The following is a 55,531-nucleotide window of genomic DNA, read 5'->3' on the forward strand; positions in this document are numbered from 1 at the left end:
CAATCACCACCGGCAACACTCAGCGATAGGCAAGGTCCCACCCATCACGCGATTGATCAACCTGCCTGGGCAGTACAGCTAGAACAGCCGGCTGTCCGGCGGCGGTCCCGCCACCGGACGGACCAATCCGGCCCCGGTGACCATCGGCAGGTCCAATGCCGACAGCAGACCGGGCGGGGCCGCGCACACCGCCGGGATGGCGTTCACCATCCGCGAGGCGCCCGCGATGCGCGCCCCCAGGTCGTGGTCGTGGTCTTCGGCCATCTCGAATTCGCACCGCATGCTCGGCGATCCCTCGATCTCCACGCGGTAGAGGCCCTGCCCGGAGGCCAGCCCGTAGCCGAGGTCCTTCGGCGGGATCGAGATGTGCGGCTGCGGCCAGTCGGGGGCGATGTCGTCGCGCATCCGCGTCACGTGGTCGACCACGAAAGTCGGTTTCCCGTCGACATAACCGGTGAGCGTGGAGCGCATCGCGGCGATGGTTCCGGCGCCGATGTGACCGGTGGGGGTGTCGAAGGACTCGGTGGCGCAAATCCGCTCGTTGCCCTCCTCGATGCTGTCGACTTTGACGCCCAGACCCGCGGCGAGCTGGTGCAGAACGGGCCCCCAAGCGAAGGTGAAGATTCCGGGCTGCGCCGCGAACGCCTGATATTCCGGTGGCTTGCCGAAGCCGAGGATCTCATACACCGCCGACTTGTCCGGGTAGGTCGCGTAGTTGAACATCTCGGTTACCCGCACCGACTCGATCACCCGGGAAACGCCGGTAAGCACCAGTGGCAGCACGTCATTGGCGAACCCGGAGTCGATGCCGGTCGTGAAGAACGACACACCCCCGTCGAGCGCGGCCTGCCGCAGCGGGGTGGTGAAGGCGGCGTCAAGGCCGTCGGGGAACACCAGCGGCACGACCGAGCAGGACACCACGTTCTTGCCGGACCTCAGGATCGAAACCATGTCGGCCGTGGCATCGAGCGGCCGTAGGTTGGCGCCGGCGGCATACACCACCACGTCGGCGTCGCCGGCGAGCAGCGCCGCCGGGTCCTGGGTGGCCACCACGCCGACCGGCGCGATGCCGCACAACTCCCCGGCGTCGCGGCCGGCCTTCGCGTCGCTGTGCACCACAACGTCGACCAGTTCAAGCTCCGGATGGTCGATCACCCCACGCAGGGCGATCACACCCATGGATCCCGGCCCCCATACCCCCACCTTGAACACGACTGTCTCCTAATATTAGGACGCATATCCTTGCATTTCGGACGGATCGTAGGGAGGTGGCGGTGGATACGTCAATGGCCGCGACGCGGAGCGAATCGGGTGCCAAGTCACCGCCCACCGCGCGGGTGATGGACGTCCTTGCCGCCCTGGCGAATTCGGAACGCGGCCTGACCTCGGCCGAGGTGGCGAAGAGTTGCGCGATCAGCACCTCGACCTGCGCGCTGGTGCTGGCCGAGCTGGAGCGGCGGGCCTGGGTGGCGCGGCGCGTCGATCGCCGCTACGTGCTGGGCAGCGGGCTGTTCGGGCTGGTGCACGGGCTGCGCGAGCAGTTCCCGCTGCTGGACCGGGGGCGCGCCACGCTGCGCTTCCTGCACGACACGCTCGGGGCCGGCTGCTCGATGTCCAAAGTCGGCGCTCGGCATCTGACCACCGTCGACGCGGTCGGCCACGGCGCCGGCGGCCAACGCGCGGTGGGTCAGCGCTTCCCCATCGACCCGCCGTTCGGCCTGGTCGCCATGGCGTGGCGCGACGACCAGTTCGTCGAGGCGTGGTTGCGTCGGGTGACGCCCAGGCTCACCCGCACCGAAATCGCCGAGCACCAGAGGGTACTCGCCGATATCCGCGCCCGCGGCTACGGGGCGTGGCGGTTCGACGACACCCACCTGTCGCTGCGCAACCGGCTGACCGACGTGCTGGCCTCCCTGGAGCCGACGGCTCAGGTCGCCCGCCAGGTCACCACGCTGATGACGATGGTGACCCTGCAGTCGGTCACCGATGTCCTCGAAAGGGAATTAGCCACAACGGAATTCGTCGTCCTGCCGATCTTCGCCCATGACGGCCAGCCCGAGTACCAAATCCAGATTCACCTGGGCCACGCCACCGGGCTGACCCTGCCGGAACTCGACGCCGCGCTGCGGCACGCCCAGGGGCTACTCGCCGCGGAGCTGCCCTGAGGCGGCCGACGATTAGGCTGGGGTGATGCCCGCCAGCACGGAGATCAGGGATGCGGCAACCCGGGCCGTCACCAGTACCCCCTGGCTGAGCTCCCGGCACTCTTTCTCCTTCGGCGACCACTACGACCCGGACAACACCCACTTCGGGCTGCTGCTGGTGAACAACGACGATATCGTCGCGCCGGGAACGGGATTCGACACCCACCCACACCGGGACATGGAGATCGTGACCTGGGTGCTGCGCGGCGAACTGTCGCACCATGACTCCGCCGGCAATCGCGGGGTGATCTATCCCGGCCTGGCACAACGCATGTCGGCCGGTAGCGGGATCCTGCACTCCGAGCGAAACGACTCCCTCAGTGAGCCAGTTCATTTCGTGCAGATGTGGGTGATGCCCGACGAGGCCGGTGTGCACCCGAGCTACCAACAGCATGAGATCGACGACAAGCTGCTGGCGGGCAACCTTGTGCCGATCGCCTCAGGGATGTCCGCGCACGATGCCGCGATCACCCTGCACAACCGCAACGCCGCGCTGCACGCGACCCGGTTGCCGACCGGCGCCGCGGTGAGCCTTCCGCAGGCCCCCTACCTGCACCTTTTCGTGGCCCGGGGCCGAGTCAGCGTGGAAGGAATCGGCGCGGTGAACGAGGGCGACGCGGTGCGATTCACCGATGCGGACGGGCGGCGCGTGTCGGCGGGCGAGCCGTCGGAACTGCTGATCTGGGAGATGCACGCGAAGCTGGGTGACTGAGGCCGTAGCGGGCCGCAACCCATGGAGGGCCGGCGCCGCAGCCCATAGAGTGGGCACGACAGACAGGAGTCGGCATGCCTCACTCGCACCCGCAGCACGCGGCGCCCAACCCCAACCGGAACATCAAGGCGATCCGCACCGTGCGGTTCTGGGCGGCACCCCTGGTCATCACCGTGGCACTGATGTCGGCGTTGTGCGCGCTCTACCTCGGCGGCATCCTGAATCCCACGACCAACCTGCGCCATTTCCCCATAGCGGTGGTGAACGAGGACGCCGGGCCCGGCGGCGCACAGATCGTCGACCAGCTGGTCAATGGGTTGGACAAGAACAAGTTCGACGTCCGGGTGCTCTCCCGTAGCGAGGCCCGGCACCAACTGGACACCGGCCGGGTGTACGGCCAGGTGTTGATACCACCGAGCTTCTCGTCGAAGCTGCGGGACTTCGCGACCAGCGCGGTGCTGCCGGACCGCGTAGACCGGCCGTCGATCACGGTCTCTACCAATCCGCGTGCCGGCACCCTGGGGGCGAGCATCGCCGGCCAGACCCTCAACATGGCGATGGGAATCGCCAACGGCATAGCCGGGCAACGGGTTATCGCCGAGGTGGCCGCGCAAACCGGCGGTGCGCCGCTGGCCGGGGCGGCCCAGGTGGGACTCAGCGCCCCGATCGATATCCAGTCGAACGTCTACAACCCCCTGCCCAACGGCACCGGCAACGGCCTGTCGGCCTTCTACTACGCGCTCTTGCTGCTGCTGGCCGGCTTCACGGGCAGCATCGTGGTCAGCACGCTGGTGGACGCGTTGCTCGGTTATGTGCCGGCCGAATTCGGCCCCGTGTACCGGTTCGCCGAGCAGGTCAGGATCTCCAGATTTCAGACGCTGCTGCTGAAGTGGGCCATGATGGTGCTGCTCGGGTTGCTGACCTCGGCGGTGTACCTCGCGATCGCGGACGGGCTGGGCATGCCCATCGATCACAGCTGGCAGCTCTGGGCGTTCGGCGTGTTCGCGATCGCCGCCGTCGGCATCACGTCCAGTTCCCTGCTCTCGGTGCTGGGCACCGCCGGAATGCTGGTCAGCATGCTCATCTTCGTGATCCTCGGGCTGCCGTCGGCCGGCGCCACGGTGCCGCTGGAGGCGACTCCGTCGTTCTTTCGCTGGCTGGCCGAATTCGAGCCGATGCACCAGGTCTTCCTCGGGGCCCGGTCGCTGCTGTACTTCGGTGGCCGTGGCGATGCCGGCCTGACGCAGGCGCTGACCATGACGACGATCGGCCTCGTGATCGGGCTGCTGCTCGGTGGCATCGTCACACACCTCTACGACCGCAAGGGTTTTCACCGGATTCAGGGTGCGGTCGAGCTTGCTATCGCCCAGGAGCACCAGGCGCAGCACCAAACCCGCCGCGGCAAGCACGCGGACGCGGCCGCCGACAGCGAACCGGCCGAGCCCGCCGGTCCGGAGCCGGCCGAGGCCGCCGCCACCGGGCCCGCCGAGGCCGCCGCCACCTGGCCCGCCGAACCCACCGCTACCGGGCCCGAAAGTTCAACCGAGCAAGCGTAATTCGCGCGTAGCCCTACCGTCATCGCATTGTTATTTCTGTTGACAGTGTGACTTCTGGGACTGATGATGTTGCTGTTGCATTAGTACCTGGCGGAAAGGGCTATCGTGCTGACCCGACGCGCCAGCTTCCGCCGGCTCGCGGCGTGCTGCGCCACCGTCGTTGCCTGCCTCACCCTGGCCATCACCTCCGGACAGCCCCTCGCCCGGGCCGCCGACGGCCGCGACCTGCTGGCCAACGCCATCGGCAGCACCCGTGGTTCCTACCTGGTCTACAACTTCGGCCCCGGCCATCCCGCGCCGATGCTCAACGCCGGCGGCAGCTGGTACGAGATGAACAACGGCGGCCACCTGATGATCATCAAGAACGCGGCGGGACGCCTGTCGCCGCACCTGCTGGTCGACACACACCAGGGCGACCAGGCCCGCTGCGAAAACAACCCCGGCGCCCGCACCGCCGAGGGCCTCTGGCAGGCCTCGGAGCTGTACGCCCCGCTGCAGGCCTGGCAGCGCATGGGCCAGCCGACCATCGCGATCAACGCCAACTTCTTCGACGTCCGCGGCCAGAAGGGCGGCTCGTGGCGCCAGACCGGCTGCAGCTCACCGCTGGGCGCCTTCGTGGACAACACCCAGGGCCAGGGCCGCGCCAACCAGGCGGTCACCGGCACCGTCGCCTACCCCGGCAAGCAGGGCCTGTCCGGTGGCGGCGAAAGCTGGAGCGCCCTGTCCACCATGATCCTGCCGTCCGGTGGCGCCCCATATGTGGTGTGGCCCAAGACAAAGAGCGACTACGACGCCGCCACCCCGGTGGTCGCCGACCTGCTCAGCAAGAACGAGAAGTTCGTCGCGGTCTCCGGCATCGGGCTGTTGGCGCCCGGCAACACCGGACAGCTGCACGACGGCGGGCCCAGCGCGGCGCGAACGGCCATTGCTTACGCCAGGCAAAAGGACGAGATGTACATCTTCGAGGGCGGCAACTACACCCCGGACAACATGCAGGACCTGTTCCGCGGACTGGGCAGCGATAACGCCTTGCTGCTCGACGGCGGTGGCTCGTCGGCGATCGTGCTGCGCCGCGACACCGGGGGCATGTGGGCCGGCGCGGGATCGCCGCGCGGATCGTGTGACACCCGGCAGGTGCTCTGCGATTCACACGAGCGAGCGCTGCCCAGCTGGTTGGCGTTCAACTAGCAACGGCGCCAGCAGTTTTCGTCGCTGCCGGACCCCACCGGAAGATCAGCAGGCTCGCCGTTATCACCGCCGCGGTGACCACGAACACCGGGGCGATCACGTATCTCGACATCGTCGCACCGAAGAAGGCGCCGCCACACATGGTGGCGACCACGCCGATGCGCAGCCTGCGGCGTTCGCCGGTCCCGCCGGCCAGGCGACTGTCCAGTCCGAGGCTGACGATCGTCGACGTCAGCACCGTGGTGGACAGCTCCTGAATACCGAACTGACGCGCACTCGAGTGTTGTAAGCCGAACGTCACCGCGAGGATGCCTATCATGATCAGCTTTGAATTCCCTTGATAGCGCAGCAGTCCCGTGCCCGCCAGGGTCGCCAGCGCTACCAGCAGAACGATCTCGGTTGCCAGTAACGTGGTGATCCACGTTCGCGTGCGGATGCCGAAATGGCGTGCCAGACGGCCGCTGACGATCGTCGTGCAGAGGAAGGTCGGCAGCGCCACTGCGACGGCGGTCAGGTCGATTGTGGTGCTCGGCGCCAACCAGAATCCGAGGAAGATCACGTTGCCTGTCATGTTGGCGACGAACACGTGGCCGAGCGCCAGGATGCTGATCGAGTCGGCCAATCCGGTGGCGAAGGTCAACAGCAGCAACGCAGCGACGGTCCATCGTTCGGATACCGGTGATGTGACAGCCATGCGGTGCAGTGTATTTCGGCGCCACTCGCGGCCGGCGTCAAACTTTCGGCGTCAGATCCAGCGACGTGATCGTCGTCATCCTGGTCACCAGCCAACGGTTGTCGGACCGCTTCAAGAACAGCCGGTACGACAGGTACTTCAGCGACGGGACGTTCTTGGTCAGCGGGCTGGTGGAGGTCGTGTTGGTATAGACGATGACTGCGGCGTTGGGGTCGTCGAGCGTTTCGACCGCCGCGCCGGTGACCTCGGTGCTGTTGGTGATCTTGGCCTGCTTGTTGGGGGCCACGATCGCGTCGACGAATTTGCGGTACTGCGCTTCGAAATCGCCGCTGAGGTAGCGGGATGCGCGGTCGGCGAGCGTGTCCATGTTTTCCGGCGTGTAAGTCCACAGCGTGGTGATCGCGTTCGCGGCGGTCCGCGCGACGTTCAGCTTCGTTGCGGCGGTGGCCCGATCGGCCAGGTACGGCTGCATCATCGCGCCGGCGTACGCGGCGGACCCGACGAACAGCAGGGCGGCGATCGTGGCGACCACGGCCCAGGCCTTACCGGCCTGCCGCTTCTTTCCCGCGCCGTCGGCCGGCGCCGCGGCGGCGGTCTGTTCCGCGTCCTCGTCGACGGCCTCGGCATCGGTGCCGTCCGACGCGACCTTGTCGCCCTGAGCGCCGGATTCCGTTGTCGCATCTGCCTTTCCGGCGCGCCGCTCCGAGCCGTCGCCCTCCGCCGCGCCCGTCGCCTCGGTCTCGGGGGCGTCCGGTTGCTCCTCGGCGGTCACATCACCTGCTGCAGGTTGCTGATCTTCCACTGGTTCCCTTCCTGCGTCGCGGTTGCCGCCCAACGGTTGGCGTTCTCCAAGACCTGTTTTTCATCCGGCGACTTGGTGGTGATCGCCGTCGCCACCATGACGCTGACGCTGCCGTCGTCATTCCATCGCTCCAGGCCGGCGTCCAGGACGCTGCCGGTGGCCGGTTCGGCGCGCGCGACCTGGAGCAGGATCTGGTTGGCGTTCTGCTGGTACTGCTTGGCGAAGTCACCGGTCGCCTGCGCCAATATCCGGTTCACGTAGTCGTTTGCGTGAAAGGGATCGATGGAGGTGAACTGCGTCATGAACCCGGTCACGTAGCTGAGCACCTCGCGGTCCTTCGACGCGGTCCGCGCCCGGGAGTCATGCGAGCCGAGCATCAGTGCGCAGGCCGTGATCGCCGCGACCATGAGCAGCGCCGCGACCGTGCCGGCCAACGGCACCAGCCACGGCCGCTGCGCCTCGGCCTCGACCGGGCGCGCGATGAGCAGGGGCCGCTCGTCGGGTGCAAACCTGCGCCGCGGGCTCATTTTCCGCCCCCGGGCTGCTTCGGCTTGGTCAGCACATTGAGATCGTCGACGCGCCAGGCGTTTCCGCCGCCCTTGGTGAAGTTCACCCGCACGGTGGCGCTGATGTAGCGCTGCTCGGGCCCGATGCCGCGCCGGCCTTGCATGAACAGCAGCATCGTCGCCCGGTCCGGGCCCGCCGATTCGATCGAGCTGTTGGTGACCCAATACTCGTTGATGACCGGGTGCCCCTTCTGCACCAGGTCCTGCTGGGCGGCCAGCTGGGGCCGATATTTATCGGTCGCCAGCGACAGCGCCCGCGTGAAGTCGTCGTGCAGCGACTTGGGGTCGTACGTCAGCATCTGGGCGACGATCTTCGGTCCCTGCGTGGCGATTTCGGCGCGGGTCTGATCGGTCGCCCGGTCCGTGGAGTACACCACGAAAAAGCTGATCGCGGCCCCGGCCAGGCAGAGCGCCACCGCGCTCGACACCGCGACCGCGGTCCAGCGCCGGATGCGGGCCGGCACCGTGCCCGGATCCAGGGGGTGCACTTCGGTGCGCACCAACATGTCGGCGAACGTGCGGCGTCGTGAATCCCACAGGGGCCAAAGCCATCCCACAATCGAGACGGTATCGAGCAGGTGTGCGACGTCCCGGAGCAGCAGGGTCCACGGGCCCGGCGCACCGCCGGAGCGTCGCGTCACCGCGATGCCCACCAGCGCGCGGCCCAGGCTCCAGCCGGTGATCACCGGCAGCAGCAGCCGATTGACCAGCACCAGCAGGGTGACGACGCCGAGGACGGAGATGGCCAGCCACCACCACAGGCCGCCCGCCGGAACGGTGAACCACACCAATACCATCGTCGCGATCACCGCGAGGCCCGGGAGCACGTCGACGGCGAATGCGCGAACGCGAGAATGCCAGGGCGCCAAGCCTTCTCGCGGTGACTCCTGGATTGCCGTGGGCGCAGTCTGTTCGACCACCACCGTCACTTCGTCACCTGGTCGAGCTTGGAAATCTTGTACTGCCCCTCCGCGAAGGCCATCTTCACTCGCAGCCGGTAGCCTGCTTCGCTCTGGTTCTGGTCGCTGGCCACCTTGACGCGCAGCGCGACGAGGATGTCGATCGAACCGTCGGGGTTGTTGCGCTCGACGGCCGCCCGCACATCCGACACCTGAACGTGGATGTTCGCGGCCTGATACGCCTGCACGAGCATGCTGGTGTAGAGCAGCGCCTGCGAGCGGAACGCGTCCGTGCCGCAGTCGACGATCTTCTGCTCGCTCGCGGTCATCGCGTTGGTGTCCGGCGCCTGGGTTGCCGACACGCACTCCACCGCCGCCTTCAGCGCCGCGGCGTCGTTGCGGGCAATCCGCTGGCTTTGGTGGTGGTAGTGCAGCGCGAGGTAGCCGCCTCCACCGACGGCGAGGGCGCACAGCACCAGCACCGCGGCGATCGCGGCCAGCCACCCGCGGCTCACCCGCGACGGACCTCGCGGTGCGGCCACCGTGGGCTCGCCGGATTCCGCGCCATCCTCGGTAGCGCCGCCGGAGTCGGTAGCGCCCCCGGACTCGGTGGTGCCGCCGGACTCGGAGGTGTCGCCGGAGTCGGACGCGTCAGTGTCGGCAGCACCGTCCGTGGAGTCCACCGCATCCTCGGAAGCGTCCTGCGGACCGGTTTGCTCGGCTCCGTTCTCGGGTGCCGCCGAATCCTCGTTCTTGTCCTGGGTGGTCAACGAATCGTCCGTGTCGATGGGGTTCAGCCGGCTGGTGCCAGCATCTCCTTCCATCCATCGTCTCCTGTTCTGGTCGAGTTCTCGACGGAGTATTTAACTCCGTCTGGCCCTACCAGTTCACCGCTTTGGGGACTGTAGATCGCCGAGGGAGGCCCGCTGGGTTTGTAGACACAGGGGTTGGGCTGCTGGCCATTGCACTGCACGGTACCCGACCCCGGCCGGGACAACGGATCACTGGTGGGCGGGGGTGTGCCCGCGACACGGTCCGATGGCGCCGGGTTGAGCCCGTTGTCCACCGATGGCGCGGGGATCACCATGCCCGGTTTCACCGGCTGGTCACAGCGCGCCGCCGGCGCGGGGCAGGTCAGGGTCTGGTTGGGGTCGCCGAACCAGGGGTTGGTACCCGCCGGCACATACGGCTTGGGGTCGCGGCATTCGCGCGGAGTCGCGGCCCGTTTGCCCGGAATGTCCGTACACGGGATGTTGCGCGACCCGCGCACGCTGTTCGCCGGGGTGTCCATCGGGATCTTGCAGTACGTGCCCGTGGGCAACGGCTGGATGCTGGTGTCGGCCGGGGACCGCCACTCCGGGGCCGGGATGAACCCGGTCAGACACGGCGGCGGCTGGTTGATCGACAGCGCCAGGTCGAGCGCGGCCATGTTTGGGAACGGCGCGGCCACCGTCTGTGCGATCGACGCACCCTGCGGGAGGAACACCAAGACCTGCTCGACGCCGGTGTGGTAGCGCTTGAGCAGGTCGAAGACGACCTCGAGGTTGGCCAGCGTCTGCGGCAGCGAATCCCGCACGTCGTTGAAGACCGAGTTGACCTGGTCGGCCGTCGGCGCCGCCTGGCGCAGCACGCTCTTCAGGTGTGGGTCCTCCTGCGCGGACTGAGCGCCCAGCCTGTTCAGGTTGCGCGCCCAGCGCTCGATGTTGTCACTCGACTTGACCTGGCTGTCCAGCACCGGCCCGGAGTTCTGGATGATGTCGTTGACGTCGGTCATCTGGTTCTTGAAGTCGCCGACGATCGCCTGCGTCGCGTCGACCAACCGCTGCAGGTTGGGGCCCAACCCGCCGACGGATTGCGCGGTCTCGTCGAGCAGCTGGCCGATCTTCTCCTTGGGCAGCACCGACAGCCCGCGGTTCGCCGTGTCCAGGGCGGGCCCGATCTCGGCGGGCACGGTGCCCTTCGTGATCGTCTGCCCGTCGGCCAGGTACTTGCCGGGGTTCCCGCTCGACGTCAGGTCCAGGTACTGCTCACCGACGGCCGATACCGAGTGCACGTTGGCCGTGGCGTCGATCGGGATCTTGTAGTGGCTGTCGATGCTCATCGTCGCCTGGGCGCCGCGCTCGGTGGGCTCCACGTCGGTCACCTTGCCGATGGTGACACCGCGATAGGTGACGTTGGCGGTGGGATACAGCCCACCCGACGCGGGCAGGTCGGCCTTCAGGGTGTAGCGGCCGATGCCCACCAGGCTCGGGATCTGCAGGTAGTAGATACCGAGCACGAGCAGCGAGATGACGGTCAGGATCCCGAAGGCGACCAGCTGGCGTCGGATGAAGGGAGTCAGCATTGGCTTCTGTCCGCCCTTTCCACCAGCGGTCCACCCGGTGCATCATTCGGGTTCGGCGTGTAGCGCACGTCCGGGATCATCGTCTCCGGATCGCGCCCGAACGACTGCTCGAGCGCCCGCAGGGCTCCCGACAATCCGGTCCCGGTGAGGAACGCGTTGTCGACCGCACTGTAGGTCAGGTCGAGCGTCAGCGAGATGTTGATGTAGTCGCCGCGGAAGATCTTCGGCACCGTGTCGATGTCGAACGGCTGGGTGAGGATCAGCTTCAGCGCGCCGATCAGGTACGGCGAGGCCCGGCCGAGCTCCTTCAGCGGGCACTGCAGCGCCTGCAGGTCGGTGTGCAGCGGACCGCGCGCCTCCGACAGGTACTGGTCGGCCGCCTGGCTGAGGCGTCCCACCGAGTCGACGGCGTTGATCAGATGCTGCTGATAGTCCTTGTTCGCGAAGTATTTGATCAGCGGCGGGATGTCGGTCAGCACCCGGTCCAGGACGTCCGCGCGGCTGCCCACGTAGGTCAGCAGCCGGTTGGTGGAGTCGATGGCGTGGGTGATGTCATCGCGCTGCTCGTTGAGCTGCCGGGTGAAGGTGTCCAGCTTGCCGAGCAGCGCCCGGATCTGGTCGGCGCGACCGTTGAAGATGTTGTAGATCTCGTTCTGCAGCACCTCGAGGTTCGGGATGCCGCCGCCGCGCAGGATCAGCGACAGGCTGGCCAGCGTCTGCTCGGTTGTCGGATAGGACTGCGAGTTCTTCAGCGGGATGGTGTCGCCGCTCTTGAGCAACTCGGGCGACGGGTTCGGCGGCGCGGCGAGCTCGACGTGCTGCGAACCCAGCAGCGAGGTCTGGCCGATCTTGGCGGTGGCGTTCTTGGGCAGCTTGGTGTTCTTGTCCACGCCCAGCGTCAGGGTGGCGATCCAGTTCTTCAACTGGATGGCTTTGATCGAGCCGACGAAGACGTCGGCGACCATCACCTTGCTGTTGCCGTTGATCGCGAGGGTGTCCGGCACCTGCACGTAGATGGTCATGGATCCCGCTCCGCCGCCGGGGCCCCCCGGGATCGCGACGTTGGAGATGCCCTTCCAGCCACACGAACTCAACACCATCGCAGCGACCAGCAGGGTCAGCGCCTGCCAGCTCCGACGGCGAATCATCGGGAGCGCGTCCCTCACGGGCCGACGGTTCGGCTTGCCCATCACTGGCCACCTCCGAAGTCAGCGGGTGCAGCCGGGCCACCGGCGTTCGGCGCGGGCGCCGACACCGGCGCCGGTGTCGGTGCGACCGGACCCGGGATCACCTCCGGCCCCGGCGGTGGCGGCGGAATCGGGACCTGCGGCGGATTCTGGCCGATGACGGGCGCTATCGGGTTCTCGTCATAGGCGTTTGGCGGGCCCGGCGGGGTCTGCAGGTTCGACTGGACGGGTGCGATGTTCGGCCCACCCATCAGCTCTCCCAGCGAGTCCGGCGTCATCAGGCCCGCGGTGATCGGCCCGACCTGCTGGCCCTGCATGCCCGGGGCGACGATCCAGCCCGGCTGGGTGTTGCGGTGCGACGTCGGGGTGTCCGGCACCCAGATGCCCGGGACGGTGGTGTCCTTGTATCCGTTCGGCGGGTGCAGCCGGTCCTCGGAGTAGGCGACCTCCTTCGGCAGCGTCTCGGCAGTGCTGAATAGGTTCAACCCGAACGGCGGGTAGTTGAACTTGATCGCGTCGAGAATCGGCGAGAGGTACTGCGCACACAGTTCGGCCGACTCCTGGTAGCCCAACCGGCTGCCGGCCTGGATCGCACTACAGATGAACTGCATCGGGTTCGCGAAGTTGGTGATCGACGGAATGGCGACCACCGAGCCGTGCGACGGGTGATAGATCTGGTTGATGTTCGCCGCGGCCGTCGGCAGAACGTGCAGCGCGGTCTCCAGCCCGTTCAGCGGATCCGGTTGCAGCAGCGCGTTCGTGGCGGTTTCCAGGTTGTTGATGTCTTGGACCAGCACCCCGCGGTTCTGGTTCAGCCAGGGCCGCACGGTGGTGAGCAGGCTGTCGAACTGCACGATCGCGTTGGCCAGGTCGGTATCGGAATGCCCGAGCCGCGTGGTGAAGTCGGCGAGGTTCTGGTTGAGCGCGACGAACTGCTGGTCGTCGTTGTGCAGTGCGTTGACGAACAGCGCCAGGCTGCGCACCACCGCGAAGAAGTCGCCGCGACCCTCGTTCAGCGCGGTCAGCGCCTGCGACAGGCTGGTCAGCGTGCTGTTGAACTGCTTCCCCTTGCCGGCCAGCCCGTTGGCGAACGACTCGATGACCTCACCGAACGGGCCCTTGGGCTGCTCGGGTGTCGGGCCCAGCTTGGAGATGATGTTGGTGATGCTGTTGCGCAGCTGGTCCCACTCCACCGGCACCTGGGTGCGCTCTTCGGGGATCACCGCGTTGTCGGCCAGCACCGGCCCGCCCTTGTAGGCCGGCTCCAGCTGGATGGCCCGCGAGGCCACCAGGGTGGGGTTGAGGATCACGGCCGAGGCGTTGGCCGGTACCCGGTACTTATTTTCGTAGTGGAACGTGACCTTCATCTTGTCGCCGCTGGGCTCGATCTTGTCGATCGCGCCCACCCGCAGACCCATGATCTGGACCTTGTCCCCCGCGTACAGCGCGTTCGCCGCCGGGAAATAGGCCACCACGGTGTTGTTGGTCAGCTTCTCGTAGAGCCGCCAGCCGACATAGCCGACGACCAGCGCCAGGATCACCACCAGCGATCCGATGATGACCGATGCCCGAGACAGCCTCGGCAGCCGCAGGTTGCGGATGTCAAAGATGGTGCTCAATTCTGGCTACCTCCCCCCGCTGCGCCACTGCCTCCGGCTCCGCCGGGGTTGATGAACGGTGCCGGTAGCTGGTTGCCCGGCCCGGGCGGCGCCGCCGGTCCCGGCGGGAATCCCGGCGCGAACGTCGACGGCGGCGGCGGCGGTCCGGCCGGTGCGAGGTTCTCGGTGCGAGCACCCGGGGGTGCCTGCGTCGGCAATGGCACCGGCGTGCCCGGCACGTCAGGCGGCGGGTCACCCGGCCGGCCCGCGATCGGGATGCCCGGCGTCGGCGGCAGACCCGCGGGGTTCGGCGGCGACGTCATCACGTCGACTGGAGCCGGGAAGCCCGGCCCACCGAACGGTCCCGACGCCGCACCCGCACACGGCAACGGATTCCACGGCCGCGGCAGACCCTCGTCCCCGACGGTGACATTGCCGCCGGGGTTGGCCGGCGTGTACGAGCACGGCGATCCCGGTGGGACGGCCGGGCCCGGGTGATCGGGCGTGCCCTCGAGCACCGGCGGCGCCGGCGGCGGCGCACCATTCGGGAACCGTGTCCCGTTCGGGTCGGGCCAGCGGTATTCCGGCAGTCCCGCACCGCGCCAGAAGTTCTCCGGATCGATGCCGCGCTTCTTGAAGGCGGCGTCGACCCACGGCTGCGAAATCTGGTACAGGGCCAGGTTGTGCAGGACCACCTTGAAGAACGGCCCCGACGCGATGGCCTCGTTCAGCGAGGGCAGGAACTTGCCGACCTCGGTGAAACCGTTGGCCAGGTCGTCTTTGCGCTGCACCAGGATGTCGCTGACCGTGCGCAGCTGTTCCAGCACGTGGTTCAGGTTCGGGTTGTCGTTGATCAGGCCCTTGACCTGTTCGGAGAACGCAGCGATGTTGCCGAGCAGGGCGTTGATGGCCTGGCCGCGCTCGTTGAAGGCGGCCAGCAGCGTGTTGGTGTTGACCAGCAACCGGTCGACTTGATCGCTGCGTTTACCGAGGATGCCCGCCACCTGGTTGGCCTGGGCCAGCAGGTGCTTGACCTCTTCGTCGCGCTTGCCGATGGTGTCGGAGAACTTCTCCACGCCCTCCAGGGCCGGGCTCAGGTGCGGGTAGGTCTGGTCGATGGTCTGCGAAAGCACGTGCAGGGACTGCTTGACGGTGTCGATGTCCCAACCCTGGGCGGCCTTGGTGACGTCGAAGAACGCGTCATAAATCTGGTAGGGCGTGGTGCTTTGGCCGATTGGCAATGTCGCGCCCGGCCGCAGCGGCTGGTTGCCGCGCGCCTCCAGTTCCAGGACCTTCTTTCCGAGGATGGTGTCGGTCTTGACTGCGAGCCGGCTCTCGGTGCCGAACGTTGCGGTGCCGGCGTTGAATTGGACCACGATGTGATCGCCGTCGATCTTGAGGCCCTCCACCTTGCCGACCTCCACGCCGGCGATACGCACCTTGTCGCCTTTGCTGAGCCCGCCGGTATCGGTGAACTGCCCGTAGTAGTGCGGTTTGGCCATCAACATCGGGACACTGGTGAAGCTTTGGCCGACGCCGATCACGAGCAACGTCACAACGATGCCCATCAGCCCGATGCGGATCCGGTTCTCTGGTTCCAGTGTTCTCATTGCGGCGTGCACCTACCCGTGGGCTGCTGGAACAGCCGGACCGTGCGGACCGGGCCACCGGCCTGCAGACCGTTGATCTTCAAGGTGATGTCGCAGGCGTAGAAGTTCACGAAGTCCCCGTAGGAGCCGATGGCGCGGCCGATCATGTTCAACGCCGTCGGCACCCTCTTGAGGTAGTCCTGCAGTTGGTCTTGCTGGTCGATCAGCGGCTGCTGCACAGCGTCCAGGTAGTTGATCGTCTTGTGCAGGAGGCCGCGGTCCTCGGCCAGCAGGTCGGCGACCGTGCCGGCGGCGTTGCTGATGTGCGCGACGCCACCCGCCAGTTGGTCACGGTGGTCGTTGAGGCCGGTGATCAGCACCTCGAGGTTATTGATGGTCTGGTCGAATTGCTGGCGGTGCCGGACCGTGGTGTCCAGAACCGTGTTCAGGTTCTTGATGACCTCGCCGATCGCCTGGTCGCGCTCACCGAGTTGGCTGGTCAGCTGCGCGGTCTGGTCGAGGATGTCGTTGATGGTGCCGCCCTGGCCCTGGAAGACAGTGACCAGCGCGCTGGCGATGGTGTTGACCTTCTGCGGGTCCAGCGCCCGGAACAGCGGCTTGAACCCACCGATCAGGGCGTCGAGGTCCAGCGCCGGCTGGGTGCGTGCCAGCGGGATGAACCCGCCGGCCGGCAGGACCTTGTCGGCGCCTTCGCCCTGACCGCGCTTGAGCTCCAGGTAGCGGTTTCCGATCAGGTCGAGGTAGCGGATCTGGGCGGTTGTCGACTGGTACAGCGGGATCGAGCGGTCGACGTTGAATTTCACCCGGGCGCGCTTGCCGCCGTCGACCAGCTCCACCTTGTCGACCTTGCCGACCTCGACCCCCGAGGCGCGGACGAACTGGCCCGCACGCAGGCCGCTGGCGCTGGTGAACTCCGCCGAGTACGCGTTGGTGCGGTCGAAGCGCATCTGACCGAACACCACGATGATCATCACAGTGAAGATCAGCAGCACCACCGAGAAGATGCCGAGTTTGACAAGGGTTCCAGTGATTTTCATGGGTTGATCGTGTTATCCCCTACCTGGCGTCCCCAGACGTACTCGATCGCGTATGGCGATCCGGTGTCCAGGTGGTTGTACGGCGCGAGGCTGTTGCCGGAGTCCATCACCAGCTCCGGTGCGGGCCACAGGTCGTGGGTGAGCGGCTGCCAGCAGCCCGGCGCGCCGCCGGGACCGCCGCGAGCGTTCACCCGCGGCAGATTCTCCGGGTAGATGTAGGGGTTCGGGGCACCGCCGACCAGGCCGGCCGTGGCGCCGAGGCCCAGCGTGAGCGCCGCGACGGCGACCAGCGACAGCGGGTTGGCGACGAGTCCCAATCCGGACAGCGCCTGGGTGTGGGCGACCAGCGAGTAGCCGTTGCCGCCCAGGAAGGCCGCGGCCTTGGGCTCGATGTCGTGGTAGTTGCGCACGGTGCAGAACAGCTCGGGGCTGTAGGTGTCCAGCAGCTGCGCCGTCGGCACCAGGTCTTCGGCACCGCGCGCCAGGTACGGGCCGCCCTTGTTGAACAGCTCGGCGCCGGTGTTGCCGAACCCGGCCGCCGACAGCAGCGCCTGGTCCAGATCTTTCTGCTGGGCGTTGATCGTGCGCGAGGTGATCACCGCGTTGTTCAGGAAGTCGAACAGGTCCGGCGACGCGTTTGCGTATGTATCGCCCAGTGCGGCCAACCGCTGAATGTCTTTGCGGGCCTGCGGCATTTGCGGATTCACGTCATCGAGGAGGGCATTGGCGTTGGTGACCGACCGACCGAACTTCTCCCCCAGCCCCGTCAACGACTGCGCCGCCGCGCTCAACGTCAGATTCAGCTTGACCGGATCCACCTTCTCCGCGATCGAGGTGATCGTCTGAAACAGCGTGTTGATCTCGGTGGTCACCGAGCGGGCATCGATCACCGTGTGCGTCGAGATCTTCTGTGGCGATGGGTTTGCCGGCGTCGTCAGCGACACATACTTACCGCCGAACACCGTCGTCGCCTTGATGTCGGCGTTCACATTCGACGGGATCAGCTTCAGGTACCGCGGGTACACCTCGAGGGTGAACTTCGCCGCCGGCTTCCCGTCGCGCACGGTCTCCGCAATCGAGCCCACCCGGCCGATCTCCACCCCGTTGTAGGTCACCTTCGAACCCGGATCCATCACCAACCCGGCCCGCGACGCCAACATGGTCAGCTCCGTCTTGGGCGTGAAGTTGCCCCGGAACTGGCCGTAGATCAGCGCCAGCGCGAGCGCGGCGACGACGAGGATCGCGACGCCGGCCAGCTTGTACGGCGGGGTCCGCGGGGCGTTGGTCTGGATCGGTCGGGTCATGGCGGTCACACCGTGAGCGCGAAGTTGGGGTTGACGCCATACAGCGCCAACGCGGCGGACAACACCACAACCTGTACCGACACCAGCGAGAAGCGCATCGAGCGGCCGACGGCCTCACCGACGCCGACCGGCCCGCCGCCGGCGTTGTAGCCGTAGAAGCAGTGGGTGATCATCACGACCGCGGTGATGATGATCGCCTCCAAGAAAGACCAGAACACGTCGTCGGGACGCAAGAACGTCCGGAAGTAGTGCTCGTAGGTTCCGTTCGACTGCCCGTAGATCACCGTCGTGGTGATCTGCGGGGACAGGAACGTCATGATGATCGCCATCGAGTAGATCGGGATGATGACGACCAGCCCTGCCATGATCCGGGTCGAGGCCAGGAACGAGATCGATTTGATGCCCATCACTTCCAGGGCGTCGACCTCCTCGCTGATGCGCATGGCGCCCAGCTCCGCCGTGGCGCCGGCGCCGACCGTGGCGGCCATGGCAATGCCGGTGACGACGGGCGCGGCGATGCGCACGTTGATCAGCGCGGCGAAGAAGCCGGTGAACGCCTCGACGCCGATGTTGCCCAGCGAGGCGAAGCCCTGGATGGCGACGAGCGAGCTACCGGACAGCGTCACGAAGCCGACGATTGCGACGGTGCCGCCGATGACCGCCATGGCGCCGGTGCCCATCCCGATCTGGGCGATGAGTCGCAGGGTCTCTTTACGGTAGTTGCGCAGCGCGTGCGGGATGTGCCCGACGGCGAGGGTGCCGAACCACGCCATCTGGCCGATGTCGTCGAGACCGCGGGCCGCGGCGAGGCCGTAGCGGTTGAGGTTCTCTGCCGCCCGAGGGAATCGGGAGCGAAAGACGGCGGAAGTCGACATGTCAGTGCCCCGTCCCGAACCGCACCCCGATCGTGGTCAGCACCACGTTGACCGCGTAGAGCGCGACGACGCAGAGCACAACGGTCTCGTTGACCGCGGTGCCCAGGCCCTTGGAACCGCCGCGCACGGTCAGGCCGCGGTAGCAGCCGACCAAGCCGGCGATCAGGCCGAAGATGGCGGCTTTGACAGTCGCGATGACGACCTCGGGCAGGCCGGTGATGGTGGTCAGGGTAGCCAGGTACGCGCCGCCCGACACGTTCTGCAGGTAGACGCCGAACAGGTAGCCGCCGACCAGGCCCACGGTGATCACCAGGCCGTTGAGCAGGGTGGCGACCAGGGTCGCGGCGATAACGCGAGGCACCACCAGCCGGTGGATCGGGTCGATGCCGAGCACTTCCATCGCGTCGATCTCTTCACGGATGGTGCGGGCACCCAGGTCCGCGCAGATCGCGGTCGAGCCTGCGCCGGCGACCACCAGCACCGTGGTCAGCGGGCCGAGCTGGGTGACGGCGCCGATCGCGGCGCCGGCGCCGGACAGGTCGGCCGCGCCGAACTGGGCGAGCAGGACGTTGAGCGTGAAGATCAGCAGCACAGTCAGCGGGATCGACACCATGATGGTCGGCAGGAACGCCACCCGCATGATGAACCAGCATTGCTGGATGAACTCGCGGTACTGGAACGGCCAGCGGAACAGCGCCTTTCCGGTGAGCACGCACATCCGGAAAAATCCCCCGACAAGCGTCAAGGGCGTCTCCAGTTGGTCGCGTACATAGCTGACCAAGTAGGGACCCCGCCGACTTGTCGACGTTGAAGTCACCGCTGCCCCCTCTGGCCGTCACCGCGCGCCTCCTGGCGTCGCGGCGGATCGTCTAGCACGCCTCGCCCCCTCACCGTCCCCCGCAAGCGGGCGGCACCCCCAGTGCGGCCGGGGGTGCCCCCACCTCGCCCCGGCTTGATGCCTGTGACCATCGGCTCCCTACTGGCAAGTAGTAACGGAGACCACAGGAATGTACCCGATGGCCAAGCACGTGTGAACCGCATCTGCACAATTAACCCTTCGCCAACAGCTGGCAAACGTTACAGCTCCCGTCAATTTTCCTTTCTGCTCCTAAAATCTCTTGCCCTAGAATGGATTTAGTCGATTTCTCCGACGCCGTAGCGGACCCGCAGTTCAGTCTTGAGCACCTTCCCAGCCGGGTTGCGCGGCAGCGCGTCGACGATCTCGAGCGCCTTGGGATGCTTGTACCGCGCCAGCCGCTCGGTCAGAAACTCATCGAGCTCGTCGAGCCGTAAATTGTCGCCAGCGACAGCGGCGACCGCGATGGGCACCTCGCCCCACTTGTCGTGAGCACGGCCGATCACGGCGACCTCGACGATGCTGGGGTGGCTGGCGAGGACGTTTTCCACCTCGGCGCAGTAGATGTTCTCGCCGCCGGAGATGATCATGTCCTTCTTACGGTCGACCACCCACACGTAGCCGTCCTCGTCCATGCGGACGAGGTCGCCGGAATGGAACCAGCCGCCGGCGAACGCTTCCGCCGTGGCCTCCGGGTTGTTCCAGTAGCCGCTCATCAAAGTCGGTGCGCGGTAAACGATTTCGCCGACCTCACCGATCGGCACGTCGTTCATGTTTTCGTCGACGACGCGGGCGGCCACGGTGGGGATCACCTTGCCGACCGAGCCGCGCTTGCGGATGGCGTCTTCGCCCAGCAACATGCACGTGACCGGCGACATCTCCGTCTGGCCGAAGGCGGCGAGGATCTGGGTGCCGGGGAATCTCGCCGACATCTCCCGCAGCAGCGCGTCGGGAGCCGGTGCGGCGCCCCACGAGATCACCCGCAACCTCAGGTCACGCGGGCGGGCGTGCTGTTCGGCGCAGACTGCCTGCCACTGGGCGGGCACCAGGAAGATGCCGGTGACCTTCTCCGCGGCGAGCACGTCGAGCAGCTGCCCGGGTTCGAACGCGCCGAGCGGGTAGATCACCGTCGGGATACCGAGCAGCACCCCCGTCAGCAGGTTGCCGATGCCGGCGATGTGGAAGAACGGCACACCGACGAACCCGACGTCGTTGTTGATGTCCGCGCCGTTGGTGTACAGCCCGGTCATCGTCTGGCCGGTCAGGTTGGTGTGGGTCAGCACGGCGCCCTTCGACCGGCCCGTGGTGCCCGACGTGTACATGATCAGGGCCGGCGAGTCGTTCGGGATGTCGACGGGCCGGTGCTGTTGGCCGGGCTCGTTGATCAGGTCCTCGTAGCCGAGGACGCTGTCGTCGGTCGAGCCGCCGGCCACCACGATGGTGCCCAGCAGCGATTCGATGTCGCGGACTCCGGTGGCCACCGGGGCCAGCACGGGTTCGGTGATGATGACGCGGGCTTCGCAATCCTGGACCAGGAACGCGATTTCGGGCGGGGTGAGCCGGAAGTTCAGCGGGACCGCGATGGCGCCGAGCATGTTGGCGGCCAGCACCGACTCGACGAACTCGGTGCGGTTGAGCATCAGGATCATGACCCGGTCGCCGAAGCCGACACCCCGGCGGCTCAGCGCGTCGGCCAGCGACGACACCCGGTCGCGCAGTTCGCCCCACGTCAGGGTTTTGCCCACGAAACGCAGCGCCGTCGCCTTCGGCTGCATCAGCGCGTGCCGCTCGAGCTGGTTCACCCAGTTCTGTCGCCGGGCCAGGTACGGCTGCTCGTTCGCCTGTGTCGGATGGTTCGCCAATTGCGCGGTCAAAACTCAGCACTTCCCTTCACTCGCGCACCGCTTGCGCCAGGTTGATATTTGATAAAACTTGGTGTTGTGTGGGTCACACTATGGCGTTGACGGTCTACTGACAAGTCCCAGTTAACGCCCGTCAACACGTAAACCCCGTCCCGCCAAGCCCACGAAAGCCCTGGCAGCCCCCGTGAACGCACCGATGTCAATGCAGCCGAGGAGTCGGCGGCCGCTACGCCGGGCGCAGTTGTCCGATGAGGTGGCCGGTCACCTGCGGGCGGCGATCATGTCCGGATCCCTGCGCCCGGGGACGTTCATCCGGTTGGACGAGACCGCGGCCGAGCTCGGGGTCAGCGTCACCCCGGTGCGCGAGGCCCTGCTGAAGCTGCGCGGCGAGGGCATGGTGCAGCTCGAACCGCACCGCGGCCATGTCGTGCTGCCGCTGACCCGGCAGGACATCGAGGACATCTTCTGGCTGCAGGCATCGATCGCTCGCGAGCTGGCGGCCGCGGCCACCGACCACATCACCGACGCCGAGATCGACGAGCTGGACCGGATCAACGATTCGCTGGCCGCGGCCGTGGGGTCCGGCGACGCCGAGACCATCGCGGGCATCGAGTTCGCGTTCCACCGCGTCTTCAATCAGGCGAGCGGCCGGATCAAGCTGGCCTGGTTCCTGCTCAACGCCGCGCGCTACATGCCGGTGCTGGTCTACGCCGCCGATCCGCAGTGGGGAGAGGAGGCGGTGGACAACCACCGCCAGCTGATCGCCGCGCTGCGCCGCCGCGACACCGCCGCGGTGATCGAGCACACCGTGTGGCAGTTCACCGACGCGGTGACTCGGCTGACCGAGATGCGCGACCGCACCGGGATCTTCGACTAGCTGTGATCGCGAGCGTGGCCGCAGCAGGTCGCCACTACAGGCCGTAGCCGGGCGCAGCGGGTCGGCGCGATCAGGACCAGCTAGCTCGAGGCCAGCTGCTCGGCGCGCTGCTTGAGGCTTTCGGCCAGATGGTCGAGCACGTTGTTGAGGAGTTGCTTCACCATCGGTGCCGGAACCGGCATGGAGGTTTCGACGTCGAGGTCCACCGTCAGCAGGCTCGACGCCCCCATCGACACCACGCTGAACAACTGCTCCTGCTTGGTGAACAGGTCGCCCTGCTGCAGGACGGTCTGGATCTGGTTTTCGCCCGGGTAGTACACGGCCTGGATGAACATGCTCTGCATGCCCTGGTAATCGGTGTCGAGCCGCAGCTGGCTGGGGCGCCCGTCGTCGTAGCGGGCAAGCACCCAGAGGCCCTTGATCTCCTCGTTCCACTGCGGGTAGGCCTCGAAGTCGCCGACGATCTTCATGATCAATGCGGCGTCGGCGGTCACCTCGACGGTCTTGCTCATGACTGGCATGCGCGAAGCATAGCCGGGCCCGCGGTGCGTCCATGCGGTGCCGTCGCGGCCCCGTTCGGTGACGAAAGCCCAGGTGCCAGGCCCTTATTGGTGGACTATTGGTCAACGGTGGCCGTGGCCAGCAGCGCGCGGACGGCGTCGGGAATCGGGACGGACTTGCGGGTGACCCGGTCGACGTAGACATGCACCCAGTGCCCCAGCGCGGTGACGGGTTGCGCCTTGCTTTCCGCGGCGTCTGTCCGGAACACGCCCAGCCGGTAGGTGACGCTGCTGCGGCCCAGCCGCGTGACGGCCAGGCCCACCATGAGGTCCTGCGGGAATTGCAGTTCGGAGAAGTAGCGGCAACCCGATTCGGCGACGATGCCCAGCGCGGGCGTGGTGATCGGGTCCAGCCCGGTGCTGGTGTTGATCCAGGCGTTGATCGCGGTGTCGAACAGCTGGTAGTACACGGCGTTGTTGAGGTGGCCGAACATGTCGTTGTCGGCCCACCGGGTTCCGACCGGCCACAGCACCGGAAAGTCGTTGCTGGTCAGCCCGTCCGGTGCGGGCGGAACTAAGGGAGCCGACGCCATGGTTGTATTCCAACATGCCTTCAATCCGGGGCGCCGTACTGGAGCACATCGGGTCACCTCGGCCCTACGCGCAGTCGCGGCCCATCGCCATCACCGAACTCGACCTGGCGCCCCCGGGGCGCGACGAAGTCCTGGTCCGCGTCGAGGCGGCCGGTGTCTGCCACTCCGACCTGTCGGTGGTCGACGGGAACAGGGTGCGGCCGGTGCCGATGTTGCTCGGCCACGAGGCCGCCGGGATCGTCGAGCGGGTCGGCGAAGGCGTCGACGACCTGGCCGTGGGTCAGCGGGTAGTGCTGGTGTTCTTGCCGCGGTGCGGCCATTGCGCGGCGTGCGCCACCGACGGCCTAACGCCGTGTGAACCCGGCAGTGCGGCGAACGGCGCAGGCACCTTGCTCGGCGGCGACATTCGGCTCAGCCGGGCCGGGCACCCGGTGTTTCACCATCTCGGCGTCTCGGGCTTCGCGACGCACGCGGTCGTCAATCGGGCCAGCGCGGTCGCGGTGCCCGGCGACGTGCCGCCCGACGTCGCCGCGCTGCTGGGCTGCGCGGTGCTCACCGGTGGTGGCGCCGTGCTCAACGTGGGGCATCCGCGGCCCGGCCAGACCGTCGCCGTCGTCGGGCTCGGGGGTGTCGGGATGGCGGCGCTGCTCACCGCGCTGACCTACGACGACGTGCGCGTCGTGGCCGTCGACCAGCTGCCGGAGAAGTTGGCGGCCGCACGCCGCCTGGGCGCCCATGACGCCTACACGCCGCAGCAGGCCGCGGATGCCGGGGTGAAGGCCGCGGTGGTGGTCGAGGCCGTCGGTCATCCGGCCGCGCTGGAGACCTCGATCGGCTTGACCGCGCCAGGGGGGCGGACCATCACCGTGGGTCTGCCGCCGCCCGCCGCGCGAATCAGCGTGTCACCGTTGGGTTTTGTGGCCGAGGGCCGGTCGTTGATCGGCAGCTACCTCGGCTCGGCGGTACCCAGCCGGGACATTCCTCGTTTCGTCGAGCTGTGGCAGTCCGGGCGGTTGCCGGTGGAATCGCTGGTGTCGTCGACGATTCCGTTGGAGGGTATCAACGAGGCGATGGACAACCTGGCCGACGGCACCGCCGTGCGGCAGCTGATCAGGTTCGACGGTTAGTCGTTGTGCAACGCGCCGGCCAGGACGTGGCCCTGCAGCGCGAACAGTCGTTGCGAGCCCACCCAATCCGGCAACAGCGAGTCGAACCCGTGACAGGCGCGCGCGAAGACGTGCAGCTCGGCGGAGGCCCCGGCGCGCAGTAGCCGCAGCGCGTAGTCGACCGCCTCGTCCCGAAACGGGTCGACCTCCGCGCAGGTGATCAAAGCCGGTGGTAGTCCGGCGAATTCGCCGCGCCGGGCGGGCACCGCGGATGCGGATGCGCCGGCCGGGCCCAGGTAGTGGCGCCACATCAGCTCGGCGCCCTCACCGTCGAACGCCGGGCTGGCGCGGAACTCCGCCTTGGACGGGGTGGCCCGGTCGTCGAGCACCGGTTGGTGCAGCAACTGGAACACCACCGGCGGCGCCGCGCCGTCGGTGGCCCGCTGCGCCAGGCACGCGGCCAGGGTGGCGCCGGCGCTGCTGCCCGCGACCGCCAGCCGCGCCGGATCCACCTCGAGCTCAACCGCATTCGCGGCCACCCAGCGCAACACGGCGTCGGCGTCCTCCAGGGCCGCCGGATGAGGATGTTCGGGGGCGAGCCGGTAGTCGACCGACACCACGGTGCAGCGGCCGCGGCGCGCAAGCTCCACGCATTGCACGTGATCGGTATCGAGGTTGCCCAGTGCGAATCCGCCGGCGTGGCAGAACACCACGGCAGGCGCCGGGCCCGCGGGCCCACCACGATAGATGCGCACCCCGACGTCAGCGGAGTCCGTCGGCACGCTGCCCTCGACGATCCGGAACCCGCGCGCATCGGTCTGCTCGGCGGTCTGTCGGCGGCGTTCGTTGAACGGTTCCCGGGTGAGTTGGATTGCGGCCAGCGAGAAGTCGGTGCGCGTCGTCGCGACCTCACGCAGCGCGGGGTCCAGGCGATCGGCGCCGTCCAGCCCCGTCACCGCGCGCCCCGCTCCGGCGCGGTGACCGCGTCGGGCGCCGGCCTGATGGGCGCGGTGAAGAGGAAGTCGGTCGGGGTGAACCTGCGCGTCATGTTCCAGAAGGCCCGCGCGCTGCGCGGCCACTGGGTGACCACGCGGCCGTTGGGCGCGCGGAAGTAGCTGCTGCACTGGGTGGTCCAGACGGTGCCCACCATCCATCGATCGATCTTGGCGACGAAGTCGGCCAGCGCGGCGGGCCGCACAGCGACGTAGCGCTTGCCCCTGCGCCGCAGGTATTTCAGTGCCCGCACGATGTAGCGTGCCTGCGCCTCGAGGATGAAGATGACGCTGTTGGAGCCGACATTGGTGTTGGGTCCGTACAGCATGAAGAAGTTGGGGAATCCCGGCACGGCCATGCCGAGGTAGGCGTGCGCCCCGTCTTGCCACACCTCCCGCAGGGTCATTCCCCCTTCGCCGGACACGTCCAGTTCTGCGAGATAGTCGGCCGCGGCATAGCCGGTGGCGCAGACCACCAGGTCCACCTCGCGTTCGGTGCCGTCGTCGGTTACCAGGGATCGGCCGCGCAGGGCGCGCGCCGGGCTGGTCACCACTTCGACGTTGGGCCTGGTCAGTGCGGACAGGTAGTCCGAGGAGAACACCAGCCGCTTGCAGCCCATCGGGTGCTCCGGGGTGAGCTTACGGCGCAATTCCTCGTCGTCAACCGTCTTCTCGAGGAGTCCGAGCGCGACGGCCTTGAATTGCTCGGTCTTTTCGCTGCCGTGCTCGATCACCGCAATGTTCGATTCGCTGCGTAGCCACAGCCGGGCCCGGTAGAGCTTTTTGGCCAACGGGAGGTGCGCGAACAGCCAGCGTTCGTGCCGCGTGTAGTGCCGGTCCGGCTTCGGCAGGATCCAGGTCGGCGACCGTTGCACCGAATACACCTTGTCGGCGACCTTCGCCAGCTCGGGGATCAGCTGGGAGGCCGTCGAACCGGTGCCCAGCACGGCGATCCGCCTGCCTTCCAACGGTATCGAGTGATCCCAGCGCGCCGAGTGCATCACCGTCCCGGCAAAAGGCTCTTCTTCGATGAGGTCGGGAAGCAGCGGCCGGGTGAACAGCCCGACCGCCGACACGACGACGTTGAAGTGGTGCTGCTCGCCCGATGCGGTGGTCAGGCACCACAGCTGGCCGTCCGGATCCCATCGCGCCGCTGTGATTTCGGTGCGTAGCCGCAGGTGTGGCCGCAGGCCGTACTTGTCGGCGCAGCGCTGGAAGTAGTCCAGGATCTCGGGCTGCCCCGACCACAGCCGTGACCAGTCGGCGTTCAGGTCGAACGAATAGGAGTAGAGGTGCGATTTGACGTCGCACGCCAGGCCCGGATAGGTGTTGATTCGCCAGGTGCCCCCGACGCCGTCCTCCCTGTCGAAGATGGTGAACCGGTCAAAACCGGCCCGTGACAGCATGATTCCCAGCGCCAGCCCGCCGGGCCCGGCACCGATGATGCCGACGCTCATCGGATCTGCAGGCATTGCCCACCGTCGATGATGAGTTCGGAGCCCGTGATGAACGACGCCTCGTCGGAGACCAAAAAGGCCACGGCGTCGGCGACTTCACCGGCCTCGCCGATCCGCCCGAACATCGACGCCTCGGCCAGCCGCGCCTGGGCCACCTCGTCGAGCATCGAGGTGGCGATCGGCCCGGGGAAGACGGCATTGACCCGGATGCCGGAGGGTGCGAGTTCGGCGGCGACGGTCTGGGTCAGTCCGCGCAGCGCCCACTTGGACGACCCGTAGGCGCTGTGCTGCGGGAAGGGACGGATCGCACCGGTGCTGCAGATGTTGACGACCGACGCGTTCGACGCCTTCCGTAGTTGTTCCAGCGCCGCGCGCATGCCGAGGAACGGGCCCAGACAGTTGACGCGCCAGGCGGTTTCGAAACCGTCGGTCGTCTCCTCGGTCAGCGACGCCCGATGCAGCACGCCGGCGCAGTTGACCAGCGCGCTCAGCGACCCGAAGCGCCCGACGACCTCCGCGACCACGGAGTCCCACTGCTCCGGCGAGGTGACGTCGAGCTCGAGGGCGATCAGGCCGTCGTCGCCTGCTCCACCGACCGCGGCGCGGAGTTCGTCGATTCGCCGATCGCAGGCGGCCACCGAGAATCCCTTGCCGCGCAGGCGGTTGGCGATGGCTAGGCCCTGTCCCCCGGCGGCGCCGGTCACCAGTGCTACGCGTTGGTTCATGCTGGATTCACCTCGGGGCTGTTGGCCAAGCCGGCGCTGGTGACGAAGCGGCAGCGGCGCCGCGCAAAGCGCCACTGCCCGCTGGTGTGGGCCAGTTCGTCGTCGTAGATCGCGGGCCGCAGCTGCAGGTCTCCCGCGCGGACGAACAGCACCTGCGATCTGGCGGTGGCCCGCTCCCCGACGACCTCGATCCGCGCGCTGCCGTTCAGGTGCAGGCCGCGGGCCGCGGCGCGGAACATGCCCGCGATTTCTTCATGGCCGGCGAAGGTCTTGCCGTAGACCAGAAATTCGCCGTCGGGCGCGAACAGCTGCACGCACTCGTCGACGTCGCCGACGTCAAGCGCCAGGGCGTATCCGGCGAGCAGTTCGCGGATCGCGGCCTCATCGTCGCGGGCGTCGCCCGTCATCGCGTCGCCTCACGCAGGTGCTCCGCGGCGCCGCGTCGCAGCGCCTGTGACTCTGCGGCCAGGGTGATCATGCCGAACCCCAGCTGCGCCATGGCGTGACCCGTCTTGCCGTCCCCGGCGTGAATGCCGGTGACCAGGCCCGCGTCCGACGCCGCCCGATGAATGCGCACGATCGCGTCCAGCACATCGGGATGCCGGGTGGCGCCGACGACGCCGGCCCCGAGTGAAATGGCGAGATCGGCCGGGCCGACGTAGATTCCGGTGAGTCCGTCGACGGCGCAGATCTCGTGGATACCGGCCAGCGCGGCCGCGGTCTCGATCATCGCGAACACGCCGACTCGTGACTCGTGGGCGGCGGGGTCGTGTCCGAGGCTGGCGCGCAGCGGGCCGAAGCTGCGCACGCCCCTCGGCGGGGAGCGGGGGGCGGCCACCGCGGCGGCGGCCTGGTCCGCCGACTCGATCATCGCGATGACGACGGCGTCGGCACCTGCGTCCAGCGCCCGTCCGATCGGCGCCGCACCGGCGTTGGGCAGGCGCACCACGGTGCCAACGGGCACGTGCTCGGTGCGGCGCAAGATGCGGGCGATGTCGGCGTCGTCGAGATAGCCGTGTTGGGCGTCGAGACCGACGTAATCGTAACCGGCGCAGGCGAATTCCTCGGGGCCCAGCTCCGTCGGGCCGGTGACCCAGCCGCCGAAGATCGGGGCCTTGCGGCTCAGCGCCTGCTGCAGGTTGCTCGGCGAAGTCATGATCGTCTCATTCCGCGATCGCGATCTTGATGCGTTCGGGGTCCGGCCGGCAGGCCAGCTCGAAGGCGTCCTGCACTCCGTCGGTGCCGAACGTGTGGGTGAGGTAGGCGCCCAACAGCCAGGGGTGCTCGGCGGTGAACTTGCCGGCGAGCTCCAGCATGCGTCGGCGGTCCAGCGTCACACCGGATTTCAGGGTGAGGTTGTTGCGCAGCATCGTCCGCATGCTGATCGGATACATCTCGTCGTCGGCGACGCCGAAGTAGAATACGGTGCCGCCGGGGGCGGCGGCGTCGATGGCGTGGTTCAGGGTGGCGACCTGGTGGCCGACGGCCTCGATGACGACGTCCGCGCGGTCGCCGGGTCCGAGCTGGCTCACCCAGCGGTCGCTGGTGGCGCGCACCGGGTCGTCGACGCCGAAAGCCCTTGCCAGATGGTGGCGATCGATCGGGTCGACCCCGGTGACCCGCCGCGCGCCCGCCGCCGTGGCGACGTAGGAGAACAACAGGCCGATCGATCCCTGGCCGATGATTGCGACGTGCCGGCCGGCCAGGTCACCGAGCTGCTCGCAGGCGTAGAGGACGCAGGCCAGTGGTTGCAGGCCGACCGCCTGGGCGGGGGTCAGCGCCGGATCGTACGGCGCCAGCCCGTCACCGTTGCTGACGATGCGTTCCATCAGGCCGTCGAATCCCGACGCCCAGCCGACCACGTGATCGCCGGGGCGGTGTGCGGGGTGCCGACTGGCGATCACCTCGCCGGCGACCTCGTGGATGGGGAAGCCGTCCTTCTCGGGTCCGCTTCGGCCGTCGTCGCCGGGGATCCGCCCCCTGGCACCGCGAAAGGCCGGCAGATCGCTGCCACAGACACCCGCGGCCAAGAACCGCAGCAGCACCTGCCCATCGGCCAGGCACTCGGGAGTCTTGTCGTCAATCGTGTTGCGCTCGAACAGGTACGGGGCGATGATCCGGTGGGACCACACGTCAGACCTCCACCGGAATGCTGTTCCAGCCCCACTGGAAGCTGGACGGCAGCCGGGTTGCCATTTCAGCCTGGATCGCGTAATCCGGCACGCGGCGCAGCCACTCCTGCAGCAGCACAGCCACTTCCAGCCGTGCCAGGTGGTATCCGATGCAGAAGTGCTGGCCGCGGCCGAACGCCAGGGAGCGGCGGATGGGCCTGTCCCAGATGAATTCGTCGGGCTCGGGGTATTCCCGCTCGTCGCGGTTGGCCGAGGCGAGCAAGGTGATGACGCGCTGGCCCGGATTCAGGGTCTGGCCGTGAATCGCGAAGGGCTTGCGCACCGTTCGGGCGAACCATTGCGCCGGCGCACAGAATCGGATCATCTCGTCGCGCGCGACGAGGACGTTGTTGTCCAGGTCGGCGCGCACGGCGGCCAGTTGGTCGGGCCGCCGGCTGAGCTCCCAGAGCCCGTGCGCGACGATTTTGGGCACCGTCTCGGTCCCACCGATGAAGATGCACAGCATCTGGGTCGCGACTTCCATGTCGTCGAGCGCGCTGCCATCGGGCAGGTGATAGCCGAGCAGGCCATCAACGACGTCGAGCGGTCCCCCGGACGGATCGGCGCGGCGGCGCTGTACCGCGGGCAGCAGATATTCGAAGTAGTTGGGCCGCGCTTGGCCGGTGTCCACGCCTTCGCCGGGCTGTGCGAGGCTGCCGGCGTTGACCGTGGCGAGAACCCGCGGCGCGAGATCTGCTGGTATACCACATAATTCGCAGACGATGGCGGCCACCACGATGCCACCGTAGTCCTGGGTCAAATCGAACGTACCGCCCGGGATCAGGGCGTCGAGGCGTTCGTTGGCCAGCGTGCGGATCCGGCCCTCCAGGTCCGTGACAGACCGCGGCCGGAACGGGCGGGAGTGGGTGCGCCGGATCTCGCCGTACAGGTCCGCGTCGAACATGGCGTGAAACGGCAGCGGGTGCAGCGGCGGGTCGTCGACGGGGCCGCTGTTGTGTTGCGCGAGAACCGATGCCGGTGGCAGCGTGCCTTCCGAGGCGACGAACGTGCCGTTGTTGACCTCCAGCACCGTCCAGATGTCGTCGAAGCGCGACAGCGCGAAGGTGTCCCACTGCGGCATGTAGTACACCGGATGGTGGTCGCGCAGGGTTCGGTAATACGGCAACGGATTCGCCATCACCGCCGCGTCGAAGGGATCGTAATGGAAGTCGGTCGTGTTCACGGGGTTTCGTCACTCCGTCATTGCAGTGGCGATGGCGGGAGGGCCTGCAGAATGGAGTCCTCCCAACCGTCGCGTAACGCGGGAGCCACGCTCATCCATGTGACGATCTCGGCCGGTGGGCTCTCCTTCCAGGACGGATAGTGTTCGGCGAAACAGTCCCAGCCGCCGTCCAGCGCCCAGTAGTGGACGACTTCGTTGTAGCGGAAGGTCGTAGTGAACGAACCTAGCCAGCGCTTACCGGTGCGTTCCGACCACGGAACGTAGAGCCGCTCCAGTTCGCGGATGTAGTCGTCCTGACGCCCGGGCTTGGTCTGCATGATCTCTTGAATCACCAGCGGCGCAGTGAAATTCGCGTCGCGAAGCTGGGCCAGCGTCTTGTTGCTGGGGCCGGGGTACATGATGCGGCCCTCCCCCGAGGCGCCGATGTCGGCCAGGAACGCCGACCATTTGCCGGACGAGGCCTCGTGGCTGCCGCCGCGGGCCTGCGCGGCGCCGATCCTGGCGTAGTCGGCGAAGCCGTCGATCTCCCAGATGACCGTCACCTGCGGCCAGTGACCGTTGTACGGCGTGGATTCCCAGATCGCAAACAGCCGGGCGCCGAGCTGTTCCATCATCGGCTGATACGTGTCGGTGAAGATTTCGGTGAAGCGGTCGCTTCGCCCGGTCCCCAGCGAGATCGTCTCGTGCAAGTAGAGCAGTGTGTGGCCGAAGTATTTCTTCATGGGCTAGTCGAGCCGGATCAGCTCTGAGTCGGCGCCCGAGCCCACGTCGCACAGCAGCGTCTCGGTGGCATCGACGGTCGCGCCCGGAATGCCCGCCGCCGCAAGCGCATAGCCCTTGAACATGCGAGCCGCGCCGCTGAGCAGGTGCTGCGCCCGGGTCGTCGCGCGGTTCACGCCCAGGGGCCATCCCTCACCCCACAACGCGACCTCGATCAGCCGGTTGTCCAGCGACTCGAGCACGGCGTCGCGCACCCGGGCGTCGGCGGTGAAGACCTCGGCGCTGACGGCCAGGCTGGTCGAGCCCGTTCCCAGCCCGGCGAGTTCGGTCTCGAGGTCGGCTGCCCGCACCCCCAGGATCCGCAGCGACCGGGTGTCGCAGCCCCGCGGCAGCAGCACGGTCACTTCCCAGCCGGCCATGGCCCGGTCGTAGAGCCAGCCGCCGGCGGATCGCACGACATCGACGGCGTTGGCCGCGACGACGTCGAGCCGGTAACGCAGACCCTCGCCGTTCGCGCGGGTTGCTTTCGCGGCGCCGGTCTTGCTGATGTCGAACGTCGGAGCGACCATCGATCCATTCCTCACCACCACCCGCTGCCGATCGGCCGGCGGGTCTCAAGCGCTTGTCATGGGCTTTTCAAGGGCTGGAGCCGCGTCACGCGTCGGGCGATGCGGCTCACCGGACAGCGTGACACTTCTGGCGAAATTTGTAAAGGTCCTCGGCGGCCCGTCAGGACCCGCGGCGCGCTTCGAGGTCGGCCAGGACTTCCGCGGTGTGCTGCCCGAGTTCCGGTGCCGGAGAACGCGGAGCCCACGGCGTCCCATGGAAATCCGCGGGTGTGGCCACCATCGGCACGGCGGCGTCGCCGTCGGGGACGTCGACGATGCCGCCCGCGGCGTGGAACTGTTCGTCGGCGACGACGTCCTCCAGCGTGTTGATCGGCGACCAGAAGAAATCCGGTTCGCCGGCGAAGACCTGCGCCCACTCGTCGAGCGGCCGCGTCGCGAAGATTTCGTCCAGCTCGGCGATCAGCACGGTCGAGTTGACGGCCCGGGCGCGGGCATCGGCGAACCGGGGGTCGTCGCGCCACTCGGGCCGGCCCACCGCACGGCACAGCGCCGGCCAGTGCCGCTCGGGCTCCAGGCCGACGATCCAGAACCGCCGCCCGTCGGCCGCGGCGTAGTTGTTCATGCACGGGTTGCCCATCGTTTCGCGCTGGCCGATCGCGATCGGCTGGCCGCTCATCAGATAGGTGTTGAGGTCGAAGCTCACGGTGTAGGCGCCCTGCCGGTAGAGCGAGGTGGTCACCAGCTGGCCCGTCCCGGTGCGTTCGCGCGCGAGCAGGGCCGCGCACACGGCCGCGGCCATCGTCATCCCGGCGGAGTGGTCGCCCATCCCGCCGCGCTGAAACGGGGGCGTGTCGCCGGGCCGGGTGAGCAGGTGGGCCACCCCGGCCCGGGACCAGAACGCGGCGACGTCGAACGCGGCCCGGTCGGCGTCGGGTCCATCTTCGCCGTACCCGGTGATGAGCCCGTAGACCAGCCGCGGGTTGGCGGCCGACACCGTCTCGAAGTCCAGGCCGAGGCGCCGCAGCGCGCCGGGGCGCACATTGGTCAGGAAAACGTCTGCGTCGGTGAGCAATTCGAACGCGGTGCCGCGGCCCTCGTCGGTTCCCAGGTCCAGCACGACGCTGCGCTTGGACCGGTTGTCCATCTCGAACGGCGGATTGACGCCCAGATCGCAACCCAGCATCCGGCCGAACATGCGCGCCGGATCACCGGTAGGCGGTTCGATTTTGATCACGTCGGCGCCCCAGTCCGCCAGGATGCCGCCGGCGGCCGGTCCGGCCACCCAGACCCCGAGTTCGACGACTTTGACGCCTGCTACCGGTCCCGCCATGGATAAGTTCCTACCCTGTCGGCGCGCCGGGGCGCACGGCTCCCCCCGGCGGTGCGGCCTCAGCTCGTCACGCGCGGCTCGCGCACCGCGGAGGTGCCGTCGGGTGCGCGTGACCACCGACACCGGCGCACCGGGAAAGCGCTCCGCCGACATCCGGATCCGACGCGCCGCCCCATCCGGGCGCCGCACGTGATTGGGTGGAGGGCAAGCAACCGGGAGGAACGCATGACTCTGGTGGCCGGGCGCGGTCCGCTCAGCAGCGATCCCGCGGGGCGCTTCTCGCCCCCGATACCCGACGATGTCGTGTACGTCGAACCGCACCCCCGGCGCGTGCAGGCCGTCAAGGACGGCCGCGTGGTGATCGACACCGAACGGGCGCTGATGGTGCACCGGCGCGGCCGGCCGCTCAGCTACGCCTTCGCGGCCGACGAGGTCGGCGACCTACCCAGCGAGCCGGAACCCGAGGCACCCGGTTTCGTCCAGGTGCCCTGGGACGCGGTCGACACCTGGCTCGAAGAGGGGCGCAGGCTCGTGCACTACCCGCCCAACCCTTATCACCGCGTCGATTGCCGTCCGACCCAACGCCGCCTGCGCGTCCGCGTCGCCGACACCACGCTGGTGGACACCGACGACACGGTGATCGTGTTCGAGACCGCGCTCGCCCCACGGCTCTACGTCGATCCGGCACACGTGCGCACCGATCTGTTGCGGCGCTCCGAGACGGAGAGTTACTGCAATTACAAGGGTTTCGCGACGTATTGGTCGTTCGACTCGGGCGATGATGTCGTCTCCGACGTCGCGTGGTGCTATCCCGGCCCGCCGCCGGAAAGCCTGCCCATCAGGGGATTCCTCAGCTTCGACGACACCCGCGTGGAGATGACGGCCGAGCTGCCGGTCAGCGGCCGTAGCTAGGACGCCCCAGACCCAGCTCGTGCTGGGCGATCATGTTGCGGAACACCTCCATGGTGCCGCCGTAGATGCCAGCCGGCACGCCGTGCCGGAAGATGAACTCGATGGCGCCGTCGTCCGCGGAACCCGTTGTGTCGGTGGGCAATGCCGATGCCGTCCCCAGCAGGTCCATCAATTCCTGGGTGACCTCACGCATTGTCTGGATGAGCGCCACCCGCCCGTACATTCCCGGAGTGGACATGGCCGCCTCGATGCGGGCCATGCTGCGCCCGAGCCGGTATTTCGTGGCGTCGTCGTCGATCGGGCGCCGACCGGCCGCATCGGGCGTGGCCAGGACCGCCGCGACCCCGTCGGCCGCCTCGGCCATCAGGTGGCCGTGCTCCGACAGCATCGAAATGTTCTGCAGTCCATGGTCTTCGGGATCGGTAATGCCATGCTCGGCGTCGAGGGCGAACCGCATCACCGTCCAGCCGCCGTTGACCTCACCGATCCGGTAGAGGTCATCGACCCGCACGTCGCTGTAGTACACGATGTTGGTGCGGTCACCGTCCACCGTGCGGATGCCCTGGATCTCGATGCCGTCGGAATCCAGCGGCACCAGAAACATGGTCAGGTTCTTGTGTTTGCGTCCCTGCGGATCGGTGTTGGTCAGCAGGAAGACGTACTCGGCGTTCTGCGCGTTCGAGGTGAACATCTTGGAGCCGTTGATCACCCAGCCCGATCCGTCCCGCACGGCGCGGGTCTTGCAGGTGGCGACGTCGGAGCCGCCTTCTGGCTCCGTGTAGCCCAGGCAGAGCCGGATCTCCCCGGACAGCACGCCCGGCAGGATCGCGTCGGCGAGTTCGGCCGCCCCGAATTGCTTCACCAACCGCGCGACGACCGCCGTGGTGCCCCAGTGGAACCACGGCGTGTGCGCGCGCCCGACCTCGAGGTGGAAGATTCGCCGGCGCACCGGGTTGAATCCCCCTTCGGACTCCAGCTTGTAGTCCGACGTCAGGTAGCCCTCTTCGCCCAGCGCCAAATGCACTTGCTCACTGAAGTTTTCGCCGGTCTCTCGATCACGGCGCCGCACCTCGTCGGTGACGTGTTTCGCGATGAACGCCCGGGTCTGGTCAAAGAAGTCCTGATCATCGGGCGAGAGCACCACACGGGAGAAGTCCATGAGAACGTCTGTGATCCAACTAGGCCGCGTCGACGACCAGGGTACGGAACCGGTCGAGCGTCTCGAGCGCGTGCGTGATGCTGTCGCCGGGTAGATGGATGCTGACCCACGTCACGCCCAGCTTCGCCAGCTTGTCCAGGCCCTCGAGGTAGGCGTCGGGGTTGAAGTCGTCGCTCGCGGGGTTGCCGCCCTCGAAGTTGGTGAAGGTGATGTCGATTCCAGACCAATCCCGCAGCGCCGCATCGCATCTGCGCCGCAGATCGTCGATGCCGCCGGCGAGCTTCTGCACGGAGTCGATGACGGCGGTGCCGGCCGTCTGGGCCAGCTGCGGGGGCGCGGGGAACGGACACCAGCCGTCGCCGTACCGGGCGACGCGCTGCCGTGATGACGACGTATTGCCGCCGATCCAGATCGGCGGATGCGGATCGCTCACCGGCCGGGGATGCGCGGTGATGCCACGCGCGTTGAAATGTTTGCCTTCAAAGGAGATATCGTCGCCGGTCCAGATGGCCCGGATCACCTGGAGGGATTCCTCGAACAGCTCGGCGCGCTCGTCGAAGCTCACCCCGAGTGCCGCGAACTCGCGCTTGAGGTAGCCCACGCCCACCGCGAGCGTGAATCGACCACCGGAGAGCAGGTCGAGGGTGGCGCCGGACTTGGCCACCACGAACGGGTTTCGGTACGGCAGCACCACGATGTTGGGGATCAGCCGCAGCGTGGACGTCGTGGCCGCCGCGAAACCCAAGGCGACAAAAGGGTCCAACGCGTCGTGGCCGCCGGCCTCCAGCCATCGCTGCGAGGGCGCCGGGTGATCGGTGAAGCCGAAACCGTGAATCCCGGCCGCCTCGGCCGCCGCGGCCACCTTGCCGATACCGTCCCCGCTCACCAGCTCCGGGTTGTACGGATGACTGTGCATCGGGTGGGTGATGGTGAACCGCATGGCCGTTAGAACCGCGCGCGCGAGTCGATCGCGGTGTCGCTGGTGCGCAGCGGGCGGATCAGCGCCTCCTGGGCGAAGGAGGCCAGCAGCTCACCCTCTTCCGAGTGCACGGTGCCGCGCACGTATGACATGCCCGCGCCGACCTGGGTGCTCTCGTGCGTGTAGAGCAGCCACCCGGTCCAGTCCACCGGTTCGTGGAACGCGACGGAGATGCTCATCGGTGCGGTCGACACGGTCAGGTGCGCCTGGGCGGTGCCGATGCCCTCGTGCGCCCGCATCGTGGTGGAGATGCCCAGATGGCCGGTGAAGTACGCGAGCAGTGCCTTGGCCAATTCGTCGCGGGTCGGGATCGGGTCGTAGTGCAGCCACGCGTAGAGCTCCGGCGGGCCGACCTCGTCGGGGCTGTTGACGTCGACGACGTCGACCAGGCGCAGCTCGCGGCCCACCATGGGCATCGGCGAGTGGTTGGCGTCCGCCGGGGCGGCCACCTCGGGGCGGGGCAGGTGGTGGCGGATGACATCGTCGGTCGGGACGTCGGCCAGCACGGTGATGCTCAGGCAGCGCCGGCCGTTCTGGTGCACGGCGACCACCGCCGTAGCGGTGGACCGGCCTTCGGACACGACGTCGACGACGAGTTCGATCGGCGGGCCGACGACGACGGCACGGGAGAACACGGCGTGCGCCGAGCGCACCGACTTGTCGGGGAATCGCTTCGCCACCGCGACGATCGCCTGCGCGAGCACCTGGGTGCCCTCCACCACCTGGCGTTCATCGCCTACTGCGATGCCGGTGTCGCCGGTGAACCGATCGTCCCCGTCGGCCCGCACGTCGAACAGATCCAGCAGGCCCTGCACGGTCCATTCGGTCTGCGCGGATTCTTCAGAAGCCTTCGTCAACCCACTCCACCTCTCGCGCTCGCGACTCAGCGCTCAGCGTGACACTTTGAGTAGGATTTGTAAAGATCGGCTAACAAGACGGCGGCCCCGCCGATCGACGGGACGGCGGAACGCACAGGGAGGCAACACCATTGGGCATCGTGAGCACCACTTCGGAGACCGCGTTCACGCAGTCCGCCGAGACGGTGTACGACTTCGTGACCAACCCGCGGAACTGGACCAAGACGTACCCCGGTCAGCTCTTTCTCCAGGCCAATCCGGCCAAGATCGACGCCTACCACGAGGCCGTGGCGCGGGAGCTCGCCCGATCGGCAGATTGACACCGGCACCCGCGGTGCATGACACTTTTTCGGTGTTTTGTAAAGCGGACCGATTTGCCGAAGGCGGGGACGAATGATTCCCGAGCCGGTGGCCAATGGATTCTGCTTCGGCGAGGGCCCGCGCTGGTTCGAGGGCCTGCTGTGGTTCTCCGACATGCTGGGCGAGGCCGTCCACACCGCGACCATGGGTGGCTCGCTGACCACGCTGCCGCTGCCCGGTCATTCGCCGTCGGGTCTGGGCTTCCGGCCCGACGGGTCGCTGCTCATCGCCTCGACCGAGGACCGGCAGGTGCTGCGCTATGACGGCGAAACCGTAGCCACCATCGCCGATCTCGCCGACCTGGCGCCGGCCAGCCTCGGCGACATGGTCATCGACGACGCGGGCCGTGCCTACATCGGCTGCCAGGCCCTCAGCGGTGGGGTCATCCTTCGTCTGGACCCCGACGACAGTGCGACCAGTGCCACTATCGTGGCCCGAGACCTCGACTTCCCCAACGGCATGGCGATCACCCCGGATCGCAAGACGCTGATCGTCGCCGAATCGACGGGCCGGCGGCTGAGCGCGTTTTCCATCACCGACGACGGCGCACTGTCCGACCGCCGGGTTTTCGCCGACGGCCTGGACGGCCCGCCCGACGGCATCGCGCTCGACGCCGAGGGTGGGGTGTGGGCGTCGATGACGCTGGCCCATCAGTTCGAGCGGATCGTGGCGGGCGGCACCGTGACCGACCGCATCGACATGGGTGACCGGGTCGCGGTCGCGTGCGCCCTCGGCGGTCCGCAGCGCCGCACCCTGTTCCTGCTGTCGAGCACGGAGGCCTATCCTCAGCGCCTGGTCGGCACCCGGCTTTCCCGGCTGGATGCCGTCACGGTGACCACTCCCGGCGCCGGCCTGCCCTGACCCGAGAGGTTGACAATGACCGACGCCTATTACGAGCTGATCGACTCGACAGGTGACGCCGCCGGGTTGGGCGAGAAGTTCCGGGCGACCGATCTGGCGCGCGGTACCTGGTCGGCGGCCATCCAGCACGGCGGTCCGGTGTCGGCGCTGCTGGTCCGGGCGCTGGAGCGGTGCGAGCAGCGCGACGACACGCGCCTGTCCCGGGTCGTCATCGACCTGTTGGGCGGGGTGCCGGCCGAGGGCGATCTGTGGGTGCGCGCCGAGGTGCAACGCCCGGGCAAGCAGATCGAGCTGCTCAGCGCGGAGATGCTGGCCCCCGGCCCCGACGGCACCCCGCGACCGGTGGCGCGCGCCAGCGGGTGGCGGTTGCAGCACCAGGACACGGAACCGATCGCGCACGCGCCGGCGCCACTCCCCCGGCCACGCGCCGAGGCCTTCAACCGCAACCTCAAGGCGCGGGACTGGGACCGCAATTATGTGCACAGCCTGGAGTGGCTGTGGCTGACCGAACCGCTCAGCGAGGGGCCCGGCGAATCGTGGATCAACCCGACCGTCGACCTGGTCAACGGCGAATCCATGACGCAGCTGGAACGGCTGTTCGCGGTGGCCGACTGCGCCAACGGCATCGGCAGCAAGCTCGACATCACCAAATGGACCTTCCTCAACACCGATCTGACTGTGCACGTATTTCGTGTTCCCGACGGCGACTGGATCGGCATTCGGGCGGAGACCAGCTACGGGCCGGACGGCATCGGGACGACCATCGGCACGTTGTTCGACGAGCAGGGCGCGGTCGGCGCCATCCAGCAGTCGGTGCTGGTGCGCCGGCGCCCGCCTCGGGCCTAACGTGGGAGCGAATGACCATGACACCTCGCCGACACTTCGTAAAGTTTGACTCATGAGCCAGCCGGCCCGGGCGACGACGATCGCCGAAACCGACACCTCGACGCGCCAGCGCATCCTGGCGGCCACCGCCGAGGTGCTCGGCCGCAACGGCAAGACCAAGCTCAGCCTGTCCGACGTCGCAACCCAGGCGGGCGTCTCCCGCCCGACGCTGTACCGCTGGTTCGCCTCCAAAGAGGAACTGCTGTCGGCCTTTTCGGCCTACGAGCGCCAGATCTTCGAAAGCGGTCTGGTGAAGGCCACCGCGGGGCTGAAGGGCGTGGACAAGCTCGACGCCGTGCTGCGGTTCATCGTCGAGTACCAGCATTCGTACTCCGGGGTGCGCATGGTCGACGTCGAGCCCGAGCACACCATCGCCCAGTTCTCCTGGGTCATCCCGCAGATGCGCGAGGGCCTGCAGCGCCACCTGCCCGGGCCCAACGCGGCGGTCAAGGCGGCGACGGTCATCCGGATTGCGATCTCGCACTACATCGTGCGAAGCGATGACGCTGAACAATTTTTGGCGCAGCTGCGGCACGCGGTGGGAATCAAGGCCGGCTAGTCGAACAACACCGCGGCGTTGAGATAGCCCGTCGGGTCCAGCGCGGCCTTGACCGTCCGCATCGCGGCGATGTCGGCGGGCCCGCGGGACATGGCGAGGTAGGGCCGTTTGCGGCTGCCGACGCCGTGTTCGGAGCTGACGTTGCCGCCGGATCGCGCGATGAGGTCCATCATCGGCTCGTATAGCACCCGCTCGCGGTCGGCCGGGCAGCGCAACACGTTCAGGTGCAGGTTGCCCTCACCGATGTGACCGAACAGCACCGGCAGCGCGTCGGGGGCATGCGTGTGAACCAAAGCGACTGCGTGCCTTTCGAATTCGCTGATCGCCGACAGCGGCAGCGAGACATCGAACTTCAGCGGGGGCCCGTACACGCCTAGCACCTCGGCCAGCGATTCGCGGACCTGCCACAACCGTTGCTGTGCAGCAAGATCCACGCCGACCGCGGGATCGGCGCGCATCGGCACGTCGTCGAGCAGCTCGGCCAGCCGCCCGGTCTGGTCGTGATCGGCGGCCAGTTCCACCAGCAGCAGCCACTCGCCGGTGACCGGGGCGCCGACGCCGCGGTGCTCCTGGGTCAGCGCGGCGGCCCGGCCGTCGATCAATTCCAGGGCGGCGATGCCGTCCACGTCGCGGAAGGTGCGCCCGGCGGCCACCAGCGCCTCCAGGTCGGCGAACCCGCAGATCGCCGTCACCCGGTGCGGCGGGGTGGCGTGCAGCCGCAGGTCCAGCTCGGTGATGACGCCCAGGGTGCCCTCGGCGCCCACGAACAGCGCCGGCAGGTCGTAGCCGGTGTTGTCCCGGCGCACCCGGCTGTGCCGGCGTAGCAGCGTGCCGTCGGGCAGGGCCACCTGCACGCCGACCACCTGTTCGCCCATGTTGCCGTAGCGGACCGTGCGCAGGCCGCCGGCGTTCGTCGATGCCATGCCGCCGACGGTCGCGGTGTCGCGGGCCGCCAGATCCACGCCGAACACCAAACCGGCCGCGCCCGCGGCCCGTTGCACCGCGGCCAGGGTCGCGCCGGCGCCGACCTCGACGCGGCGCTCCACGGTGTCGAGGTCACCGACGGCGTGCAGCCGCTCGGTGGACAACAACACGTCGTCGTGCTCGGGAACGGTGCCGGCCACCAGCGAGGTCCGGCCGCCCTGCACTGTCACGTGCGCCCCGGCGTCCCGGCACACCCGCAGCACCTCGGCGACCTGCTCGGCCGAGCCCGGCCGCACCAGCGCGCTCGCCTTGCCCCGGTACCGGCCGGTGTGGTCGACGCTGCGCGCCGCCAGCACATCGGGGTCGGTGACGACGTGGTTCGACCCGACCAGGCTCGCCAGACTGCGCAGCATGATCGCGGTTATAGCACCGCCCACGCGGGTCGCTCACACCGGCCGCGAATTGTGCGGCTTCAGTCCCGCGGTGGCGGCACCGCGCGGAAACACCCTTCGAAATGGCCGTTCTCGATCCCCACGGTCTGCATGAACGAGTGGGCGACGACGGGGCCGACATGACGAAATCCCGCCTGCCGCAACGCGCGGGCAAGCTGGTCGGACTCCGGACTGGTCATCCGACCGTCGGCCCAGCTCCGCAACCGGTGGTGTTGACGCGGTTGATGTTTCCAGGCCAGGCGCGCCAGCGAGTGTTCGATCAGCAGGCGAGCGTTGTGCAGCGTCGCCTCGATCTTTCGCCGATTGCGAATGATGGAGGTATCGGCCATCATTCGCTCGACGTCGCCGTCGGTCATCGCGGCCACCGCGGCCGGGTCGAACCCGTGAAACGCGGCGCGCAGGTTGTCCCGCTTGTCGAAGACGGTCCCCCAGGACAGGCCGTTCTCGAAATAGGTCAGCACCAATACCTCGAACAGCTCGGCCTCGTCGCGGGTCGGCTTGCCCCACTCGTCGTCGTGGTAGGCGATCAGATCGCGGCCCGTCTCGCTGGCCCAGCGACACCGGACGACGCCGTCGGCACCGGCCACCACGGTCGGTAGGTGTGCTGGCACATCCACGCCGGCCATGGCCTTCACGTCGCGGCCCTCAACTACCCTTGGGCACCTCGGCGAAACCCGGTTGTCCCGCGTCTACAACGGAATTGAACCGGTACCGAGTCTCGAGACGCTCGTTGATCTCTTGGATCGCGTCCTCGGGAAGCGCGGTCACATCGAAGTTCTCGCGGATGCGTGACGGTGTGACGGATCCCGTGAGAACTGCGGTGCCGCGCTGGATTCCCCAGGCCAAAAGCACTTGCGCAGGCGTCTTTTCAACGCGTCGGGCGATCGAGACGACAAGCGGGTCATCGAGCAGCCGCGGTTCCAGCGCGTGTCCCAGCGAGGCAAACGCCAAGAGGATGATCCCGTCGGTTTCCCGCAATCCATGGAGTTCCCATTGCGGGTGGTACGGGTGCGACTCGACCTCCACGACTGCCGGCTTGATGCGGGCGGTGTCGACGATTTTCCGGGCGCCTTCGACGTCGATGTCCGACAGGCCTATCGCTCGCGTAAGCCCGTCATCCACAAGGGCTTCCATTGCGGCCCAGGTCTCCTCCAACGTGACCCCGTCGTCGTAGACGACCGCTCCGTGGATGTCGCGGGGGTCTTGGTCATCGCCAGGCTGGAACGCGAACGGGGTGTGCACCAGATATAGGTCGACCGCGTCTAGCCCGAGCCTGCCCAGGCTCGCCCGCAGCGCGGGCTTCACGCGTTCAGGGCGATGGTTGTTGTTCCACAGCTTGGTGGTCACGAACAGCTCTTCGCGGCGCACCGTTCCGGAGGCGAACAGCTCCTTGAGGGCCGCACCGACCTCGGCTTCATTGCGGTACCGCTCGGCTGCATCGAGGTGGCGGAAACCCACCTCGACCGCGGTCTTGACGGCATCGCGCGTCTTGGTGTTATCGGAGAGCGACGTGCCAAACCCGAGCGCCGGAAGGTGACCGCGGCCGTCGTTCAGGGCAATTGTTTGCTGATTGGGGTTGATGATGGATGCCATTTTCGTGGGCTCCTCGAATGGATTCGGTCAAATCATATGACCGGTCAGCCATCGTCGGCTTGCCGAGAGCCCGTTGCTCGGGCATATGCATAGTTGTCCGCCTCTGAGCGACTACTGGTTACTTACGGCAGCGACCCGGAGCGACTGGCACCCCGGCCGTTGTCGCTCGGAGGCGGGCGACAGCAACATTCCCTCCGGCGAGCGAAAGCGAGGAAAGGAACGGGAAAGCAGCCATCGAGAACTCGGCGCCCTAGAACTCCTTGTGATTCACGTCGGTGACCAGGCCGCCGTCCATCACGTACTCGCTGCCGGTGGAATAGGACGACTCGTCGCTGGCGAGGAAGAGCACGAAGGTGGCGACTTCCCGGACCTCGCCTGGACGCCCGAGCGGAATGGTCACCATGTCCTCGGGCAGGTGCGCGGTCATCGGGGTGCGGATGAACCCCGGGTGCACCGAGTTGACCCGGATATTGTGCGGAGCCAGCTCCAGTGCCGCCGACTTCGCCAGGCCGCGCACGCCCCACTTGGACGCGACGTAGGGGTGCACCATGGGCGCGCCGCGCAGGCCCTCGATGGACGACACGTTGATGATCGAGCCGCCCCCGGCGGCGATCATCGGCTCGACCGAGGCCCGCATGCCTAGGAATGTCCCGGTCAGGTTGACGTCAATCACCTTCTGCCACTTGGCCAGATCGAAGCTCTTCAGCGGGCCGAGCGCGACGGTTCCGGCGTTGTTGACCAGCACGTTGAGCTTGCCGAATTCGCCGACCGCGGTGGCGACGGCGGCGTCCCACTGGTCGGGCTGGGTGACGTCGAGGTGCACGTAGCGCGCGGAGTCGCCGATCTCGTCGGCCAGCGCCTTGCCCTGGTCGTCCAGGATGTCGCCGATCACGACCTTGGCGCCCTCCTCGACCAGCAGCCGCGCGTCTTCGGCTCCCATGCCGCCGGCGCCACCACTGATCAGCGCTACCTTGCCGTCTACCCGACCCACGTGGGTCTCCTTTCGATTTAGGTGGTCACCAAAGTGCTTGGTGCGTAAAGGCCTTTGCCCGTTACCAGCGGCAAGTCAAGTGTGGTCCGGATGCCCGGCGGCGCCGCGATCACGGCGGGGATGGCGTTGACGACGCGGCCCGCGGCGCCCGCGATCGCCGCGTGGTTGTGGTCGCCCTTGCGGCTGCTCGGGATGATGTCGACCGCGTACGACGGCTCGCCGGTGATCTCGACGCGGTACGAGCCGTCGCCGGAGGCGGGTTGTGGCAGGTCGGGGCGCAGGTCCGGCCGCAACCGGGTGACGTGCTCGATGACGATGGCGGGGTGACCCTTGACCATGCCGCGGATCTCGAACTGCAGCACGGCGACGGTGCCCTTGGCCACGTGGCCGATCGCGATGTCGAAATCTTCGGGCGCCGGCTCGCGCTGGTAGGACTCGGTGATCTCGTCGACCTCGATGCCGAGGCCGGCCGCCAGCTGACGGATCGCGGTGCCCCAGGCGATGCTGAGGATGCCCGGCTGCAGCAGCATCGGGATTTCGTCCATGGGCTTGGCGAACCCCATGTAGTCCATGACCTCGGTCCCGTTGTACGACGCGTAGTCGTGAATCTCCATGCAGCGCACCTGCTCGATGCGCTGACAGGTGCCGGCGAGCGCGAACGGGATCAGGTCGTTGGCGAATCCCGGGTCGACACCGCTGATAAAGATGCTGGAATTGCCTTGCCTGGCAGCGTCTTCCACGCGGGCGATGTACTTCTCGGGCATGACGCCCCACGGGTACTGCAGCAGGCCCGGCGACGAGCCGACGACGTTGATGCCGGCGGTCAGGATGCGCATGACATCGGCCATCGCCTCGGGCAGCCGGGTGTCGCCCATCGCACAGTAGACGACGCAGTCGGGCTTGGCGGCGATGATCGCGTCCAGGTCGTTGACGGCCGTGACGCCGGTGACGACACCGGTGTCCAGGCCGACGCCGCACAGCTCGCCGGCGTCCTTGCCCATCTTTTCCGGAGTGGACACGCACACCCCGGTCAGCTCGAACTGGGGGTTGGTGATGAGTTCGGCGAGCGCCAGGCCTCCGACATTCCCGGTACCGACGTGCGCGACGCGGATCGCCATGAGAGTCTCCGTCCCTGTAAAACCCTGGACAACTTTTCTAGACAGTAGTCCATAAATTTTGGGCAGCATACCTACCCGACGACACGGGGCCCGCGGGGGCAGAATCAATCGCTGATGGCACCACGCGAAGACCTTCGGTTCGCCTCCGGCGACGACCTGATCAGCGCCTGGCTCTACCGGCCGCCGGGCGACGGGCCCGCACCACTGCTGGTGATGGCGCACGGCCTGGGCGCGGTGCGCGGCATGCGCCTGGACGCGTACGCGGAGCGTTTCAGTGCGGCCGGCTACGCCTGCCTGGTGTTCGACTACCGTAACTTCGGCGACAGCGCGGGCCGGCCGCGTCAGGTGCTCGACGTCGGCATGCAGCTCGCCGACTGGGCCGCGGCCGTCGGCTACGCCCGCACCATCCCGGGGATCGACCCCGAACGGATCGCCTTGTGGGGCACCTCTTTTGCCGGCGGCCACGTGATCGCCACGGCAGCCCGGCTGCCGGGCATCGCCGCGGCCGTCGTCCAATGTCCGTTTACCGACGGCCTCGCCTCGGCGCGCACCATCACCAACCCGTTGATCGCCGCGCGCATCACCGCGCGGGTGGTGCGCGATCTGCTCGCGCGCCAGCGGGGCCGGCCGCCGGTAATGGTCGCGACGGCCGGCAAGCCCGGCGAGGTCGCGTTGATGAACACGCCCGACGCGTATGCGGGCTATTTGCGGCTGGTGCCCGACGGGCTCGACTTCCGCAACGAGGTCGCCGCCCGAATCGCGTTACAAATCTTCAGCTATCGCCCGGGCCGTTCCACGCCCCAGATCTCCTGCCCGATCCTGTTCTGCGTGTGCGAGGCCGACTCAGTGGCCCCCGCGGGGGCGACGCTGCGCCACGCGGCCAAGGCGCCCCGCGGCGAGGTCAGGCTGTATCCCGAGGGTCATTTCGCGATCTACGTCGACGACGCCTTCGACCGTGTCGTCGCCGACCAGCTCGCGTTCCTCGACAAGCACCTGCGCGGTTAAGGCCCCAGCGGCGACGTCGTGCGGATGGCTTCGTCGCGGATCAGTCCGCGCAGCAGCGCGGTGCTGAACTCGGCGGCGATCTCCTTGGCCGAGCGCCGGCCGCTGGGCCGCAACCAGCGGTAGCTGCCCAGCGTCATGCCGATGTAGCCCAGCGCCAGCACGTGCGAGTCGCATTGGTAGAACTCGCCGTTGGCGATTCCGCGGTCGATCAGGCCGTGCACGTGGTGGTAGACCTGGGCTTCCTTCTCACGGACCTCGGCGACCTGCTCGCTGGTGAACCATTCGGTGATGTACGGCTGCTCCTGGAAGTACACCGCGGCCCGTTCCGGATCGCTGGCGATGCCGGTGAGCAGGCGAACCGTGTACTGGTAGAGCGCCTCGCGCGCCGTCCAGGACGGGTCGTCGTGCACGGCGGCCAGGGTGCCCTCGGCGGCCTGACGGTAGATGTCGAACAGGATCAGCGACTTGCTGGCGTAGTAGTGATAGACGGTCGCCTTGTTCAGCCCGATCACGTCCGCCACGTCGTCCATCCGGGTGCCGTGATAGCCGCGCGCCGCAAACAGCTTCGTCGCGACCTTCAGCAGCTCTTCGCGCCGGGTCAGCCCATTCGGAGTGACGCTGTCGGTGGGCATCTGTTCTCACTATCGTCGGTATGGCCAGGCCAGGGCCGGTTCGGCCAGAATAGCTATCAATCAACTGGTTGGACAGTTTATGCAAAACGCCGGGTGTCACGTGCAGCCGTGTGCGACTAGACTCCTCATCGAACGAGATGAGTCGAGAGGTGGGGCCGATGGATCCGAGTCCGGATTACGACGGAAGCGACGAGATCGAGTTCTTCATGCGGTACCTGACCTGGGGATTGCGCGGAGTCACCGACGGGAACGGGTACCCGCCGCCGGCGTACCCGCCCGTCTAAACTCCCAGCGCAGAGGCGCTTTTCGTCGCTACAGCGCCTTGAGTTCCTCGGCGACCGCCGTCACCGATTTCTTCGCGTCGCCGAACAGCATGCTGGTGCCCTCGCCGTAGAAAAGCGGGTTGTCGATGCCGGCGAAGCCGGAGTTCATCGACCGCTTGAGCACAATCACCGACTTGGCCTTGTCGACGTTGAGGATCGGCATGCCGTAGATCGGGCTGGACGCGTCGTTGCGCGCCGCCGGGTTGGTGACGTCGTTGGCGCCGATGACGATCGCGACGTCGGTGCGGCCGAATTCGTCGTTGATGTCGTCCATGTCCTTCATGGCGTCGTAGTCGACCTCGGCCTCGGCCAGCAACACGTTCATGTGCCCGGGCATCCGGCCCGCCACCGGGTGAATCGCGTACTTCACCGTGACGCCCTTGTTCTCCAACAGGGCCGCCATGTCCTTCACGGCGTGCTGGGCCTGCGCGACGGCCAGGCCGTAGCCGGGCACCACGATCACCTGGTTGGCGTAGGCCATCTGGATCGCGGCGTCGGCGGCCGAGGTGGCCTTGACGGTCTTGTCGCCGGCGTCGCCGCCGCTCGGGGCGATCCCGCCCCCGCCGAAGCCGCCGGCGACGATCGCCGGGATCGAGCGGTTCATCGCCTTGGCCATCAGGTTGGTCAGGATCGAACCGGACGCGCCGACGATCATGCCGGCCACGATCATCGCGGTGTTGTTCAGCGCCAGGCCCGCGGCCGCGGCCGAGAGCCCGGTCATCGCGTTCAGCAGCGAGATGACCACGGGCATGTCGGCGCCACCGATGGGCAGCACCACCATCAGGCCCAGCACACCCGCGGCGGCCAGTAGCCCGACCATCCACCACAGCGACGCGCCGCCGCTACCTGGATGCGCGTGCAGCCCGATCACCACCGCGGCGGCCACGGCGGCGGCCAGCAGCAGCAGGTTGATCGGCTGCTGCGCCCTACCGAAGCCGATCGGCGAGCCGGAGATGATTTCCTGCAGCTTGCCGAACGCGATGATGGATCCCCAGAACGAGATCGAGCCGATGATCGCGGCGAACAGCGACGCCACCACGATGTGCACGGTCGGTGACTCGCCGTGCTGGAAAGCCGAAAAGCCGCTCGTCTCAATGAATTCCGAGAGCGCGATCAGCGCCACCGTGCCACCGCCGACGCCGTTGAAGAACGCCACCAGCTGCGGCATCGCGGTCATCTTGGTGTAGCGGGCCGGCGGGACGCCGAGCAGCACGCCCACCACCAGGCCGGCGATGATCAGCAGCCACTGGTCGGTGTGACGGATCTTGATCAGGGTCGCCGCCACCGCGAGGGCCATACCGACCGCGGCGATCAGGTTGCCTCGCACCGCCGTCTTGGGCCCGGTCAGGCCCATCAGGCCGTAGATGAAGAGGGCGAAGGAAATGATGTAGAGGCCGATTACCAAGTAGTTCATTTGGCCGCCGGCTCCTCTGTCTTCTCGGCCTTAGCGGCCGATACCGGTTTCTTCTTGCCCTTGAACATGCCCAGCATCCGGTCGGTGACGATGAAACCGCCGATGACGTTCAGGGTTCCGAACACCACCGCGACGAACAGGATGATCTGCACCGCCAGCGAGGGATGCTCGACCGAGCCGAACACCACCAGCGCGCCCAGTACCACGATGCCGTGGATGGCGTTGGTGCCCGACATCAGCGGCGTGTGCAGCGTGTTGGGCACCTTGGAAATGACCGCGAACCCGACGAACCCGGACAGCACCAGGATCGCGAGGTTCGCTAAAAGTTCGTCGTACATCTAGGAGTCCTCTCGGTCGCGGGTCACACACGAGTCCGCGACGACCTCGTCGTCGAAGTCGGGGGCCAGCTTGCCGTCGGTGAGCAGCAGGTCCAGCAGTGCGGTGATGTTCTTGCTGTAGAGCTCGCTGGCGTGCTCGGGCATGGTGGCCGGGAGGTTCAGCGGCGAGGCGATGGTGACGTCGTGCTTGACGACGGTCTGCCCGGGCTCGGTGAGCTCGCAGTTGCCCCCGGTCTCGCCGGCCAGGTCCACCACCACACTGCCGGGCTTCATCGCCTCCACCGCGGCCGCGGTGACCAGACGCGGCGCTGGACGCCCCGGGACCAGCGCCGTGGTGATCACGACGTCGAATCCGCTGATCGCCTTTTCCAGAGCCTTCTGCTGCTGGGCGCGCTCCTCGTCGGTGAGCTCACGGGCGTAGCCGCCCTCGCCGGAGGCGTCGATGCCGATGTCGAGCCACTGCGCGCCCACCGAGCGCACCTGGTCGGCCACCTCGGGGCGGACGTCGTAGCCGGTGGTGCGCGCGCCCAGCCGCTTGGCCGTCGCCAGCGCCTGCAGCCCGGCCACGCCGACGCCGAGCACCAACACGGTCGCGGGCTTCACGGTGCCGGCCGCTGTCGTCAGCATCGGGAAGAAGCGGGTGGACTCCGAAGCCGCCAGCAGCACGGCCTTGTAGCCGGATACGTTGCCCTGCGACGACAGCGCGTCCATCGCCTGGGCGCGGGAGATCCGCGGGATGGCCTCGAGCGCGAACGCCTGCACGCCGGCCTGCTTCAGGGCGCCGATCGAGTTCTCGGCGTTGCGCGGCGCGAGGAAACCGATCAGCGTCTGGCCGCTGCGCAGCTTGGCGACTTCGGCCTGGGTCGGCGGCGCGACCTTGACCACCACCTCGGCGCCCCACGCGTCCCCGATGCTGGCACCGGCCTCGGTGTAGAGCGCGTCGGGCAGCAGAGCCCGTTCGCCCGCACCGGACTCGACCACCACCGCCACGCCACTGCCTACCAGCGACGCGACCGCCTTCGGCACCAGCGCGACCCGCCGCTCGTCGGCGCCGGATTCGGCGACCACTCCTACCGTCGTCTGCGCATTTGTCATGGCGCGTACATCTACTTTCCGTACTTTCCCGTACTGTCCCTGCCGATGGGCGTGGCGCCGGCTCGGCCGCGCGCTTCGCTACCTTAACCAGGTTTCACCATGGACGCGCGAACGGCTCCGGGCCACCGGGGGCGGGATACCCCAGCCCCCGGGTGATCGACGCTCCGGTCGATGGTTCGCCGCCACCGGGCGATGCAGTAGCGCCCGCGCCGTTGTGACGTCACAAGACGACGTTGTGCGCGGCGCTACCAGAGCGGGATCTCCTGGCCGTGTTCGGACTCGGGGCGGGGCCCGAAGTAGCGGCGCTGCGATTCGTCGATGGGCACGTCGTTGATGCTGGCCTCGCGGCGTGCCATCAGTCCCGACTCGGTGAACTCCCACAGCTCGTTGCCGTAGCTGCGGTACCACTGGCCGGACTGGTCGTGGCACTCGTATTGGAACCGCACCGCGATGCGGTTGCCGTTGAAACTCCACAGGCTCTTGCGCAGCGAATAATCCAGCTCGCGCTGCCACTTGCGAGTCAGGAACGCCACGATCTCGTTGCGGCCGATGATGCGCTCGTCTCGATTGCGCCAGTGCGAATCGACCGTGTAGGCCAGGCTGACGCGCTCAGGGTCGCAGCTGTTCCACGCGTCCTCGGCCGCCTGCACCTTTTGCAGCGCAGTTTCGTGGGTGAACGGAGGCAACGGGGGGCGGGATTCACTCATGTCGTCCATCGTGCCGCCCGCGCCGCGCGCTTTCACCGCGGCGTAAGCGTCGCGCTGACGACCAGAAACGCGGCGACTCGACACGTGTCCTATCGTGACGGGCATGGACTTCGCGATGTCGGCCAAAGCCAGCGACTACCACAAGCGACTGTCCGACTTCATGACGGAATACGTCTTTCCGGCCGAGGCCGAATACGACAAATACCGCGAAGAAGCCGGCCCCAACGATCACACGGTTCCCCCGGTCATCGAGGCACTCAAAACCAAGGCCAAGGAGCGCGGCCTGTGGAACCTGTTCCTGCCGGCCGAGTCGGGGTTGACCAACCTCGAATACGCCCCGCTGGCCGAGCTGACCGGCTGGAGCCTGGAGCTCGCCCCTGAGGCGGTCAACTGCGCGGCCCCGGACACCGGGAACATGGAGACCCTGCACCTGTTCGCCACCGAGGATCAGCGCAAGCAGTGGCTGGAGCCGTTGTTGGCCGGCGAGATCCGCAGCGCCTTCTCGATGACCGAGCCGGCGGTCGCGAGCAGCGACGCCCGCAACATCCAGACTTCCATCGTGCGCGACGGCGCCGACTATGTCATCAACGGGCGCAAGTGGTGGACGTCGGGCGCGGCCGACCCGCGCTGCAAGATCCTGATCGTGATGGGCCGTACCAACCCCGAGGCCGCGAGTCACCAGCAGCAGTCGATGGTGCTGGTGCCGATGGACACCCCGGGCGTGAGCGTCCTGCGCTCCACGTCGGTGTTCGGCTGGCAGGACCAGCACGGGCACTGCGAGATCGTCTACGACAACGTCCGGGTGCCGGTTACCAACCTGCTCGGCGAGGAGGGCGGCGGCTTCGCCATCGCCCAGGCCCGGCTCGGCCCGGGCCGCATCCACCACTGCATGCGCGCGCTCGGCGGGGCCGAACGCGCCCTGGCGCTGATGGTGCACCGCGCGAACAACCGCATCGCCTTCGGCCGGCCGCTGGCCGACCAGGGTCTGGTACAGCAGGCAATTGCCAAGTCCCGCAACGAAATCGACCAGGCCCGGCTGCTCTGCGAGAAGGCGGCGTGGACGATCGACCAGCACGGCAACAAGGCCGCACACCTGCTGGTCTCACAGATCAAGGCGGTGGCGCCGCAGGTGGCCTGCGATGTCATCGACCGCGCGATCCAGGTGCACGGCGCCGCCGGCGTCAGCGACGACACGGTGCTTGCCCGTCTGTACGGCTGGCACCGGGCCATGCGGATCTTCGACGGGCCCGACGAGGTACACATGCGGACCATCGCGCGCGCCGAGATCGGCCGCGAACAGTCGGCCTTCGCCGCGGCGGTAACCCCGAATGACTGAGGCGCTGCGAGAACTGTCCGGCGCGTGGAACTTTCGCGATGTCGCCGACGGCGCTCCTGCCCTTCGGCCCGGGCGGTTGTTCCGGTCCGGTGAGCTCAGCCGCCTCGACGACCAGGGCCGCACCACGCTGCGCGAGTTGGGCATCACCGACGTCGCCGACCTGCGCGCGAACCAGGAAGTCACCAAACGCGGTCCGGGTCTGGTTCCGGACGGCGTCGAGATCCACCGGCTTCCTCTGCCCGACCTCGGCGACGACGAACGCAGCGACGACGACGCGCCGCACGAGACCGCGTTTCGGCGCCTGTTCCAGGGCGAAGCCAGCCAATCCGACGAAGAGGTCAACGAGGCCGCCATCAAGCACATGATCGACGAGTACCGGCAGTTCCCGACCCGTAATGGCGCGCAACGCGCTGTGCGGCAGGTCTTTTCGTTGTTGGCCGACGGCCGTCGGGTGCTCACGCACTGCTTCGCGGGCAAAGACCGCACCGGTTTCGTGATCGCCACCGTGCTGGAAGTGCTCGACGTCGACCGCGACACCATCATCGCCGATTACCTGCGCAGCAACGCCGCGGTACCGCAGTTGCGCGCCCACATCTACGAGATGATCCAGCAGCGCTCCGACGTCGAATTGACCCCGGAGGTAGTCACATTCACCAAGGCCCGGCTGGACGACGGTGTCCTCGGCGTACGCCCGGAGTACCTGGACGCCGCGCGCCAGACCATCGACACCGAGTTCGGCTCGCTGCACGCCTATCTGCGCGACGCGGGTGTCAGCGAGGCGGACATAGACCGTCTGCGCGGCGAGCTGCTCGCCTGACTCGCTGACCACCCGGTCGCGACTGGCTTACCCCAGCTTGAAATCGGCCTGCTTTGCCGCGGAAAGATCGGTGATCTCGCCCCACTGCGCGGCGATGTCCTCCACCGTCGGCGGCTTGTCGTAGTTGACGCCCTTGTTCTGGAACAGCGCGACGCGCTGCACCTTGCCGCCACCGACCACGAAAACCGAAGCGTTGTTGGGGTTTTCCTCGGTGCACAGGTAGGCCACCACCGGGGCGACGTACTCGGGTGTCAGCTTCTCCAGCACTTCCTTGGGAAGGATGTCCTCGGTCATGCGGGTCGCCGCGATCGGGGCGACCGCGTTGGCGTGGATGTTGTACTTCGCACCCTCCAGCGCCAGGCTATTGATCAAGCCGACCAGGCCGAGTTTGGCTGCGCCGTAGTTGGTTTGGCCGAAGTTGCCGAACAGTCCGCTGGTGGAGGTAGCGACGACCACGCGGCCGTAGCTTTGTTCGCGGAAGTGCGGCCACGCGGCGCGGATGACATTGTAGCCACCGTAGAGGTGCACCTTGAGCACGGCGTCCCAGTTCTCGAAGGACATCTTGTGGAAGGTGCCGTCGCGCAGGATGCCGGCGTTGCTGACCACGCCGTGCACGGCGCCGAATTCGTCGAGCGCGGTTTTGATGATGTTCTCGGCGCCCTCGGACTCGGCGACGCTGTCGTAGCTGGCAACCGCCCGTCCGCCGGCGTCCTTGATCTCCTTGACCACCTCGTCGGCCATGTTGTGGCCGGCGCCGGTGCCGTCACGCGAACCGCCGAGGTCGTTGACGACGACGCTGGCGCCCTCCTTGGCGAGGGTCAGGGCGTATTCACGGCCCAGTCCTCCACCGGCTCCGGTGACGACGATGACGCGATCCTGCACTCCGGGCATAAGTTTCCTCTCTGCTGTGAAAAACTCGTTCTAGCAATCGAATTGGAGCGAGATGTTTTAGAACATCCGGCGGGCCATCTTGAAGGCCCGCTCGGTGTACGGAGGGTAGATGAAGCTTGACAGGTCGGGCCGGGTGGGTTTGGTCAACACCGACTTGCGGTGACTGAACTCTTCGAACCCCCACTTGCCGTGGTAGGCGCCCATCCCCGATGCGCCGACACCGCCGAACGGCAGCTTGGCCGTCGAGACCTGGAAGGCGACGTGGTTGACCAGCATGCCGCCGGCCGGCACCTCCTTGATCACCCGCTCGCGGGTCTCGCGCCGCTTGGTGAACAGGTACGCCGCCAGCGGCTTGGGCCGTGAGTTCACGAAATGTATTGCTTCGTGCAGGTTTTGGACGGTGATCACCGGCAGGACCGGGCCGAAGATCTCGTTCTGCATCAGTGGCCCGTTCGGGTCGGGATCCACCACGACAGCGGGCTGGATGCGCAGACTCGACGCGTCGCAGGCCCCGCCGACGGTGACCTTGCCGTCGCCTCCGGACAGGTAACCACTGATCCGGTCGAACTGGCGCTGATTGGCCACCCGCATGCCGTCCGGCTTGTCGGCGGTGAATTTCGTGATGGCGGCACCGATCTTGTCGACCAGTTCATCGCGAATCGTGGCGTCCGCGAGGACGTAATCGGGTGCGACGCAGGTCTGCCCGGCGTTGAGCAGCTTCATCCAGGCGATCCGCTTGGCGGCCACCTCCACGTCGGCGTCCGCCGCGACGATGACCGGGCTCTTGCCGCCCAGCTCCAGGGTGCACGGGGTCAGGTGCGGCGCCGCGCCCTCGTAGACCTTGCGGCCGATCTCGGTGCCGCCGGTGAACAGCACGCGGTCCAGGCCCTGCGCGATGAGTTCCTGGCTCGCGGCACCGTCGCCCTCGACCACCGCGATGGCGTCGTTGTCGAGGTACTTGGGCACCAGCTCGGCCATCACGTGCGCGGACGCCGCGGCGATCTCCGAAGGCTTGAGGATGACGGCGTTTCCGGCGGCGATCGCTCCGACCGCGGGGCCCAGCGTCAGGTAGTACGGGTAGTTCCAGGCGCCGATGATCAGCACGGTGCCGTAGGGCTCGTACTCCACCCAGCCGCGGCCGGGCAGCTGCGGTAGCTCGAGCAGCTGATACTTGCGGCGCGTCCATCGGCGCACCCGCTTCGCCGCGTATTTCGCTTCACCGGCCGTGGTGGCGATGTCGGCGATGTAGGCCTCGAACGGGCTGCGGTCCAAGTCTTCGGCGAGCGCCGCGGCAAGCGCGGCCTCGTTCTCCTCCATCAGCTTCACCAGTTGCAGCAGCTGGCGCTTGCGCCATTCGATGTCGCGGGTGCGTCCGGTGGCGAAGGTCTGGCGCAGCCGGGCGACCGTGGCGGGGATGTCGGTCGGTGCGGTCCCGTTCGTGGAGTCCGATGTCTTCGATGCAACCGATTCGGTGGTCATCATTGTCCTTCCCGAGCAGGGTCCCGCCGCAAGGCGGCCGCTCATCGGTGATAACCGCGATACTAACCATCCGGTTGGGAGAGCAATAGGAAGGATCCGGCCAACGCCGATCTCGCCGGATAGGACCGTCCCGGACCTCGGTCCGCACCCGCAATGACCGGTGCGGTTACTTGACGCAGGGGACGTTCGCGGCGGTCATCTGGCTGAGGTCGGTCGGTGCCGGGGCGCGGTCGCCGGTGCCGGTGGCGGCCACGGCACTCACCTGACCGGACCCTGACGGGTCGGTCGTCGCGCCGGGGTGGGCCAGGTAGTCCCCTGCGGGGAACT

At 67.7% G+C, this 55,531-nt stretch carries 57 protein-coding genes and 1 pseudogene (1 of these 58 cut by a window edge); 15 read left to right on the plus strand and 43 right to left on the minus strand.

All coding sequences use genetic code 11. The features are described 5' to 3' along the window. Positions 1–78 precede the first annotated feature (78 nt). Positions 79–1,212 (minus strand): NAD(P)H-dependent amine dehydrogenase family protein, encoded by a 1,134-nt coding sequence (locus B8W69_RS14815; protein ID WP_085290543.1) that lies wholly within the window; start codon positions 1,210–1,212, stop codon positions 79–81. Positions 1,213–1,286: 74 nt separating this feature from the next. Between B8W69_RS14815 and B8W69_RS14820 the strand changes: the two genes are divergently transcribed. The 4 genes from B8W69_RS14820 (at position 1,287) to B8W69_RS14835 (ending at position 5,660) form a co-directional block, all read left to right on the plus strand. Then, positions 1,287–2,165 carry a helix-turn-helix domain-containing protein gene (locus B8W69_RS14820; protein ID WP_085290544.1) on the plus strand — a complete coding sequence of 293 codons (879 nt, stop codon included), beginning with the start codon at positions 1,287–1,289 and terminating at the stop codon, positions 2,163–2,165. Positions 2,166–2,190: 25 nt separating this feature from the next. After that, a complete protein-coding gene (locus B8W69_RS14825; RefSeq protein WP_085290545.1) occupies positions 2,191–2,916 on the plus strand; it encodes a pirin family protein in 726 nt (241 codons plus the stop codon). Positions 2,917–2,990: 74 nt separating this feature from the next. After that, on the plus strand, positions 2,991–4,472 hold the full coding sequence (locus tag B8W69_RS14830) for a YhgE/Pip domain-containing protein (RefSeq protein ID WP_085290546.1): 1,482 nt from the start codon (positions 2,991–2,993) through the stop codon (positions 4,470–4,472). Positions 4,473–4,559: 87 nt separating this feature from the next. Continuing rightward, positions 4,560–5,660 carry a phosphodiester glycosidase family protein gene (locus B8W69_RS14835; protein WP_110881944.1) on the plus strand — a complete coding sequence of 367 codons (1,101 nt, stop codon included), beginning with the start codon at positions 4,560–4,562 and terminating at the stop codon, positions 5,658–5,660. Here the strand turns inward: B8W69_RS14835 and B8W69_RS14840 are convergent. The 14 genes from B8W69_RS14840 to fadD5 all read right to left on the minus strand — a co-directional run bounded on the left by B8W69_RS14840 (position 5,653) and on the right by fadD5 (position 21,306). After that, a complete protein-coding gene (locus B8W69_RS14840) occupies positions 5,653–6,354 on the minus strand; it encodes a YoaK family protein (protein ID WP_085290548.1) in 702 nt (233 codons plus the stop codon). The genes B8W69_RS14835 and B8W69_RS14840 overlap by 8 nt on opposite strands. Before the next feature lie 37 nt (positions 6,355–6,391). Beyond that, positions 6,392–7,156 (minus strand): mammalian cell entry protein, encoded by a 765-nt coding sequence (locus tag B8W69_RS14845; RefSeq protein WP_085290549.1) that lies wholly within the window; start codon positions 7,154–7,156, stop codon positions 6,392–6,394. Further along, on the minus strand, positions 7,123–7,683 hold the full coding sequence (locus B8W69_RS14850; protein ID WP_085290550.1) for an Rv1363c family protein: 561 nt from the start codon (positions 7,681–7,683) through the stop codon (positions 7,123–7,125). The genes B8W69_RS14845 and B8W69_RS14850 overlap by 34 nt, the downstream gene beginning before the upstream one ends. Further along, positions 7,680–8,651: an RDD family protein gene (locus B8W69_RS14855; protein WP_085290551.1), complete on the minus strand. Its 972-nt coding sequence runs from the start codon at positions 8,649–8,651 to the stop codon at positions 7,680–7,682. The genes B8W69_RS14850 and B8W69_RS14855 overlap by 4 nt, the downstream gene beginning before the upstream one ends. Next, positions 8,648–9,445 carry an Rv1363c family protein gene (locus B8W69_RS14860; RefSeq protein WP_085290552.1) on the minus strand — a complete coding sequence of 266 codons (798 nt, stop codon included), beginning with the start codon at positions 9,443–9,445 and terminating at the stop codon, positions 8,648–8,650. Before B8W69_RS14860 ends, B8W69_RS14855 begins: the two co-directional genes overlap by 4 nt. Next, on the minus strand, positions 9,415–10,965 hold the full coding sequence (locus B8W69_RS14865; protein ID WP_085290553.1) for a virulence factor Mce family protein: 1,551 nt from the start codon (positions 10,963–10,965) through the stop codon (positions 9,415–9,417). Before B8W69_RS14865 ends, B8W69_RS14860 begins: the two co-directional genes overlap by 31 nt. Next, a complete protein-coding gene (locus tag B8W69_RS14870; RefSeq protein ID WP_085290554.1) occupies positions 10,959–12,155 on the minus strand; it encodes a virulence factor Mce family protein in 1,197 nt (398 codons plus the stop codon). Before B8W69_RS14870 ends, B8W69_RS14865 begins: the two co-directional genes overlap by 7 nt. Then, positions 12,155–13,771, minus strand: coding sequence for a virulence factor Mce family protein (locus B8W69_RS14875; RefSeq protein ID WP_085290555.1), 1,617 nt, complete (start codon positions 13,769–13,771; stop codon positions 12,155–12,157). The genes B8W69_RS14870 and B8W69_RS14875 overlap by 1 nt, the downstream gene beginning before the upstream one ends. Next, positions 13,768–15,360, minus strand: a complete 1,593-nt coding sequence (locus B8W69_RS14880) for a virulence factor Mce family protein (RefSeq protein ID WP_085290556.1) — start codon at positions 15,358–15,360, stop codon at positions 13,768–13,770. The genes B8W69_RS14875 and B8W69_RS14880 overlap by 4 nt, the downstream gene beginning before the upstream one ends. Next, entirely contained in the window at positions 15,357–16,397 is a 1,041-nt protein-coding gene (locus B8W69_RS14885; protein WP_085290557.1) for a virulence factor Mce family protein, read from the minus strand. Before B8W69_RS14885 ends, B8W69_RS14880 begins: the two co-directional genes overlap by 4 nt. Further along, positions 16,394–17,701 (minus strand): MCE family protein, encoded by a 1,308-nt coding sequence (locus tag B8W69_RS14890; RefSeq protein ID WP_085290675.1) that lies wholly within the window; start codon positions 17,699–17,701, stop codon positions 16,394–16,396. The genes B8W69_RS14885 and B8W69_RS14890 overlap by 4 nt, the downstream gene beginning before the upstream one ends. A gap of 5 nt (positions 17,702–17,706) precedes the next feature. Further along, on the minus strand, positions 17,707–18,576 hold the full coding sequence (locus B8W69_RS14895; protein ID WP_085290558.1) for an ABC transporter permease: 870 nt from the start codon (positions 18,574–18,576) through the stop codon (positions 17,707–17,709). Between the two features lies 1 nt (position 18,577). Then, positions 18,578–19,393: an MlaE family ABC transporter permease gene (locus B8W69_RS14900; protein WP_085290559.1), complete on the minus strand. Its 816-nt coding sequence runs from the start codon at positions 19,391–19,393 to the stop codon at positions 18,578–18,580. Positions 19,394–19,710: 317 nt separating this feature from the next. Then, the gene (gene fadD5, locus B8W69_RS14905) at positions 19,711–21,306 is read right to left on the minus strand and encodes a fatty-acid--CoA ligase FadD5 (protein WP_085290560.1); all 1,596 of its coding nucleotides are present in this window, start codon (positions 21,304–21,306) and stop codon (positions 19,711–19,713) included. Between the two features lie 184 nt (positions 21,307–21,490). On the opposite strand from fadD5, the gene B8W69_RS14910 reads away from it, so the two are divergent. Continuing rightward, positions 21,491–22,171: a GntR family transcriptional regulator gene (locus B8W69_RS14910; protein ID WP_181447410.1), complete on the plus strand. Its 681-nt coding sequence runs from the start codon at positions 21,491–21,493 to the stop codon at positions 22,169–22,171. A gap of 80 nt (positions 22,172–22,251) precedes the next feature. On the opposite strand, the gene B8W69_RS14915 is transcribed toward B8W69_RS14910, so the two are convergent. Together B8W69_RS14915 and B8W69_RS14920 are read right to left on the minus strand one after the other, a co-directional pair. Beyond that, positions 22,252–22,692, minus strand: coding sequence for an SRPBCC family protein (locus B8W69_RS14915; RefSeq protein WP_085290562.1), 441 nt, complete (start codon positions 22,690–22,692; stop codon positions 22,252–22,254). A gap of 95 nt (positions 22,693–22,787) precedes the next feature. After that, positions 22,788–23,264 carry an acyl-CoA thioesterase gene (locus B8W69_RS14920; protein ID WP_110881946.1) on the minus strand — a complete coding sequence of 159 codons (477 nt, stop codon included), beginning with the start codon at positions 23,262–23,264 and terminating at the stop codon, positions 22,788–22,790. 14 nt (positions 23,265–23,278) lie between these two features. Between B8W69_RS14920 and B8W69_RS14925 the strand changes: the two genes are divergently transcribed. Next, the gene (locus tag B8W69_RS14925) at positions 23,279–24,391 is read left to right on the plus strand and encodes an alcohol dehydrogenase catalytic domain-containing protein (RefSeq protein WP_085290676.1); all 1,113 of its coding nucleotides are present in this window, start codon (positions 23,279–23,281) and stop codon (positions 24,389–24,391) included. On the opposite strand, the gene B8W69_RS14930 is transcribed toward B8W69_RS14925, so the two are convergent. From B8W69_RS14930 to B8W69_RS14975, 10 genes are all read right to left on the minus strand, one after another. Further along, positions 24,388–25,326, minus strand: a complete 939-nt coding sequence (locus B8W69_RS14930; protein ID WP_085290563.1) for an alpha/beta hydrolase — start codon at positions 25,324–25,326, stop codon at positions 24,388–24,390. The two genes, B8W69_RS14925 and B8W69_RS14930, sit on opposite strands and share 4 nt — an antisense overlap. After that, positions 25,323–26,834, minus strand: coding sequence for a flavin-containing monooxygenase (locus B8W69_RS14935; RefSeq protein ID WP_085290564.1), 1,512 nt, complete (start codon positions 26,832–26,834; stop codon positions 25,323–25,325). Before B8W69_RS14935 ends, B8W69_RS14930 begins: the two co-directional genes overlap by 4 nt. Then, the gene (locus tag B8W69_RS14940) at positions 26,816–27,544 is read right to left on the minus strand and encodes an SDR family NAD(P)-dependent oxidoreductase (protein WP_085290565.1); all 729 of its coding nucleotides are present in this window, start codon (positions 27,542–27,544) and stop codon (positions 26,816–26,818) included. Before B8W69_RS14940 ends, B8W69_RS14935 begins: the two co-directional genes overlap by 19 nt. Further along, the gene (locus tag B8W69_RS14945) at positions 27,541–27,951 is read right to left on the minus strand and encodes a nuclear transport factor 2 family protein (protein ID WP_085290566.1); all 411 of its coding nucleotides are present in this window, start codon (positions 27,949–27,951) and stop codon (positions 27,541–27,543) included. The genes B8W69_RS14940 and B8W69_RS14945 overlap by 4 nt, the downstream gene beginning before the upstream one ends. Beyond that, on the minus strand, positions 27,948–28,700 hold the full coding sequence (locus tag B8W69_RS14950) for an HpcH/HpaI aldolase family protein (RefSeq protein WP_085290567.1): 753 nt from the start codon (positions 28,698–28,700) through the stop codon (positions 27,948–27,950). Before B8W69_RS14950 ends, B8W69_RS14945 begins: the two co-directional genes overlap by 4 nt. 7 nt (positions 28,701–28,707) lie before the next feature. Next, the gene (locus tag B8W69_RS14955; protein WP_085290568.1) at positions 28,708–29,676 is read right to left on the minus strand and encodes a zinc-binding dehydrogenase; all 969 of its coding nucleotides are present in this window, start codon (positions 29,674–29,676) and stop codon (positions 28,708–28,710) included. Between the two features lies 1 nt (position 29,677). Next, positions 29,678–30,853, minus strand: a complete 1,176-nt coding sequence (locus B8W69_RS14960) for a cytochrome P450 (protein ID WP_165762620.1) — start codon at positions 30,851–30,853, stop codon at positions 29,678–29,680. A 62-nt stretch (positions 30,854–30,915) separates the two neighbouring features. Further along, on the minus strand, positions 30,916–31,620 hold the full coding sequence (locus B8W69_RS14965) for an NIPSNAP family protein (protein WP_085290570.1): 705 nt from the start codon (positions 31,618–31,620) through the stop codon (positions 30,916–30,918). A gap of 3 nt (positions 31,621–31,623) precedes the next feature. After that, positions 31,624–32,187, minus strand: coding sequence for a hypothetical protein (locus tag B8W69_RS14970; RefSeq protein WP_085290571.1), 564 nt, complete (start codon positions 32,185–32,187; stop codon positions 31,624–31,626). Positions 32,188–32,347: 160 nt separating this feature from the next. Further along, complete coding sequence (locus B8W69_RS14975; RefSeq protein WP_085290572.1) at positions 32,348–33,517, minus strand: CaiB/BaiF CoA transferase family protein; 1,170 nt, start codon at positions 33,515–33,517, stop codon at positions 32,348–32,350. Between the two features lie 225 nt (positions 33,518–33,742). Here B8W69_RS14975 and B8W69_RS14985 point away from each other — a divergent pair, with 225 nt between their 5' ends. Continuing rightward, positions 33,743–34,429, plus strand: coding sequence for a DUF427 domain-containing protein (locus tag B8W69_RS14985; protein WP_085290573.1), 687 nt, complete (start codon positions 33,743–33,745; stop codon positions 34,427–34,429). On the opposite strand, the gene B8W69_RS14990 is transcribed toward B8W69_RS14985, so the two are convergent. From B8W69_RS14990 to B8W69_RS15000, 3 genes are read right to left on the minus strand one after another with little or no spacing between them, the layout of a single operon-like run. Continuing rightward, positions 34,413–35,588 (minus strand): acyl-CoA dehydrogenase family protein, encoded by a 1,176-nt coding sequence (locus B8W69_RS14990; RefSeq protein ID WP_085290574.1) that lies wholly within the window; start codon positions 35,586–35,588, stop codon positions 34,413–34,415. The two genes, B8W69_RS14985 and B8W69_RS14990, sit on opposite strands and share 17 nt — an antisense overlap. A 19-nt stretch (positions 35,589–35,607) precedes the next feature. Further along, on the minus strand, positions 35,608–36,528 hold the full coding sequence (locus tag B8W69_RS14995) for an LLM class F420-dependent oxidoreductase (protein ID WP_085290575.1): 921 nt from the start codon (positions 36,526–36,528) through the stop codon (positions 35,608–35,610). Positions 36,529–36,533: 5 nt separating this feature from the next. Beyond that, positions 36,534–37,424 (minus strand): acyl-CoA thioesterase, encoded by an 891-nt coding sequence (locus B8W69_RS15000; protein WP_085290576.1) that lies wholly within the window; start codon positions 37,422–37,424, stop codon positions 36,534–36,536. Between the two features lie 131 nt (positions 37,425–37,555). Between B8W69_RS15000 and B8W69_RS15005 the strand changes: the two are divergent. The 4 genes and pseudogenes from B8W69_RS15005 to B8W69_RS15020 form a co-directional block, all read left to right on the plus strand. Further along, a pseudogene (locus B8W69_RS15005) lies at positions 37,556–37,684 on the plus strand (SRPBCC family protein); the annotation flags it as partial. Positions 37,685–37,817: 133 nt separating this feature from the next. Continuing rightward, positions 37,818–38,645 carry an SMP-30/gluconolactonase/LRE family protein gene (locus B8W69_RS15010; RefSeq protein WP_085290578.1) on the plus strand — a complete coding sequence of 276 codons (828 nt, stop codon included), beginning with the start codon at positions 37,818–37,820 and terminating at the stop codon, positions 38,643–38,645. Between the two features lie 15 nt (positions 38,646–38,660). After that, the gene (locus B8W69_RS15015; protein ID WP_085290579.1) at positions 38,661–39,491 is read left to right on the plus strand and encodes a thioesterase family protein; all 831 of its coding nucleotides are present in this window, start codon (positions 38,661–38,663) and stop codon (positions 39,489–39,491) included. A 52-nt stretch (positions 39,492–39,543) separates the two neighbouring features. Then, the gene (locus B8W69_RS15020) at positions 39,544–40,089 is read left to right on the plus strand and encodes a TetR/AcrR family transcriptional regulator (RefSeq protein WP_065074654.1); all 546 of its coding nucleotides are present in this window, start codon (positions 39,544–39,546) and stop codon (positions 40,087–40,089) included. On the opposite strand, the gene B8W69_RS15025 is transcribed toward B8W69_RS15020, so the two are convergent. From B8W69_RS15025 to B8W69_RS15045, 5 genes are all read right to left on the minus strand, one after another. Beyond that, on the minus strand, positions 40,086–41,426 hold the full coding sequence (locus tag B8W69_RS15025) for an FAD-binding oxidoreductase (protein WP_085290580.1): 1,341 nt from the start codon (positions 41,424–41,426) through the stop codon (positions 40,086–40,088). The genes B8W69_RS15020 and B8W69_RS15025 overlap by 4 nt on opposite strands. 59 nt (positions 41,427–41,485) lie before the next feature. After that, positions 41,486–42,091 carry a DNA-3-methyladenine glycosylase I gene (locus B8W69_RS15030; protein ID WP_085290678.1) on the minus strand — a complete coding sequence of 202 codons (606 nt, stop codon included), beginning with the start codon at positions 42,089–42,091 and terminating at the stop codon, positions 41,486–41,488. A 19-nt stretch (positions 42,092–42,110) separates the two neighbouring features. Further along, a complete protein-coding gene (locus tag B8W69_RS15035) occupies positions 42,111–43,058 on the minus strand; it encodes an aldo/keto reductase (protein WP_085290581.1) in 948 nt (315 codons plus the stop codon). A gap of 250 nt (positions 43,059–43,308) precedes the next feature. Continuing rightward, the gene (locus B8W69_RS15040) at positions 43,309–44,049 is read right to left on the minus strand and encodes a glucose 1-dehydrogenase (RefSeq protein WP_007769272.1); all 741 of its coding nucleotides are present in this window, start codon (positions 44,047–44,049) and stop codon (positions 43,309–43,311) included. Between the two features lie 17 nt (positions 44,050–44,066). Then, positions 44,067–45,167 carry an NAD(P)H-dependent amine dehydrogenase family protein gene (locus B8W69_RS15045; protein WP_085290582.1) on the minus strand — a complete coding sequence of 367 codons (1,101 nt, stop codon included), beginning with the start codon at positions 45,165–45,167 and terminating at the stop codon, positions 44,067–44,069. 114 nt (positions 45,168–45,281) lie between these two features. On the opposite strand from B8W69_RS15045, the gene B8W69_RS15050 reads away from it, so the two are divergent. After that, positions 45,282–46,172, plus strand: a complete 891-nt coding sequence (locus B8W69_RS15050; RefSeq protein ID WP_085290583.1) for an alpha/beta hydrolase — start codon at positions 45,282–45,284, stop codon at positions 46,170–46,172. Here the strand turns inward: B8W69_RS15050 and B8W69_RS15055 are convergent. Next, positions 46,169–46,804: a TetR/AcrR family transcriptional regulator gene (locus B8W69_RS15055; protein ID WP_085290584.1), complete on the minus strand. Its 636-nt coding sequence runs from the start codon at positions 46,802–46,804 to the stop codon at positions 46,169–46,171. The two genes, B8W69_RS15050 and B8W69_RS15055, sit on opposite strands and share 4 nt — an antisense overlap. A 158-nt stretch (positions 46,805–46,962) precedes the next feature. Here B8W69_RS15055 and B8W69_RS29930 point away from each other — a divergent pair, with 158 nt between their 5' ends. Beyond that, positions 46,963–47,088, plus strand: a complete 126-nt coding sequence (locus tag B8W69_RS29930) for a hypothetical protein (RefSeq protein ID WP_003874194.1) — start codon at positions 46,963–46,965, stop codon at positions 47,086–47,088. Between the two features lie 28 nt (positions 47,089–47,116). On the opposite strand, the gene B8W69_RS15060 is transcribed toward B8W69_RS29930, so the two are convergent. The 4 genes from B8W69_RS15060 to B8W69_RS15075 form a co-directional block, all read right to left on the minus strand. Beyond that, positions 47,117–48,541, minus strand: coding sequence for an NAD(P)(+) transhydrogenase (Re/Si-specific) subunit beta (locus B8W69_RS15060; protein ID WP_085290585.1), 1,425 nt, complete (start codon positions 48,539–48,541; stop codon positions 47,117–47,119). Then, a complete protein-coding gene (locus B8W69_RS15065) occupies positions 48,538–48,879 on the minus strand; it encodes an NAD(P) transhydrogenase subunit alpha part 2 (RefSeq protein WP_085290586.1) in 342 nt (113 codons plus the stop codon). The genes B8W69_RS15060 and B8W69_RS15065 overlap by 4 nt, the downstream gene beginning before the upstream one ends. After that, entirely contained in the window at positions 48,880–49,974 is a 1,095-nt protein-coding gene (locus B8W69_RS15070; RefSeq protein ID WP_085290587.1) for a Re/Si-specific NAD(P)(+) transhydrogenase subunit alpha, read from the minus strand. It abuts the gene before it with no gap. Positions 49,975–50,219: 245 nt separating this feature from the next. After that, the gene (locus B8W69_RS15075; RefSeq protein WP_085290679.1) at positions 50,220–50,681 is read right to left on the minus strand and encodes a nuclear transport factor 2 family protein; all 462 of its coding nucleotides are present in this window, start codon (positions 50,679–50,681) and stop codon (positions 50,220–50,222) included. A 103-nt stretch (positions 50,682–50,784) separates the two neighbouring features. Between B8W69_RS15075 and B8W69_RS15080 the strand changes: the two genes are divergently transcribed. Further along, entirely contained in the window at positions 50,785–52,017 is a 1,233-nt protein-coding gene (locus B8W69_RS15080) for an acyl-CoA dehydrogenase family protein (RefSeq protein WP_281255229.1), read from the plus strand. Then, positions 52,010–52,834, plus strand: a complete 825-nt coding sequence (locus B8W69_RS15085; RefSeq protein WP_085290588.1) for a tyrosine-protein phosphatase — start codon at positions 52,010–52,012, stop codon at positions 52,832–52,834. The genes B8W69_RS15080 and B8W69_RS15085 overlap by 8 nt, the downstream gene beginning before the upstream one ends. Before the next feature lie 27 nt (positions 52,835–52,861). Here the strand turns inward: B8W69_RS15085 and B8W69_RS15090 are convergent, their stop codons facing one another. The 3 genes from B8W69_RS15090 to B8W69_RS15100 form a co-directional block, all read right to left on the minus strand. Then, positions 52,862–53,725: an SDR family oxidoreductase gene (locus B8W69_RS15090; RefSeq protein WP_085290589.1), complete on the minus strand. Its 864-nt coding sequence runs from the start codon at positions 53,723–53,725 to the stop codon at positions 52,862–52,864. A 57-nt stretch (positions 53,726–53,782) separates the two neighbouring features. Beyond that, a complete protein-coding gene (locus tag B8W69_RS15095) occupies positions 53,783–55,207 on the minus strand; it encodes an aldehyde dehydrogenase family protein (RefSeq protein WP_085290590.1) in 1,425 nt (474 codons plus the stop codon). Between the two features lie 163 nt (positions 55,208–55,370). Further along, a protein-coding gene (locus B8W69_RS15100; protein WP_085290591.1) for an LCP family protein crosses the window boundary here: on the minus strand, positions 55,371–55,531 show its final stretch. It continues 1,405 nt past the right edge of the window; the window shows 161 of its 1,566 coding nt (coding positions 1,406–1,566); the start codon falls outside the window, past its right edge — the gene reads right to left on this strand; the stop codon is at positions 55,371–55,373.

The organism is Mycolicibacterium vulneris (genome assembly GCF_002104765.1).
GTDB classification, from domain to species: domain Bacteria; phylum Actinomycetota; class Actinomycetes; order Mycobacteriales; family Mycobacteriaceae; genus Mycobacterium; species Mycobacterium vulneris.

Coding starts and splice junctions, on each gene's coding strand:
- B8W69_RS14915 (WP_085290562.1), bottom strand. CDS start 22,692: ATGCCAGTCATGAGCAAGACCGTCGAGGTGACCGCCGACGCCGCATTG.
- B8W69_RS14945 (WP_085290566.1), bottom strand. CDS start 27,951: ATGACGGGCGACGCCCGCGACGATGAGGCCGCGATCCGCGAACTGCTC.
- B8W69_RS15060 (WP_085290585.1), bottom strand. CDS start 48,541: ATGAACTACTTGGTAATCGGCCTCTACATCATTTCCTTCGCCCTCTTC.
- B8W69_RS14895 (WP_085290558.1), bottom strand. CDS start 18,576: ATGTCGACTTCCGCCGTCTTTCGCTCCCGATTCCCTCGGGCGGCAGAG.
- B8W69_RS15090 (WP_085290589.1), bottom strand. CDS start 53,725: ATGCCCGGAGTGCAGGATCGCGTCATCGTCGTCACCGGAGCCGGTGGA.
- B8W69_RS14885 (WP_085290557.1), bottom strand. CDS start 16,397: ATGAAAATCACTGGAACCCTTGTCAAACTCGGCATCTTCTCGGTGGTG.
- B8W69_RS14935 (WP_085290564.1), bottom strand. CDS start 26,834: ATGCCTGCAGATCCGATGAGCGTCGGCATCATCGGTGCCGGGCCCGGC.
- B8W69_RS15085 (WP_085290588.1), top strand. CDS start 52,010: ATGACTGAGGCGCTGCGAGAACTGTCCGGCGCGTGGAACTTTCGCGAT.
- B8W69_RS15020 (WP_065074654.1), top strand. CDS start 39,544: ATGAGCCAGCCGGCCCGGGCGACGACGATCGCCGAAACCGACACCTCG.
- B8W69_RS15050 (WP_085290583.1), top strand. CDS start 45,282: ATGGCACCACGCGAAGACCTTCGGTTCGCCTCCGGCGACGACCTGATC.
- B8W69_RS14960 (WP_165762620.1), bottom strand. CDS start 30,853: ATGGCGAATCCGTTGCCGTATTACCGAACCCTGCGCGACCACCATCCG.
- B8W69_RS15010 (WP_085290578.1), top strand. CDS start 37,818: ATGATTCCCGAGCCGGTGGCCAATGGATTCTGCTTCGGCGAGGGCCCG.
- B8W69_RS15070 (WP_085290587.1), bottom strand. CDS start 49,974: ATGACAAATGCGCAGACGACGGTAGGAGTGGTCGCCGAATCCGGCGCC.
- B8W69_RS14925 (WP_085290676.1), top strand. CDS start 23,279: ATGCCTTCAATCCGGGGCGCCGTACTGGAGCACATCGGGTCACCTCGG.
- B8W69_RS15080 (WP_281255229.1), top strand. CDS start 50,785: ATGGACTTCGCGATGTCGGCCAAAGCCAGCGACTACCACAAGCGACTG.
- B8W69_RS14860 (WP_085290552.1), bottom strand. CDS start 9,445: ATGGAAGGAGATGCTGGCACCAGCCGGCTGAACCCCATCGACACGGAC.
- B8W69_RS15035 (WP_085290581.1), bottom strand. CDS start 43,058: ATGGCATCCATCATCAACCCCAATCAGCAAACAATTGCCCTGAACGAC.
- B8W69_RS14975 (WP_085290572.1), bottom strand. CDS start 33,517: ATGGCGGGACCGGTAGCAGGCGTCAAAGTCGTCGAACTCGGGGTCTGG.
- B8W69_RS14920 (WP_110881946.1), bottom strand. CDS start 23,264: ATGGCGTCGGCTCCCTTAGTTCCGCCCGCACCGGACGGGCTGACCAGC.
- B8W69_RS14965 (WP_085290570.1), bottom strand. CDS start 31,620: ATGAAGAAATACTTCGGCCACACACTGCTCTACTTGCACGAGACGATC.
- B8W69_RS15025 (WP_085290580.1), bottom strand. CDS start 41,426: ATGCTGCGCAGTCTGGCGAGCCTGGTCGGGTCGAACCACGTCGTCACC.
- B8W69_RS15055 (WP_085290584.1), bottom strand. CDS start 46,804: ATGCCCACCGACAGCGTCACTCCGAATGGGCTGACCCGGCGCGAAGAG.
- B8W69_RS14880 (WP_085290556.1), bottom strand. CDS start 15,360: ATGAGAACACTGGAACCAGAGAACCGGATCCGCATCGGGCTGATGGGC.
- B8W69_RS15065 (WP_085290586.1), bottom strand. CDS start 48,879: ATGTACGACGAACTTTTAGCGAACCTCGCGATCCTGGTGCTGTCCGGG.
- B8W69_RS14840 (WP_085290548.1), bottom strand. CDS start 6,354: ATGGCTGTCACATCACCGGTATCCGAACGATGGACCGTCGCTGCGTTG.
- B8W69_RS15095 (WP_085290590.1), bottom strand. CDS start 55,207: ATGATGACCACCGAATCGGTTGCATCGAAGACATCGGACTCCACGAAC.
- B8W69_RS15015 (WP_085290579.1), top strand. CDS start 38,661: ATGACCGACGCCTATTACGAGCTGATCGACTCGACAGGTGACGCCGCC.
- B8W69_RS14865 (WP_085290553.1), bottom strand. CDS start 10,965: ATGCTGACTCCCTTCATCCGACGCCAGCTGGTCGCCTTCGGGATCCTG.
- B8W69_RS14830 (WP_085290546.1), top strand. CDS start 2,991: ATGCCTCACTCGCACCCGCAGCACGCGGCGCCCAACCCCAACCGGAAC.
- B8W69_RS15030 (WP_085290678.1), bottom strand. CDS start 42,091: ATGGCCGGCGTGGATGTGCCAGCACACCTACCGACCGTGGTGGCCGGT.
- B8W69_RS14990 (WP_085290574.1), bottom strand. CDS start 35,588: ATGGACTTCTCCCGTGTGGTGCTCTCGCCCGATGATCAGGACTTCTTT.
- B8W69_RS14950 (WP_085290567.1), bottom strand. CDS start 28,700: ATGACTTCGCCGAGCAACCTGCAGCAGGCGCTGAGCCGCAAGGCCCCG.
- B8W69_RS15075 (WP_085290679.1), bottom strand. CDS start 50,681: ATGAGTGAATCCCGCCCCCCGTTGCCTCCGTTCACCCACGAAACTGCG.
- B8W69_RS29930 (WP_003874194.1), top strand. CDS start 46,963: ATGGATCCGAGTCCGGATTACGACGGAAGCGACGAGATCGAGTTCTTC.
- B8W69_RS14985 (WP_085290573.1), top strand. CDS start 33,743: ATGACTCTGGTGGCCGGGCGCGGTCCGCTCAGCAGCGATCCCGCGGGG.
- B8W69_RS14850 (WP_085290550.1), bottom strand. CDS start 7,683: ATGAGCCCGCGGCGCAGGTTTGCACCCGACGAGCGGCCCCTGCTCATC.
- B8W69_RS14970 (WP_085290571.1), bottom strand. CDS start 32,187: ATGGTCGCTCCGACGTTCGACATCAGCAAGACCGGCGCCGCGAAAGCA.
- B8W69_RS14820 (WP_085290544.1), top strand. CDS start 1,287: ATGGCCGCGACGCGGAGCGAATCGGGTGCCAAGTCACCGCCCACCGCG.
- B8W69_RS14825 (WP_085290545.1), top strand. CDS start 2,191: ATGCCCGCCAGCACGGAGATCAGGGATGCGGCAACCCGGGCCGTCACC.
- B8W69_RS15045 (WP_085290582.1), bottom strand. CDS start 45,167: ATGGCGATCCGCGTCGCGCACGTCGGTACCGGGAATGTCGGAGGCCTG.
- B8W69_RS14910 (WP_181447410.1), top strand. CDS start 21,491: ATGTCAATGCAGCCGAGGAGTCGGCGGCCGCTACGCCGGGCGCAGTTG.
- B8W69_RS14890 (WP_085290675.1), bottom strand. CDS start 17,701: ATGACCCGACCGATCCAGACCAACGCCCCGCGGACCCCGCCGTACAAG.
- B8W69_RS14995 (WP_085290575.1), bottom strand. CDS start 36,528: ATGCGGTTCACCATCACCCACCCGATGCACAGTCATCCGTACAACCCG.
- B8W69_RS14870 (WP_085290554.1), bottom strand. CDS start 12,155: ATGGGCAAGCCGAACCGTCGGCCCGTGAGGGACGCGCTCCCGATGATT.
- B8W69_RS14940 (WP_085290565.1), bottom strand. CDS start 27,544: ATGAACCAACGCGTAGCACTGGTGACCGGCGCCGCCGGGGGACAGGGC.